We start from the raw sequence: 57671 nt of genomic DNA on the forward strand, positions 1-57671 counted from the left end.
CGGAACTGGAGCGGCTACCACCGACGAAGCAGGGTGGAGACCAAAATGAACTGCGTGAAGCTGCTCGGACAGAGGCTGATGTCCCGCGACTTCAACCGCCAGGTTGCCGAGGTCCAGATCCGTGCGGCGGCCATGAATCGCTTTGCGACCCTAGGCATCCCGGTCACCGTGGTCCTGGGACAAGTGTATCCGGGGAAAGGGGAACTGCGATCATCAGCTGATTTGTCCAACAGCGCCATCCCGCTGACACTCCCATTGAAAGGGAGCGATCAGAGGCGAATATCGTTTTGTATTTCGTACTATATTTCCCCGAATCCAGTTCGAAAACCAGAGACTCATCGGCGAGCCGGCCCTCTTTTATTTAACACTGCTCGTTATTTCGAACGGCTTGCAGCGACAATTCTGTCGCATCCCCAACACCGCCCCAAATCTGGCAGGGTCAGGGTGTTCATACTTGGCAGAACGATGCGGCACTCCCGCAATCCGGGCTACGGTCCAAGGTGAAACCATTTCAGCGGATAAAATTTTCAGCAACGCCAGCAGGATGTCGGATTTTCTCGAACCGACCTCCTGTTGATATTGAGTTCCCAGCCACGAAATTGGTTTTCGAGATCGGCATAAAGCCGCCGAGAACCACGGCGCGCCGACATACGGGATTTCAAATTTTTAATCCTCATTTAATAACCCTGCTTCAGAAGTTTTCCCGGCCCGGAAAGAAATCCGGATCAACCGGAAGGAAACGGGAACGCTTCTGACTGGTGATTGCGCAGGCCGGCGCAAAAAACATAGTAAAATGTGGTGCTTAGAAAAAAGCGCTGCATCTGGTGCGGACAAAAAGGGAACTATCTATGACTGTCTGGTATTCTTCGGAGCTGGGCTGGAAATCCGGCGAAGACGTATCGAGCAAAATGGCAAACATGTTGTCGAGTACATTCAAATCGGGAGATACCTTAGTTCTCGAAGACATGTACAAGATCTCCGGATCCAATTTGCAACTGCCTTCTAACTTTACGTTAACTGCCGAGAAAGGTGCCGGATTCGATGTCAAAACAACGGCATCGGACTCATCTCCACTTTTTCTTGCGGCAGACGGGGTTACGGTTTCCAATGTGACTTTCCAGGCGTCATCGGCACCTGATACCGGCTATCTCGGGACGAAGCCCCAGCCAGGGGAACATTTCGATCCCAAGATCTTCTTCATGCTCAAGGGGGACGACAATGTCACCTTCAGCAACACGTCCTTCACCGGCAATGTCGAGATGTTCATCGACGCCCATGACAGCGACGATCTGACAATCGAAGACAGCTATTTCGAAGGCGGCAAGTACCAGGTCCGGCTTCTCGGCAGCACGGATGACGCGGTCGTCACCGGCAGCCTGTTCCGCCATTCGCTCGCCGACGGCATCAAGACCGAGGCAAACGACGGCGTCGGCCCGCATCGCATCTCGATCACCGGCAGCTTCTTCGACGACGCCAATCGCGACGGCGTCGATACGGCGGGCGGGTTCAAGGACGGCTATATCGCGGATTCCGTGTTCTACGCCAACGGGATCGACCTGAAGATCGTCATGGAGAAGGCGGCCGACGTGACGACGGAGCGCGCCGTCAGCGGCGTCCGCATCGACAATATCCACGTGATCGACGAGGCCAATGCCGTCGTCGTCACGATGCTCGACCGGGTCGGCGTGCTGACAGCCTCGAATGCCGATACCTACATGCCGCACGACATCGTCGTGACGAACTCCACCATCGAAAGCACCACTGGCGACGAGGTCCGCGCCTTCCTGATCAAGGACGGCTACGACATCACCTGGGAGGACATGACCTATCTGGGCAATGTCTCCGACCGGCGGCTCCTGAATGCCGAAGCGCCCTCGGGCTGGTCCTCCTACAATGTCGGCGGCACCGGCACCACCACCGGTAGCTCGACGACCTCCGATCCCGAAGCGCTCTGGGGCGGCTCGGCCGGTCCGGTGGAACTCGGTTCGGACGACCAGACCACCACGACGCCGGACAACAATGGCAGCGTCGTGGAGGAGCCGGATACCGGAACGGATGCGGGAACCGACACGGGCACGGACACCGGCACCGGGACGGATACGGGCACGGACACCGGGACGGATACCGGCAGCGGCACGGATACCGGCTCCGACACTGGCGCCGTCCGCGAGCCCGACGCCGTTTCCGGCGATGCCCTGTTCTCGCTTTCGGGCGACATGGAATTCTCCGGCTCGGATGCGGACGTGCTGGAATACACCCCGGACGCGGCGCTGAAGGTCTCCGCAGCGGCAATCTCCTTCAGCTTCAATGCCGATACGGTGCAGGATAGACAAGGGCTCGTCTCCAAGGACGCCAAGGGCACGGACACCAATGACGGCCATTTCACGAGCTACATCAAGGACGGTACGCTCCATGTCCGCTTCCAGCTCGACGACCAGGCCCGGAACTTCGGGGTGGATGGCATAAAGGCCGGTACAGACTACGACGTGACGGCGAGCTTCGGCGATGGCGAGGTAGCTTTCTGGCTCGATGGCGAGTTGGTTGGGCAGTCGGCATTCGACTATGACTGGACGGTGAACGGCGAGTATCTCCAGGTCGGTGCCAATGGCTGGGCCAGCGGCTCGGGAGAGGCGGGCTTCATTCATTCCTTCGACGGCAGCATCTCGGACGTCCTGATCACGGATCTCTCCGGCGATGCCGGCGCCGTGACCGATCCCGGGACGGGGACGGACACGGGGACGGACACGGGCAGCGAACCCGATATCGGCACGGACGTGATCCTCTTCGCGCTCGAGGACGACACCGAGTTCTCCGGCTCGGCCGGCGATGTCCTGGAATACGCCCCCGACAGCGCGCTGAATGTCGAGGCGGCCACGATCGCCTTCAGCTTCAACGCCGACACGGTCCAGGACACCCAGGGGCTGGTCTCCAAGGACGCCAAGGGCACGGTCGTCAATGACAGCCATTTCACGAGCTACATCAAGAACGGCACGCTCTATGTCCGCTTCCAGGAGGACGACCAGAACCGGACCTTCACGGTGGACGGCATCAAGGCGGATACCGACTACGACGTCGTCGCGAGCTTCGGCGATGGCGAGGTGTCGCTCTGGCTCGACGGCGAGCTGGTCGGGCAGTCGGCCTTCGACTACGACTGGACGGACAATGGCGAGTATCTCCAGGTGGGCGCCAATGGCTGGGCCAGCGTCTCCGGCCAGGCGGGCTTCACCCACGAGTTCGACGGCACCATTTCGAACGTGGTGATCTCCGACGCCGCCCCCGAAGATGCCTGGGCCTTCCTGGCCTGATCCGCGGGCCGACGGACTCTAGACTTTCGCGGACCGGGCCCATCGGGCCCGGTTCTTTTTCATGCCGAACATTCATTGGGCGATGCTCTCTGGCCAGCCAAAGAACGCAGGACCAACCGGTATCGGGCCGGGAGAGATGGCGCTGGATTTCCGATCTGCATGCCGCCAAGCCAAGCGGCAGGACCGGCGGCATTTCCGGCGGCGATTTTCAGGTCCGGCATGCCGCCACCATGGACCGGCCCGGCGCCGCCAGCCAATGGACGGTCTGCGGGCGCTTCTCGCTGCAGTCGCCGATCCATGCGCCGGGCCCGTTGCGGGCCGTCGGCTCCGAAAGCGTTCAGGAGGACGCACTCGCTTGTCAGCAAGCCACTGCACCCCAGGGCTTTGCCGGAAAGCCCCGAGACCGGCCATCGCCTCTCGTTCATCCGGCTATCGATCCAGCATCCGTGCCCGTCCATGGAGATCTTCACTTTCGCGCCGTGGAGCACGCCGGTGACGTCCGTGATGGTAATTGAGCCCCTTGATCGGCTGCTCGCAGGGCATTTCCGCAGAAAGCATCCCGAAGCCGCGCCGACGATCTCCGGCGCGCCCTCGACCGCGAGCGCTTGCTTCAGGGTCCCGGCGCAGACCGCCGCGTCCGTCGAGTTCGGCATCTGCCAGCTTGGCAGCTTCCCGCAGAGCCAGTCCATGATGGCCGCGGACTATAGAAAACCGCGACGCATGGGGTGCCGGTGATATCGGCGGACAAGCCCAGTTTCGCTGGGCTACGGGCCCGTCCTTCAGAAGGCGAGCTGCCTGCTCCGCGGGTTCGCGCATGATGGCGCGCGATGCAGCTCGTGCCCCGGACACGTCCTGCTCGTCCCGGGCGCCGGGCAGATGTCCCCAGAGTCATTGGCCCCATCAGCCGGCGCAGGCGGTGATGCCCGCATTCGCGCCCTTCGCGCGGCATGTGCCGGGCCATGCCGGGACCCGGACCAGAGCCTGTCCGGAAACCGGTGGCCGATTGTCTTAATGAAGGCGAGGTTGTCGGCGCTTTCGCCGCGCCGGTCGCATAGGCTCGCGCGGGCGAGCGACAGCAGGCTGCGCTGCCGCCCGGACGCCGGGAGGGGGATGTTCTTTCCTCACCGCGTTCTGACTCCAGCGCCGGGGATGAGACTGGACGCCTCTGACATCGGAGCAGTGACCGTGGCCCTGCGCGGCCGCGCAAGCGCTGCGGAGCCTCCCGCTCGATCACCAGCTGGCCATTTCTGGCGTGCATTCGCCCGTTGCGCTCGAACCCGTGGCTCCGGCGGGCGCGCTTTCGATCGCGGCGGCCGATATGGGGGGCTCGGATGCCGCTCGGGCGCCAAAGGCCCGTGCGATGTTCCCGGTCGCGCGGCCCATCCAGCCACGGATCATGGCGGAGTGGATATCGCACTTCTTCAACAGCTTGGCCGTCGCCAGTTCCTTGCTGACGGTTTCGAGCGCCACGGTCGCTCCGCACTCTGCCGGATCGTGTTCCTCCTGTCGCCATCCCAGGTCAGTCCCCGTCCGGCGCTGCAGCCCGGCACCCGTTCCGGTACCCTGCGGCGGCCTCGCAGCACGTTGAAAGGCCAGGACGGAAATGGCCTCGCGCCTTGCTTTCATTCTCGCTGTCCACTGCGCCAAGAGGCGTCGGCGGGCTATTTCTCGGACCCGCCTGCTCCCCCTGCCGCATGTCCTCCGCCGTGTCCTTCGAGCGGCGAGTCTCCCGGCGCAGCTCCGCCAGTTCCGCGGCCCCGCCTGATGCCTCCGGATCATCGCCGCCGGACCCGCAGCAGCTCCAGCCATCGGCCCATCAGCCGTGACGGCGAAACGCCGGGCCTCGCGCCGTGCTGGCCTTCATGGCGCCCGGCGCCGAAGGGCGGGCAGCGGCCTGATCCTTGAGCCCCGCAGCGAAACGGCAGCCGGGCTGCCTGCTCGTGCGGGGTCCCTTTCCCGGGGAGAGAGACGCCGCCCCGGCCCGGGCGGCCGTGGCAGGCGCGCAGGGCCGGACCAGCCCATGACAGCCCCGCCGGCGGGCCCTGCGGGACGCTTGCCGGGCCCGATGCGCACCCCGCGCCGCCGAGTGGTTCTGCCATGCGGAGCCGGCTGGACGGCGGCTGGAAATACCCTAGAATTTAACATGTAACCTGCGTTTGGCAGCGCCCGGCGCCAGCTTCCGGGCCCCCAGAAAGGGATAGTCATGATTGCTCCTGTTTCGCGGACCTTGCCGAAAGCGGCCGTCCTCGCCCTCGCGGGCCTCGCGGCCCTTCCGGCAGGCACCGCCCGCGCCGATGGCGAATTCTTCCAGCTCGATTTCGCCGACGAGGCCCGCGACTCGGTGGTCTCGGTGACCCGCGGCAGGCTCAGCGCCGGAGCGACCTATTCGGAATACGAGGGCGGCAGCGCCGCAAGCGGGGCCGTCACCTGGTCCTTCCCGCTGGCCGGCATCGCCACCGCCAAGATCGGCCCGAGCTTCGGCAAGACCTTCGGCGATTCCGGCGACGATGACCTGAAGCTCGGCGGCAAGATCATCCTCGAGCGCTGGTCCCCCGCCCCCTTCGGCCATGTCTTCCTGCTTGGCGAGTACAGCACGATCGACAACAACTACTTCACGCTTCTGCAGACCGGCTTCGGCCAGACCGGGCTGGCCGCCGAGATCACCGCCGGGGGCAGCGACAAGTACGACTCCGTCACCGCCGGCCTGACCAAGCGGCTCGGCGACAGCCCGGTCTATCTGCGCGCGGGCTACAAGTTCACCGACGAGACGGCCTATATCGGCTTTGCGATCAATACCTTCTGAAAGGGTCGGTTCCATGTCTGACAGCACCTCCAGGACGGGGCGCGTGACGCTTGCAGGGGCGACCTACGGCTTTGTCCTCGCCTCGGTCCTCGTCATGGCCGCGGCCGCCACGGCGGTCTTCTGGTCGCGCTCCGACGCGGCGATCGACGAGGCGCTCGATGCCGCGGTCCGGACCCGGACCAGCGCGGCGGGCGAGATTTTCGCCCGCGAGCTGCATGGCGACTGGGTCGATCTGGGCTACCTGGCCCAGGCCGCCGGGCAGGCCGATCTTGACGGGATCGGCGCGCTGATGGACGGCATGCGCGGCGACGGCACGCGGATCTCCTGGATCGGCTTCGCCGGGGTGGACGGCAAGGTGATCGCGGCCTCGGACGGGCTGCTGGCCGGCGCCGATGTCAGCCAGCGGCCCTGGTTCCGCAACGGTCTGCGCTCGGGCTTCGCGGGCGACCTGCACGAGGCGGTGCTGCTGGCGCAGAAGCTTCGGCCCGAAGGCGGCGATCCGCTGCGCTTCATCGACCTCGCCCTGCCAGTGCGCACCCCGGCCGGGGACGTGATCGGCGTGGTCGCCATGCATATCGACGCGGCCTGGGCCGAACAGATGCTGGCGGAGACCGGCGGGATGCTGGGGATCGATCTCTACCTGATCAGCAATGACGGCACGGTGGTGATGTCCTCGGGCGGCGGCGCGCCGGGGACGGGCGAACTGCGGCTGCTATCCGCAGCGCGCGCGGGCACCGAGACGGCCGGGCGCGAGACCTGGCCCGACGGCCGGCAGTACTTCACCACGCTGGTGCCGAATGTCGCCTATGCCGATCTGCCGAGCTTCGGCTGGCGGCTTGCCGGGCGGATCGACGCGACGACCTTCCGCCCGGGGCTGCACACGCTCCTCGGCTCGGCCGCGCTGGCCGTCGCGGTGGCGCTGGCCGCGCTGGCGGTGCTGTCGGTGCTCTTCGTGCGGATCTTCATCTACCCGGTCTCGGTGCTCTCGGCGAATGCCGACACGCTGGCCTCGGGCGCGGATATCTACCCGCCGGAGAACGGCTCCAGCCGCGAGGTGGCGCAGCTCTCCGGCGCGCTGGCCCGGCTGCAGGCGCGCCGGACTGCCAGGGCCTCTAGGACCGCGACGTGACCGAGAAGCGCTCGACCAGATCGTGCAGCAGCGCCGGGCCGCGGACATTCGCGACGCCCGGCGCGCTGCCTTCGGCGTAGAAGCGCACGAAGAAGGCCTCGCGCTGCGCGTCATCCGGCAAGAGCTGCAGGCGCGCCCCGTCCGAGGTGGTGGCGATGACATAGGCCTCCACCTCGCCTGGCACCCCCTCGATCTCCAGCGTGCCGCGGGTCTCGCTGGGGAAGGTGACGCCGCGCAGCCGCACCGTGTCCATCGTCAGCGACGTGATCCACAGGTACCATTCCATGCCGTCGACATGGAAGGTCACGCGCTCGGGCTTGTCGGCGACATGGATCTCGGAGCGCGGCAGCTCGATGCAGGCCAGCGCCGTGACCGCCAGGACGATCAGGTTGTAGACCGACCAGAACAGGATCACCCATTTGCCGTCGCCCGCGTCGTTATAGGCGAAGAGATCCGAGAAGATGCCGAGGCAGACGCCGACGAAGGTCACCGCGAAGGCGATCAGGAAGGGCATCATCAGCCGCCACTGCACCACCACCTTCGACCGGTCGCCGCCCTTGGCGGTCACCGAGAACGGGTGGCCATGCGGCTTGAACAGCCCGGTGAAGGCGGCGCGGCTGATCGGCACCGCGCCGATGAGCTGGCTGACATCGTTGAGGATCGGCACCACCATGCCGCTGCTCAGCAGGTTGAGGATCACCAGGATCCACAGGAAATAGCAGCCGAAATAGCTGACCACGTCCGGCAGCCGCGCATCCACCACGGTGATGTTGAAGTACCAGTAGAGCAGCGGAAACAAGATCGAGGCGATGCGGAACGGAAAGGTCGTCGTCCAGTAGAAGACCGAGTCGACCATGCTCCAGCGGTCGCGGAAGCGCAGGTTGCTCTTCGCGAAGGGCCCGATCGAGGAGCGCGCGATCTGCATCAGCCCCAGGCACCAGCGCGCCCGCTGGGTGACGTATTCCTTCAGCCCCTCCGGCGCCAGCCCCTCGGTCAGCGGCTCCGCCAGGTAGGCGGTCTCCCAGCCGTGGTTCTGCAGGACCAGCGTCAGCATGAAATCCTCGGTCACGCTCTCGGTCGGCAGCCCGCCGATATCCTCCAGCGCCGCCATCCGGCACATCGAGGAGGTGCCGCAGCAGAAGGCGATCCCCCAGCCGTCGCGCGAGGGCTGCATGTGGTCGAAGAAGAAGCGCTGCTCGTCCGGATAGGAGCGGCTGAGACCGAAATTGTGCTGGATCGGGTCGGGGTTGAAGAAGTGCTGCGGCGTCTGCACCAGCCCGACCTTGGGGTCGTGGAACAGCGCCAGCGTGCGCGAGATGAAGCCCCGGTGCGGCACGAAATCCGCATCCAGCACGGCGACGAAGGCCGGGGGCTCGGGATCCTCGGCGAGCCGCGCCAGCGCGTGGTTGATATTGCCGGCCTTGGCGCCCTTGTTGTCGGGGCGGCGCATGTAGCGCACCTCCTGCTGGGCGCAGAAATCCCGCAGCCAGTCGCGCCGGCTGTCGTCGAGGATCACGACTTCCTTGTTCTGGTGGCGCAGCGCCTTGGAGCCGACGATGGTGCGCTCGAGGACGTCCTTGTCCTCGTTATAGGTGGCGATCAGGATCGCCACCCGCGGCTCGGGCCCGTCCCACCAGCCGGCATTCTCGTCGGCCTCCTGGCTGCGCAGCTTGATCCGCGACATGATCACGAAGGCGCTGAGCGAGCCCGCCAGCGCCAGCATCTCCAGCGCGTAGAGCAGGACGGAGGCGGCGAAATCGACGGTCAGCCCCGCGGGCGCCAGCGTCTGCGTGCCCCGCCACCACGCGTAGCGCAGGGCGAGGAGGAAGGCGATCGAGAAGAGCGCCGTGCGGTGGCGGTTGTTGGTCGGGTCGACGATGGACGGGAGCAGCAGCGCCACCCCGCCCACCAGCACGAGATGCAGCGTGCTGGAGCCCAGATCGCCGAGATGCGGAAAGGGCAGCATCTCAGCCGCGCAGCCAGTCGAGCGGGCGCCGGTCGAAGAAGGCGCGGCCGGTCTGGCCGATCAGGCAGCCGACCTCCGGATCGGCGGCCAGGCCCGGCACCAGCAGCGCGACGTCGTAGCGCTCCAGATGGCGCTGGCTCGGGGCCACGGCGAGATGCTCGTAGACCGTCGCCGCGCCGCTGCCGGCCAGCCGCGCGATGGTGCCGTCGAAGACCTCGGACTGGCCCTCGAGGCGGAAGGTGGCCTTCTCGCCGATGCGCAGCCCGTTATAGATGCGCTCCGTCACCGAGAGCGTGACCATGGTGCGGTCGCAATCCACCAGCCGCAGGATCGGGTCGCCGCGCTGCACGGTGACGCCATCGGCCTGCAGGGTCTCCCAGTAGAGCCCGTTCACCGGCGCGGCGATGTCGCCGCCGGTCAGCGTGTTGGTGCGGACGCGCTCGCGGTCGATGCGCCGCGCGATGGCCGCCTCGCGCGCCTTGTTCTCCGCAAGCGCGGTCTCGAATCCCGAGATCACCGATGCCAGCTCGGTCGCGCGCTGCTCGGCATTGGGGGAGTCGTTGTAGCCGTCGCCCAGGAACACGCCCGCCTCGGCGGCGCGCAGCGCGATCTGCAGCACGTCGACCCGCTCGCGGGCATGGTCGAGCACCAGCGCATCGACCAGGGGCTCGCCCGGCAGGCGGTTCTGCAGGTCGTCGAGCCCGTCGATCAGCCGCTGGTCCAGGTCGTCGGGAAAGTCGCCGCCCTCGAGGATCGCCAGGCGCACGCGGGCATGGTCGAGCCGGGTGCGGATCTCGTCCAGCCGCTCGCGGTGGAAGGTCTCCGAGCGGTCGAGCAGCGCCTCGCGCAGCGCCTTGGTCGCCTCCAGGTCGGCCTCGGTGCGGGCGGTCGCGGCCGCGGCGTATTCCTGCTCCATCAGCAGATCGTTCAGGCGGATGGTGTCCACCAGCTCGTCCGTGACCGAGGCGACGATCTCGCCCCGGGCGACCCGGGCGCCGAAATCGCGCTCCGGCTGCTCCAGCGTGCCCGCCACGTCGGCGCGGACCGTGACGACAGGCGCGTTGACCACGGCGTCGGCGCTGGCGCCGGACATCTGCTCTCCGACAATGATCCAGAGCGCCACGAGAACAATGATCAATCCGATCAGGGGACGGGCGTATTTCATTCAATTTCCTCGGTACTTTGGCACGCCGGCAGAGGCGCGGAACAATCGTGCTGGCCCTGCCTCCCGGCAGGTGATTCCAATTGTCTCCATACGGCAAAGCAGGGTGTCACGCGCGACCTTCCCGCGCAGCGACATAGGCGAGCATCTGCAGTGTTGCAGGATAGTACGGTTGCGTTGCGATACTGTCCGCCGAGAGCTGCGGCACCACCCCGGCGGCCAGCGCGGCAATGGCGTGGAAGCCCGCCTCGTTGCTCTGGCCCAGCACCTGGCCCTCGGCATCCGTCGAGACGGCGAAATGGCCGGGCAGCGTCGCGGTCATCAGCATGCGCAGGATCGTCCCCACCGCCGGATGGTCGCCGCGCCCCGACCAGACGAGATAGAGCGGGATGCGCAGCGCGTCGTAGGAGGAGCGGAAATCGTGGTCCTCGGGCTTGTCGAACCCCTCCGCAGTCACCGCCACCCAGTCGGGCACGAAGCCCGTCCCGGCCAGCTCGGAGAGCAGCGCCTCGCCATGGTCGGCGGCATGGCCGAGCTCCGGCGCCTCGTAGGCGGCCCCGAGCTGCCGCATCGCCCTGAGCAGGTAGTAGGAGGGATTGACCAGCACCCGCCCCGGCTGGTGCACCGCCTCCGCCCCCGGCATCAGAAGCGGCTGCCCGGGCACGCGCGGATCGGGCGCCAGGCAGAGCCGGACGATATCGCGGGCGATCTCCGCCGCCACCGACGGATCGGTGGACCAGCCGGAGTCGAGCGAGGCGCGCAGATGCGCCCAGGCGCGGAACAGGTCGCCATCGGTGGCGTTGTGCCAGTCGGGGATGTTCTCCGCCTGGGCGGGATCCCATTTCCAGGACATCAGCGCGTCCTGGCGGTTGGCGATATGGGCGCGGGTCCAGCTCTCGATCCGGTCGAAGGTCTCGCGGTCGCCGAAGGCCTGCGCGAGGATCAGCCCGTAGCCCTGCCCTTCGGAATGGCTGATCCCGTGCTGTCCGGTATCGACGACCCGGCCATCGGGGGCGACGAACCTCTCGCGCCAGATCGGCCAGGCGTCGCGTTCGGCATCAGCGCGCCCGAGCCGCGGCATCGCCGCGGCCATTGCCAGTCCGGAGAGGAGGAATCTGCGGTTCATGAAAGTTAAGATGCGTCATACCCGGATAATGGCAAGAGGGTCCGTTGCCCTCCCTCCGGGACGCGGCCGCGCAGGGCCCGGCGGCATCGCGCCGGGCCATTTCCGCGGCGGTCAGAGGGTCACGGTGCGCCCGGTTTCGGCGCTTTCGCGCGCAGCATCGAGCACGGCAAGGACCGCGATTCCCTCCTCGGCCGTGACCGGCGGCGGCGTGCCGCTGCGGATCGCCTCGGCGAAGGCCTCGTAGTAGCGGAAATAGGCGCCCTGCTCGGAGGGCACCTGGCGCGTGCCGGCGGCATTGCGCAGCGTGCCCCAGTGCTCTTCGGCGTCATAGCCCCAGCCCTCCAGGTCGTCGGCCGGGCGCTTGCCCGCGAAGATCGCCTGCGCCTGGACATCGGTGCCGTTCGCAACGTAGCTGCCGCCCGAGCCGTAGATCCGCAGCTCGCGCTGGTTGAGGAAGTTCAGCTTGCTGGCCGAGAGATGCGAATGCGCGCCGCTCTCGTGGCGCAGCGTCAGGCAGAAGCCGACATCGGTGCGCCCGGCAGGCAGGTCGTGGCAGTCGAGCTGGGCATCGACCGACAGCACCGGCCCGAGCACATAGAGCGCCTGGTCGACGACATGGCTGCCCAGATCGCGCAGGAGCCCGCCGGTCGGCCCCGGCTCCAGCGTCGCGGGATCGTCGAAATCCATCCGCGAATGCAGCCGCCAGGGCGTGCCGATCCCGCCGTCCTCGACCACCTTCTTCAGCGTCCGGATGTCGGCGTCCCAGCGGCGGTTGTGGTAGACGCCGAGCGTCACCCCCTTGTCGCGGGCCGCCTGCGCCAGATCGCGCGCCGCCGCCGCGCTGGGGGCGAAGGGCTTGTCGGCGATGACATTCACCCCGGCCGCTATCGCCTCCAGCACCAGGTCGCGGCGGGTCTCGGGCGGGGTGGTGATCGTCACCACGTCGACGCCCGCGGCCAGCATCTCGCCCAGGCTGGCAAAGACGGGCGTGCCCGGCAGGTCCGCCCGGACTTTGGCGACGGTCGCCGGGGCGCGGGCGACCACGCCCCCCAGCTCGCAGCCGCGTGCCGCGGCGATGAAGGGCGCATGGAAATGCTGCCCGCCGGTGCCGTATCCTACAACGCCGAATTTCATGGATAATCCTCCCAGTCACTGCTCTGCCGCGGCCTGCCCGCGCAGCGCGCCGCCCGGGCGGAGCCGGGCGGAACGCAAATGCCTTTTCTGCCTGCCCCGGCTAGCGGACGCCAGCCTCGACACCCTCGAGCGTGACATCGACATTCGCCTTGTCGATCACCGCCGGGCCGGTGAGGATCTCCTTCGTCGGGACCTCCATGCCGAAATTGACCTTGGCGTTCAGGATCGAGACCGAGAGATAGCCCATCAGATAGCCCTGCTGGTCGATCGCGCAGAGCTGGTTGCCGGACTTGATGTTCTCCAGGATGCTCGGGTCGATATTCATGCCGCAGACCTGGACGCGGCCGGTCTTGCCCGCCTGCATGATGCCGCTGCTCGCGGAGGTCGTGTCGACATTGCCGACGGTGAAGACCGCGTTGACCGTCGGGTTCTTCAGCAGGTAGCCCTTGAGCGCCTGCGCCACCGCGGTCGAGGAGCCGAAGGAGGTCGCCGGCAGCGGCAGCACGTCGCCCTTGCCGCCATTCTCCTCGATGCCCTCGGTCATGCCCTTGCAGAAGGCCTCGACATTGGCGACGCCCGGCAGTGTGTTGAGGCAGACGCCGTCCTTCAGGTCGTTATCGGCGAAGTACTTGCCCGCGGCGAAGCCCGAGTCATAGGGATCGCTGCCGATATAGTTCATCGCGCCCAGCCGCTCGGCGGTTTCGAGATCGCCGGCATTGTAGATGATCAGCGGGATGCCCGCCGCGGTCACCGCCTCGAAGGCCGGCTCCATCGCCTCGGGCACCCAGTCGGGCCCGACCACTGCATCCGCGCCCTGGCTGATCGCCTGGCGGATCAGCTCGGCGGCGTCATTGCCGAGATTGTCGTAGTTCTGCGGCCCGAGCCAGGTGACGGAGCCGCCCTGGGCTTCCACGACCTTGCCGGCGTCTTCCGCCCCGCGCTTCACCACCGCCCAGAACGGATCGTCGGGCTTGCCGCCGACGACAAAAATGTTCGCTGCCGTGGCGGTCGTTGCCACAAAGCTCAGCGCAGCCGCCAGCTGCAGGCCACGCATGGCCCGGTCCTTCAAACTCATTGGTATTCCTCCCGAAATCCGGCCGGACCCACTCCTCCAAGCGATCCGGCACCTGCCGCGGACCCTAGCGAAAGCCCCTGCGGCCGGAAACTGGGCTCATGACATTTTTGAAATAAAGTATTAAATTTATCATTTCACTCTGACACATCGCGGCGGACGGCCGCCGATCAGGTAGCGCAGGGGACCCAGCCGGTCCGCCAGCCGCCAGAGCCCCCAGCTCGCGCCGTAGACGAAGGCCAGCAGCAGCAGGAATTCCAGGGGCCAGGGCGCGGCGACCTGCGCGGCCAGCGCCAGGCCGATCAGGGTCAGCGGGAAATGCAGGACATAGACCGGAAAGACCGCGCGGCTCAGCTCCGGCAGCGCCCGGCCGGGCCATGCGAGGTAGCGGGCGGCGAGGCCGAGCGCGGCCAGGCACCAGGCCCAGGCGGTCAGCGCCTCGATGGCGCTGAAGGCCGTCGCATGGGCGGGTGCGCGCCCCGCCGGGACCCAGCCCCCGGCCGCCAGCGCCTGCCCGGTTTCCGGATCCGCGGCCAGCGCCAGGACCAGCAGCACGACCTTCGCCGCAAAGAGCAGCACAGCCGCCGCCAGCAGCGCCCAGGCCCGCCGCCCGGCCCAGCCCAGCACCGCCGCGTGCCGCGCGCCGATCAGCAGGCCGCCGAGGAAGAAGACGAGGTAGTAGCCGAACTGGTAGCCGTCCCCGGCGATCGCCGCCCAATGGGGCTTCGCCAGCGCCACCGCCAGCACCGCGAGCCCGGCCAGCCCCGCGGCCAGCACGGGCGGCGGCAGTGCCAGCCGGGCGAGCCGGTTGCGGATCGCGAGGAGCGGCCAGCAGGCCAGCGTGTAGATGGCAAGGTTCGCCAGGAACCACAGATGCTGCAAATGCCGCGGCTCGGGCCGGGCCAGCCAGCCGCGCCAGAAGGCGGGGAAGCTGCCCGGATCGCCGGTCATCCGCGCGATCGCGTAGCCGCCGAGCGCATTGACGGCGAGCGCCCCGAAGGCGGCCGGGACCAGGAGGCGCAGGAGCCGGCGCCCCATGAAGCCCGCACCGCTGCCCCGCGCCGTGAGGAACCAGGTGCCGACCCCCGAGATCAGGAAGAGCGAGGGTAGCCGCCAGCTATGGCTCCAGTAGATGAACAGCGTCATCCCGTCCCCGGCCAGGCGGTCATTGGCGAACTGGTAGATATCGGCGCCCCAGTCGACGAAGCCGACGGCGACATGATGCGGGACGAGCAGCGCGAACAAGAGCACCCGCAGCCAGTCGAGTTCGTAGCGGCGGGTCACCGGCCCCGCCCCTGTCGGCTGCCCGGCGGGTCCCGCAGGCAGGGTCCGGCCGCCCCGCCCTGCCTCCCCGGCAGGCGGTCGGCTGTTCCGGGCGGCACGCGCTGTGGCCGTCGCCTTGCCATGGCCGTCTCCTCTGGCGCGGGCGGACCCGCGGGGTTCTCAGATGCGGCAGGTGAAGAGGTTGACCAGCGCGGGCACGCGGATCTCCCCTGCCTCTGCGAAGGGGGCGAAGGCGTAGCGGACCGCCGTCTCGATCGTCGCGGCATCCGCCGCACTGCCCTGCCGGGCCTTCATGATGCGGGCGGCCGGTCCGACGCGGCTGGCGGCCCGCGCCGCGCCCACCGCACCGCCGGGCGGGGTCAGGACGATGGCGACCGGCTCCGCGCAGATTTCGCGCAGCCCGGCCGCGGCCATCAGCCCGGCCACGCGGCCGGCATCGGCGAAGGCGGTCGGACCCGGCGCGTCCGGATCGCCTACCGCCACCGGCCCGAGCCGCGCCCGCGCCGCCTCGCCGGGAATGCGGAACCACGGGTTTTCGGCCACCGCCGCCCAGCAGGAGAAGGCCATCCGCCCGCCCGGCCGCAGCCCGAGCGCGAGGTTGCGGAACGCCGCGACCGGGTCGGCGAAGAAGCTCGTCCCCAGCCGCGAGACCAGCCGGTCGGCCCCGCCCTGCGCGAAAGCATGGCTCTGCGCATCGGCCAGAAGGAAGGCGGCGTTCCCGATCCCGGCGGCGCGGCAGCGGCGCTCCGCCCGGTCGAGGAGCGGGGCCGAGATGTCGATGCCGAGGACCGAGCCGCGGGGCACCCGCGCAGCCGCGGCGATGGTGCTGGCGCCGGTGCCGCATCCGATATCGAGCACGCGGTCGCCGGGGGCGATTTCCGCGGCGTCGAGCACCGTCTCCAGCATGCCCGCCATGGCGGTGTCGAGCGCATGCTCGTGCTCGATCCATGCCAGCCCGGCGGGAGACCTCCAGTATTCCGCCTGTGCCCGGTTCGCCTCCATCGTGCCGCCTCCGCCAGCCCAATCCGTTCGCAACCCAAGGTAGCACGGATCGGCAGAAACCGCCGCCATTGCCGGATCTGCGCGCTTGCGCGGCGTCCCCGGCGCGGGGGGCGGCATCGGCGGGACCAGGAGGCGGCGGCGCCGGACGGAAGAAAGGGGCAGCGGCGATTTCCGCCACTGCCCCTCTCTCGGATTTCGGTCCGGCCCCGGCCCGGGCCGCCTGCTGCCAGGGGCCCGGAACCGCGGGTCAGGTGCTTAGAAGTGGACCGAGCGTGCGGTGCCCGGCACGGCAACCGGCGGCGCGAACTTGGTCAGGTCGATGCCTTCGACCGCGGACTTGTACTCCTCCGCGGAGGGCGTGCGGCCGAGGATGGCCGAGAGCACGACGACCGGGGTCGAGGCGAGCAGCGACTCGCCCTTCTTCTCGGCGCTGTCTTCCACGACGCGGCCCTGGAAGAGGCGCGTGGAGGTGGCCAGGACGGTGTCGCCCTTCGCGGCCTTCTCCTGGTTGCCCATGCACAGGTTGCAGCCCGGACGCTCGAGATAGAGGATGTTCTCGTACTCGGTGCGGTTCTGCTGCTTGGGGAAGAGGTCGTCGAACTCGAAGCCCGAGTACTTCTGGAGGATTTCCCAGTCGCCCTCTTCCTTCAGCTCGTCGATGATGTTGTAGGTCGGAGCGGCCACCACCAGCGGCGCCTTGAACTCGACCTTGCCGTTCGCCTTCTCCAGGTTCTTCAGCATCTGGGCGACGATCTTCATGTCGCCCTTGTGCACCATGCAGGAGCCGACGAAGCCCAGATCCACCTTCTTCTCCGAGCCGTAGTAGGAGATCGGACGGATGGTGTCGTGGGTGTAGCGGCGCGACGGATCGGCGTTGTTGACGTCCGGGTCGGCGATCATCGGCTCGTCGATCAGGTCGAGATCCACCACGACTTCTGCGAAGTACTTGGCGTTGTCGTCGGGACGCAGCGCGGGCTTCTCGCCCGACGTGATCTCGGCGATGCGCTTGTCGGCCTTGGCGATCAGGCCCGCGAGCGTGCCGGCCTCGTTCTCCATGCCCTTGTCGATCATCACCTGGATGCGGTGCTTCGCCAGTTCCAGCGAGCCGATCAGCGTCTCGTCATTGGAGATGCAGATCGAGGCCTTGGCCTTCATCTCCGCGGTCCAGTCGGTGAAGGTGAAGGCCTGGTCGGCGAGCAGCGTGCCGATATGGACTTCGATGATGCGGCCCTGGAAGACGTTGTCGCCATGCTGCTGGAGCATCTGCGCCTGGGTGGCGTGCACCACGTCGCGGAAGTCCATGTGCGGCGCCATCTCGCCCTTGAAGGTGACCTTCACGGATTCGGGGATCGGCATGGTCGCCTCGCCGGTCGCCAGCGCCAGCGCCACGGTGCCGGAGTCGGCGCCGAAGGCGACGCCCTTCGACATGCGGGTGTGGCTGTCGCCGCCGATGATGACGTCCCAGTCATCCACGGTGATGTCGTTGAGCACCTTGTGGATGACGTCGGTCATCGCGTGGTAGGAGCCCTTCGGGTCGCGCGCGGTGATCAGGCCGAAGTTGTTCATGAAGGACATGAGCTTCGGGATGTTCGCCTGGGCCTTCTTGTCCCAGACCGACGCGGTGTGGCAGCCCGACTGGTAGGCGCCGTCGACGGTCGGCGAGATGACGGTGGCCGCCATCGCCTCGAGCTCCTGCGCGGTCATCAGGCCGGTGGTGTCCTGCGAGCCGACGATGTTCACCTTGACGCGGACATCCGAGCCCGCATGCAGGACCTTGCCCTTCGGCACGCCGAGCGCGTTGCGGTTGAAGATCTTCTCGACGGCGGTCAGGCCCTGGTCCTCGGCCGAGACTTCCTTGTTCGGGGCGAAGACCGGGGTCGGCTCGACGCCGAGGGTTTCCGCGGCGAATGTCTGCAGCTTCTTGCCGAAGACGATGGCATAGGAGCTGCCCGCCTTCATGAACTCGACCTTCTGGGGCGTGAAGGCGGAGGCGACATCGGCCAGCTCTTCGCTGCCATCCTCGGATTTCAGCTTCTTGCCCTTGGTGTCGATCGACAGCACGGTGCCGGTGGCGACCGAGTACTTCTGCTCGAGGATCGGGTTGCCCTCGTTGTTCAGCAGCGGCTTGCCGTTCTCGTCGAGCTTCTTGACCCAGTTCTTCAGGTCGAGCCCGATGCCCCCGGTGACGCCCACGGTCGTCAGGAAGATCGGCGAGATGCCGTTGGTGCCCGCCACGACGGGGGCGTAGTTGACGAAGGGAACGTAGGGGCTGGTGGGCTTGCCGGTCCACAGTGCCACGTTGTTCACGCCCGACATGCGCGAGGAGCCGACGCCCATCGTGCCCTTCTCGGCGATCAGCATGACGCGCTTGTCCGGGTGCTGCGCCTGCAGATCCTGGATTTCCTTCTGCGCCTCGGGGGAGATCATGCACTTGCCGTGCAGCTCGCGGTCCGAGCGCGAATGCGCCTGGTTGCCCGGCGACAGCAGGTCGGTGGAGATGTCGCCTTCGGCGGCGATGTAGGTGACGACCTTGATCTCGTCGTCGACATCGGGAAGCTTGGTGAAGAACTCGGCCTTGGCGTAGCTTTCCAGGATGTCCTTCACGACCGGGTTGCCGGCCTCGTGGGCCGCGGCCAGGCGCGCCATGTCGGCGTCATAGAGGAAGACCTGGGTCTTCAGCACCTCTGCCGCCTGCGCGGCGATCCCGGCGTCATCGCCGAGCGCCAAGTCGAGCAGGACCTCGACCGACGGACCGCCCTTCATGTGCGACAGCAGCTCGAAGGCGAAGGCGGGAGTGATCTCTTCGACGACGGACTCGCCGAGGATGATCTTCTTCAGGAAGGCCGCCTTGACGCCTGCAGCGCTCGTGGTGCCGGGCAGGGTATTGTAGATGAAGAACTGCAGGGAGTCGGCGCGGTGCTCGTTCCCGGCCTCTTCGATCTGCGCGATAAGCTCCTTCACCAGCTCGCCATCGTCGATGGGCTTGGGATGCAGGCCTTCGCCTTTGCGCGTTTCGATCTCGTTTAGGTAGTCTGTGTACAAGCTCATGACGATCCCTAGATTCCGTGTTGGATTAAGCTAGAACACTGGGCCGCAAGCAAATCTCGCGAGCGATGGCAAGCTTATTGTGTACATCTGTATACCACGTGATTTTCGGTAGCAAGAGGCACGATCCCGTCATAATGCCCCACTGGCGGGGAAGTCGACCAGCGCCGAAAGCCCGCAATGCCGCATAGCTTGGCAGATCCGGGATTTCAGCCCGCATTCGCGCGTTTTGCGGGCGAATTGCAGTCAATTCGCAACAATCTGGGAAGATGTCGCAGCCACCGCGGCCGCGGCAGGCGCCGTTTCCGGGACCGGGACGGCCTTTCCGGGGCTGCCGGGCCCGACAGGAGCGGCGGAGGATCCCGCGGGCGGCGCCTGCTCCGCCCCGGACCTCCCCCGGGACCGGATCCGGCCGGAGCGGCCGCATATGGTGGAATACCTTGCCTCGAAGGGCCCGGACAGCCAGCCAAGGTGACTTTACGTCTGTGCTCCGCTACTCTCCCTGCCGTTAACGCTGGTTACCGTTGATTCGGTTTCTGAGCCTGCATCACACCGGATTTGGGATATTGCCATGCTCAAGCGCAAGAATTTGATCTCCCTCGCAACCGCGGCGAGCCTGGCCGCAGTCCCGTCCTACGGCGTGGCGGGGAACGATCTCGCAAAGGCGCTGGCAGGCGCCGCCGTGGCCGGGGCGATCTTCTGCGGCGCCACGGGCAAATGCACGCGGAACAAGCCCGCGCCCACCACCACAAGTCGCGCGGCGCCGAAGCCGTCGGGCATCTCCTCGGCGCAGCGCACCGAGAACAAGTCGGTCCAGCAGGCGCTGAACGGCTTCGGCTTCAATGTCGGCACGCCCGATGGCGCGCTGGGGCCGAAATCCCGCGCCGGGATCTCCAGCTACCAGGCCTATATGGGCTACAACCCCACGGGCTATCTCGACGACTACCAGCGCGGCGTCCTGATCGAGAGCTACAACCGGATGAATGCCGGCGGCGGCGCGGCCTATCCGCAGGTCGTCGCCTCGGAAGGGACCAAAGGGCTGCTGAAGGCGTTCAACGATCCGAACTACCCGCCGCGGACCACCGCCGTGACTGCGCCGGTGCCGCCCGCCGTCGCCCCGCCGGTCGCACCGCCGCCCGTCGCCCAGGCCCAGGCGCCGCAGGTGCAGCCGACCCTGCCCTCGGTCACGCAGGCCGCCGCCAAGACCCTGCCGGCGCTGCCCGCCCTGACCCCGGCCTCCGCCTCGATGTCCGAGCGCTGCGAGGTCGTCCAGCTGATGACCCAGACGAACCAGGGCCCGATCCTGGCCGCCAGCATGACCGACCGCAACCAGGCGCTGAGCGAGCAGTTCTGCGGCGCGCGCAGCGTCTCGATCACCGCGGGCCAGTCCACCGCCGACACCTACCAGCTGGCGCCCGAGGCGATCGCCCAGTCCTGCACCCTGGTCGAGGAGACCATGGCGCCGGTGATGGCCAAGCTGCAGACCGGCGCGCCGGCCGACCTGGCCGCGGAAGCCAAGGCGCTGAGCGCCAAGCTCGCCCCCGATGCCGAGACCGCCGCCGCCTTCGGCAAGGTCTGCATCGGCGCGGGCTACCGCGAGGACGCGCCGGAAACCGCGCTGAGCGGAGCGCTGATGATGGTCGGCGCGGGCCTCGGCCCCTATGGCGAACTCGTCGGCCACCATCTGCGCGAGGGCTTCGGCACGGCGCAGAACGAGAAGCAGGCAGAGCTGTGGTATGTCGAGGCGATGACCGCGCTCGAGCAGAACCAGCAGCCGGCCTTCCTGCCCAGCAGCTCGGGCGAGCGCATGGCGGTGATCCGCAGCGCGCTGATGCTCGACAGCGAGGAAGCCAGCAACGCCGGAAACGGGACCCTGCTGCCGATCCTCGTCAAGCAGTGACCCCGGCCCCATGAACAGCTGAGGCGCCCGGCCGGGCGCCTTTTGCGTGCTGTCCGCACGTCCGCCCGGCAGATCGCCGCCGGACAGATTACGCCTGCGGCAGCAATGGCTTGCTTTATGTTTTTGCCATCCCTAACGTGATCGCGAGATCTCATTCGTTTTGGTTAAATATGCACGTTTCCAGGTCTTCGCTCCGCCCTTGCCCCCGCGACCGGTCCCGTGCCGCGACCGCCTCCTGCCGGGACTAGACCATGGCCGACCACTTCCTGACGAAATCCCGGCTCGACCGCGGCCAGTGCCTGAGGGTCGGCGACACGATCGCGCTGGAGCTCTATCCGGCGCTGCACGCGGCGCTGCTGCGCCATGCAGGCGAGGCCGCTGCCGCGCTCTTCGCCGAGCCGCTGGTCAGCCGCGGCAATGACGAGGCCGAGGGCTCCGTCACCTGGTACACCGAATTCCCCGGCGCGGGCACGCCGCTCTCGCAGCTTGACGAGGGCGCCCGCGCGCAGGTCTCCGACCGGCTCCGCGCCGCGCTGGCGCCGCTGCCGGCCCTGTCCGCCGATCCCGAGATCGGCCCGCTGATCGCCGCCGCGCTGACGGTCACCGGCGAGGACGATTTCTGGGCCGTGCAGGGCGCGCCGGTGATCGTCAACTGGGGGATGGAACCCGCGGGCGGGATCCGCGACGCGGCCGCCCATCGCGCCCGCACCTTCGGCCCCTTCCTGCCCGCCGCGGCGTCCTCGCCGCTGCCCGGGGCCGCGGCTGCGGCCGTCGGCGCGGGCGCAGGGATTGCCGCGGCGGCAGCCGCAGCTCCGGCCAGCGCGGCGCAGCCCCCCGAAGAAGACCCCGCGGAGGGAGAGACGGGCCCGCCCGCCGCCGAGCCCGCTGCCACGCGCCGGCTGCCGGTCATCGCCTGGCTGCCGCTGGTCCTGCTGCTGCTCCTCTCGGGCGGGCTGCTGGCCTGGCTGCTGGTGCCCGGAAACCGGCTTTTCCCCGTCGCATCCGGCACCGATGCCTCCGCCACGGCCGAGGCGGTCGCCATGGCCGAAGCGCTGAACCGCGATCTGGAGACCCGGCTGGCCGCGCTGCAGGACAATCTCGAGGGCGCGCAATGCCTTGCCGACGGCTCGCTGGTGGTACCGGACGGCCGCACGCTCGAAGGGCTGCTGCCGCCCGATCCCGCCGATCCGGCGGACCGCGCCGGCGCGGTGGCCCCGGGCATCCCCTCCCCGGTCCTGCCGCCCGCACCCGAGCGCACCCGCGTCCAGCCGGCCGGTGCGGAGGCGCCGCTGCCGCTGCTCGAGCTCCTGGAGGCGCGCACCGCGCTGGTCGTGGCCACCGCCGGACCGGACATGTCGACCGGGTCGGGCTTCTTCATCGGCCCCGACCTGCTGCTGACCAACCACCATGTCATCGCCGGCGCCGCGCCCGACGGCATCTTCGTCACCAGCGCCGCGCTCGGACGCGCCCATGCGGCGACGCTGGTGAAATCCTCCGGGCCGATGGAGACGACCGGGACCGATTTCGCGCTGCTGCGCGTCGAGGGCGTGTCGCAGCCGGAATTCGAGATCTACGCGCCCCAGGGCAGCCTGAAGCTCCGCTCCGTGGTCGCGGCGGGCTATCCCGGCGACGTGATCCAGAGCGACGCGCAGTTCCAGGCGCTGCTGGGCGGCGACATGACCTCGGCGCCCGACCTGATCGTCACCGACGGCATCGTCAATTCCGAGCAGGACTACCGCGGCGGCGCCCGCGTGGTGGTGCATTCGGCCGATGTCTCGCAGGGCAATTCCGGCGGGCCGCTGGTCGATAGCTGCGGCCGCATCGTCGGCGTCAACACCTTCGTCAACCGCGGCGAGCTGAGAAGCTGGAACTTCGCGCTCTCCTCCGAGAGCCTGCTGGCCTTCCTGCAGAGCGCCGGGGCCGAGGGCACCGTGACCCGCGCCCCCTGCGTCCCGGTGGTGGAGCGCCCCGCCGCGGCGCGGCCCAGCGGCGCCCCGCTGGTGCAGGACGGCATGCTGACCCTGCCGCCGCGCGGCAGCGAATAGGGCGGCGGCGCGATGTCCACGGCACTGCTGATTGATAGCACGACCGAAGGGCTCCGGCCGCTCGGGACCGCCCCGCAGCGCTCCTACGAGCTGGTCACCGGCGCGATCCTCGCCGCGCCCTCGCTGGGCGAGGCGCATGCCGCGCTCTTCGCCGAGCCGGTGGAAAGCGCCTATGGCGACCGCATCGACTGGTACAGCCCGCTGGACGGCCGGGCGCAGACCCTCGCCACCCTTCCCGCGGAGGAGGCCGAAGCCGCCCGCGCAGAGCTGGCCCGGCTGAGCGACGACATCCTCGCCGAGGCGGAGCGGCTGGAAGAGGGCGGCAGCCGCGAGGAGAAGCGGCTTTCCGAGGCGCTGCGCAACGCGGTCTGCCATCCCGGCGAGGGCTCGGTCTTCGTGCTGCCGGGCGCGGGCGGCCGCCCGCAGCCGGTGCTGGCGCATTGGGGCTGGGTGCGCGACGAGGCGCCCGAAGTGCGCGGCGCGCTCAGCGCCGTCGACCGCAGCCAGCCCATGGCGCCCGCCGCGCCGCCCGCCGGCGCCGGAGCCGGGGCGGACGCGATGGCGTCGACCGCCCCGGCAGCCGTCCTCGCGGAGGATCCCGCCCGCCGCGGCGTTCCGGCGGCCCTGCTCTGGCTCGGCTGGCTCCTGCTGCTGCTGATCCTCCTGGCGATCTTCTACCTGCTGGTGGCGCCCTGCGCGCTGCGCCCGGCCTTCCTGCCCGGCGCCTGCCCCGGCGCGGAGACCGCCCGCGCCGCGGTCTTCGCCGAGACGGAGGTGCTGGAAACCCGCATCGCCATGGCCGAGCGCGAGCTCTCGGCGCTCGACCGCGCCTGCCAGCCGGTCATCGACCCGGCGATCCCGCTGCCGGTCGCCGAGCTGCCGCCGGGCAGCCGGGACGATGCTGATGCCGCGCGGCTCGCCGAGCAGGGCGCGACCATCGGCGAGCTGACCTTCTCGCTTCTCTGGGGCAGCCGCGCGGATCTGGATCTGCATGTCACCTGCCCCGAGGGCGGCACCGTTTCCTACGGCAACCGCGAGGCCTGCGGCGGCACGCTCGATGTCGATAGCAATGCCAGCAGCTCGCGCCTGCGCAGCGATCCGGTGGAGAACGTGTTCTATGCCGCGCCCGGGCCCGGCAGTTACCGCATCCGGGTCAATCTCTACCAGCCGCGCGGCGAGACGGGCGCGCAGCCCTTCCGCCTGCGCATCCAGGACGGCGACCGGGTCGAGCTTGTCGAGGGCTCGGTGACGCCCGGACAGCCCGACTGGGTCACGGAATTCAGCTATGGGGGCCGGTGATGGCCGAACGCAAGGACCAGACCGAAGCCAGCCTGAGGGCGCTGACGGAATTTCCCGAGGACGTGACGCTCGTCCCCTATTCCGGCGTCCAGTTCCTGGATTTCGGCTTCGCGCTGCATGACCTGACGGTCCGGTCGTGGAAATTCGTCGAGCGCCCGGGCGACATGGTCGACGGGCTGCGCCAGCGCGAGCTGATCCCGCTGACCGGCAACGAGGATGCCGACGCAGCCGTGCATGACGCCGCCACGGCGGAGGATGACGAATACTCGGTCCGCCCGGTCAGCGCGCTGGAGCCCTATCTGGGCAAATGGGTGCCGGTGCCGGTCCTGCGCATCAAGGGCCAGCGCGGCCCGCGCGGCGAGGAACGCTACGATCCCGGCCCCTCGGCCTGGGCGCGGATCCGCACGGTCGAACTGGCGCAGCCCGATCCGGCCACCGGCCATACCCACCGGGTGCAGATCGCGCTGGATACCAGCCTGATCGCGCAGAACCAGCCCGAGCGCTATCTCGCCCCCGAGCGCGGCGATGCCGAGAAGCCGCGGCATTTCCGGCTGGTCTCGGATCCGGCGGCGATGAACTGGTTCCTGCGCCGGGTGGAGACCGCCTCGGACGGCAGCACGGTCGACCTGCAGAAATGGGTCTCGGACTGGCTCGACGACCTGTTCATGGCCTACAAGCGCGCCGAGCGCCCGGGCCGCACCATCGCCCATGAGGACCTGCCCCACCAGTTCGAGCACTGGGCGCGCTACCTGGCCTATCTGCGCCTGATCGACATCGCCGTGCGGCCGCCGAAGATGCGCTTCGTCAACACGCTCTCGGCCGAGGACGCGATCGCGCCGGTCAATGTCGACCTGGTGCTCGACATCGGCAACAGCCGCACCTGCGGCATCCTGATCGAGAGCTTCCCGGGCGACACCCGCGTCGACCTGGCCCGCTCCTTCCCGCTGGAGCTGCGCGACCTCAGCCGCCCGGAATTCCAGTATTCCGGCCTGTTCCAGAGCCGCGCCGAATTCGCCGAGCTGAATTTCGGCAACGAGCAGCTCGCCAGCCGCTCGGGGCGGCGCAACGCCTTCGTCTGGCCGAGCTTCGTGCGGATCGGCCCCGAGGCGGTGCGGATGGTCCAGGGGGAGGAAGGCACCGAGACCGTGTCGGGCCTGTCCTCGCCCAAGCGCTACATCTGGGACAGCGAGCCGATGCCGCAGGACTGGCGGTTCCACAACCACCTCAATCCCGAAAGCCTGCCCAGGGCGGTGCGCGCGGCGATGCGGCACATGAACGAGGCCGGCGACGTGCTGGCACAGCTGTCCGAGGACCGCCGCGCGGGACGTTCGGGACAGCGCCCGCCGGATCTGTCCCCGGCGGTGCGGCCGCGCTTCTCGCGCTCCTCGCTCTTCACCTTCCTGATGGCGGAGCTGCTGGCGCAGGTGCTGCTGCAGATCAACGACCCCGCCTCGCGGCTGCGCCGTCCGCAGAGCGAGCTGCCCAGGCGGCTGAACCGGATCATCCTGAGCCTGCCCACCGCCACCTCGGTGCAGGAGCAGGCCGTCATCAGCGCCCGCACCAAGGCCGCGCTGAAGCTCGTCTGGGCGCTGCGCGGGCTCGACAGCGGCGCCAGCACGATCTCGGCCCCGCCCGAGCTGAAGGTCCAGTGGGACGAGGCGAGCTGCACCCAGCTGGTCTATCTCTACAGCGAGCTGACGCAGAAATTCGAGGGCCGCATCGGCACCTTCCTGGAGCTGAAGGGCCGCCCCCGCATGGTCGCGCGCACCGGCCGCGAAGAGCCGACGCTGCGCCTGGCCTGCATCGATATCGGCGGCGGCACGACCGACCTGATGGTGACGACCTACGCGCATGAGGACGACCGCGTGCTGCATCCGGTCCAGACCTTCCGCGAGGGGTTCCGCATCGCCGGCGACGACCTGGTCGCGCGGCTCATCAGCACGCTGGTGCTGCCGGGGCTGCAGCAGTCGATCGAGGCGGCGGGCGGGCGCTTTGTCGCCGAAAGGCTGCGCGAGCTCTTCGGCGGCGATCGCGGCGGGCAGGACCAGCAGTCGGTGCAGCGGCGCCGGCAGTACGCGCTGCGCATCCTGACGCCCCTGGCCGAGGCGGTGCTGGAGAAATGCGAGACGCTGGAGGAGTTCGAGCGCATCGACATCCATGCCGGCGAGGTGCTGGGCCAGGTCCCCGACGAGGAGGGCGCCCAGGCAGCGGAACCCCTGCCGGCCGAGCTGCTGTCCTATGTCGAGGAGGCCGCGGCCGATCTCGGCGCTACCGGCTGGCGGCTCGCCGAAATGCGGCTTTCGACCACGCGGGAGGATGTCGACGCGATCTCGCGCGAGGTCTTCCAGAACGTGCTGGGCAACATGTGCGAGGTGCTCGACCATGTCGGCGCGGATGTCGTGCTGCTGACCGGGCGGCCCTCGCGGCTGCCCGCCGTGCGCTCGGTCGTCGAAGAGCTCCTGGTCGTGCCGCCGCACCGCCTGGTCTCGATGCACCGCTACCGCGCCGGGCGCTGGTACCCGTTCCGCGACCCGGTCACGCAGCGCATCGGCGACCCCAAGAGCACGGTGGCCGTCGGCGGCATGCTGATCGCCCTGGCGGAAAGCCGCATCGCCAATTTCCGGGTGATGACCGAGGCCTTCCAGATGCGCTCCACCGCGCGCTATATCGGCGAGATGAACCGCAACGGCCAGATCCCCGACGACCGGATCCTGTTCTCGAATATCGACCTCGACGAGAGCGCGACCCGCTCCGGCGACATCGCCAAGATCCGCATGTTCTCGCCGGTTCATATCGGCGCGCGGCAGCTGCCGCTGGAGCGCTGGACGACCACCCCGCTCTACCGGCTGGATTTCGTCAACGCCCAGATCGCCGCCGAGGAGACGCCGCTGACGGTCGAGCTGGAGAAGGTCGATGCCGAGGACGAGGTCGACCCGGACGACAAGCCCAGCGACATCGTCAGGAAGACGCTGCTGCGCGAGACCCAGCTGGAGCAGTTCAAGCCGGTCTTCGTCGAGGGCCGCAGCGGCACGACCTACAAGCCCGCCGCCGCCGTGGTGCTGAAGCTGCAGACGCTGGGCTTCGAGGACGACTACTGGCTTGAAACCGGAACCTTCCGGATCTGACGCGGACGACCATTGGAGAGGATGGCATGAGCATAGACCAGAGCGCATTGGCAGAGGCCTGTTCCTCGGTCGCGTCGCTGTCGCGCGAGGCCATGGACTGGCTGCGCGACCCGCAGAATGCCGAGACCGTCGGCCCCGAGCGCGACCCCGCCCTGCACCGGATGCGCCGCGGCGCCCGCCGCGCCGAACGGCTGGCCCGCGCCGCGCGCTCGAAGCTGTCGGTCAGCGTCTTCGGCCCCTCGCAGGCGGGCAAGTCCTTCCTGGTCTCGGTGCTGGCCCGCCCCGCCGAGGGCCGGCTGACCGCGGATTTCTCGGGCCCCGACGGGCAGCTCGACTACATCCGCGAGGTCAATCCCGAGGGCGAGGGCGAGTCGACCGGGCTCGTCACCCGCTTCACCATGACCAGGGCGGCGGCGCCCGAGGGCTTCCCGATCCCGCTTGTCCTGCTCAGCGAGGCGGATGTCGCGCGCATCTTCATCAACAGCTTCTTCATGGATGGCGACCGCTCCGAGCCGGTGCCCACCGCCGATGATCTCAAGGCGCATGCCGCCCGCTTTCAGCCGCGCATGGGCCCCGCCGAGGTGCCCGGGCTCGAGGCCGAGGACGTCCTGGAGATCGGCGAGTACATCGAGAACACCAAGGCCTTCGCCCGCACCGCCTATGCGACCGGCGTCGTGCCCTTCAAGACCGAGGCCGCGCTGATGGCGCCGCGCATGGCGATCCGCGACCGGGCCGAGTTCCTGTCGGTCTACTGGGGCGGGCACCGGGCCTTCACCGATCTCTACGTCACGCTCTGCGAGGCGCTGGCGCAGCTCGGCCATGACACCCAGGTCCATGCCCGCCGCGACGCGCTAGTCCCGCGCGAGCATTCGATCATCGACGTCAAGACGCTGCACGGCATGTTCGGCGGCGGCGAGGACAGCACGCTGGAGCTGCGCACCAGCACCGGCAATGTCGTGGCGCTGCCGCGCGCCGTGGTCTGCGCGCTTGCCGCCGAGCTCGTCTTCCCGATGCTCGAGCAGCCCTCGCCGCTTTTCGCCTCGACCGACCTCCTCGACTTTCCCGGGGCGCGCAACCGCTTCGAGAAGCCGCTGAGCGTCTCGCTCGCCGAGCCCGAGAAGACCGTCACCCAGCTGCTGCTGCGCGGCAAGGTCGCCTATCTCTTCGACCGCTATGTCGAGAACCAGGACATCACCTCGATGCTGCTCTGCGTGCCGGACAGCAACATGGACACGGTCGACCTGCCCGGGCTCGTCGACAACTGGATCGCGCTGACCCATGGCGCCACCCCGGCGCAGCGCGCGGCGACCGAGTGCATCCTGTTCTTCGTGATGACGAAATTCGACAAGCACCTGGGCGAGAGCGCGGCCGGGGGCGGCGACACCACCCGGTTCGAGCGGCGGATGCATGCCTCGCTGCTGGAGAATTTCGGCCAGTCGAACGACAACTGGGTGAAGACCTGGGCGCCGGGGCAGCCCTTCCGCAACTGCTACTGGCTGCGCAACCCGAACTACTTCGTCGAAGGGCTGATCGAATACGACGGCGACCAGCGCGAGGCGGCGATCCGCGACAGCAAGCTCGGCCGGCTCGAGGAGCTGCGCAGCGGCTGCCTGGCGGCGGAGAGCGTGCAGACCCATTTCGCCGATCCCGCCGCCGCCTGGGACGCGGCGCTGGCGCTCAATGACGGCGGGGTCGGCTATCTCACGGCGCGTCTCGCCTCGGTCTGCACCCCCGAGGGCAAGACCCGGCAGATCGCCTCGCAGCTGGCCAAGGTGCTGGGCGACCTGCAGTCGGCGGTGGGCGGCTACTACGTCTCCGACGACATCGCCAAGCGGATCGAGGAGAAGCGCGCCGAGGCCTCGGCGATCATCGACGCGCTGGAGCTGACGCTGCAGGGCCACCGCTTCGGCGCCTTCCTCAACCGGCTGACCGTCGACCAGGAAAAGGTCGAGGATCTGCTGGCCCGGGTGCCGAGCTCGATCCGGATCAGCTCGGCGGTCTCCTCGGCCGGACAGCCCGCCTCGGCCGCGCCGCCGCGCCCCGCGGCGCCCGGTCCCGCCCGGCCCGGCCGTCCGGCGCGCCCCGCCGCCGTCGCCCCGGCCCCGGCCGCCGCCGCGGCGCCCGCCCCCGCGGAAGAGCCCGCCAATGGCGGCGTGCGCACCATGTCGCCCGAGCAGTTCCAGGTCGAGACCGCCTTCTCCGCCTGGATGGACGCGCTGGCCGAGTTCCGCGAGGACGAATCCGGGCTCGGCATCTACGGGCTCTCGCCCAATGCCGCGGCCAGCCTGACCGGCGAGATGGTCCACGGCTTCCGCCGGCTCGGGCTCCTGGGCACCATGACCGAGGAGCTGCGGGCGATCGGCTACGGGCTGACCCTAGACCGCCAGGCGCCCGCCGCCGCGATCCTCTGCGCCGAGCGGATCAACGGCTTCGTCTCGACGCTGGGGACCGAGCGGCTGCCCGAGCCCGAGCGCCCGCAGGTCGAACTGGCCGATGGCAGCCTGCGCACCGTCTTCGCGCCGCGCCCTGCCGCCGACAGCGCCGACACGCTGCCCCTGCGCCAGCGCGCCACCTCCGAGGAGACCTGGACCGACTGGGTCTTCGCGCTTGACACGCTCTATGTCGGCAATGCCAAGGATAGCGAGTCCGGTGCCGTCAATATCGAGCAGAACATGCGGCTCGGCAGCATTCTGACCGGCTTCGAAACCGCCCGGGAGACGACCCGTGATTGATGTCCGCCCCGACCCGCAGCACCCCGATGGCGGGTACGCGCTCTTCACCGCGCCGGCCGGGCAGCTGCCGGGCGGCACGGTGGAGATCGAGGTGCTCGACAAGTACCGCGGGCACTACCTGGCCGCCTCGGGCTTCCAGCCGCACCGCCACGGCTTCGGCCCCTACCAGGTGGAGCGGCAGGGCGATCTGGACGTGGTCCGCGTCGGCCCCGAGATCGTCAACCAGATCGAGGAATTCGCCAGCCTGCAGATCGCCATGGGCGGGCTGACCGCCGATGTGAGCTGGCCCGACGAGGTCTTCCCGCTGCCCGGCGCCCCGGCGATCGGCGGCATCCGCGCAGTCGGTGCCGAAGAGCCCGGCAGCGGCCTGTCCGGCCCCGTGCCAGTCCCGCCCGCGCCCGAGCCCGCTCCGCCACCGCCCGCACCGCCGGTCCCGGAGCCCGAACCGGAACCGGAACCCGAGGCGCCGGAGGAAGACGAGGAGACTGCGGAGGAGGACGGGGACGAGGACACCCGCGGCGGCCGCGGGCTCTGGATCGCGGCGTTGCTGATCGTGCTGGCCATCGGCGCCGGGGCGGGCTGGTGGTTCTGGCAGGAGAGTCGGCCGGACGCGCCCCCGGTGCGGTCGGACACCTCGCCCGTGCCGCCGCCGCCTGAAGCCGATGCCTGCGCCCCCGCGAGCCTGCTTGCCCTCGGCGAAAGCGACAGTGCCGCCATGCTGGCGCAGCTTCTCGATTGCGGCGATGCGGTGACGGCCGATGACGCGCTCGGCGCCGTCGAGGCGGCACAGCGCGCGGGCGATGCCGAGGCGATGCGGCTGATGGGCCAGTTCTATGACGGCGAGACCGCCGACGGGATCGAGACGGCGACCGGGCTGAGCTTCGGCGATGACCCGGCCCGCGCGGCGGAATACTACCGCCGCGCGAAGGACGCCGGCAGCGAGGCGGCCGCGGATCTTCTGGCGCAGAGCTGCGAGCGGCTCGCGGGCATGTCCGACACGCTGGCGCGGAACGCCGCCGAGGAGTATTGCGAGTGATGACCCGCTCCGCCCTTGCCGCCGCCCTCGTCGCCTTCGCGCTTTCCGCCCTGCCCGGCACCGCCCCGGCCCAGGAGGCGCGACCGCTCCTGGCCGAGGGGATGCACACCGTCTACCAGCGGGTGCTGACCCGGCCCGGCGCCGCGCTCATGGACGCGCCCGACGGCGCGGTGATCTCGCGCTATCCGCCCTTCCAGCCGCTCTATGTCTTCGCGCGCGACGGCGACTGGACGCAGGTCGGCCCGTCCTCTTCCGCCCCGCCCGCGGGCTGGATCGGCCCCGGCACCGCCGTGCCCTGGAAGCAGAACATCGTCGGCGCCTTCACCAACAGCGCCGGGCGCCAGCGCCAGCTGATCTTCGACACCGAGGACAGCCTGCGCTGGCTGCTGAACCACGAGGCGCTGTCCGCCATGCAGGAGCGCCTGCTGGCCGAGGCCGATAGCGGCATCATCGAGGGCGCCCATGGCGTCGTCTCGGTCGAGCCGGAGGAATTCGTCAATATCCGCGACGAGCTCTACCTGATGCCGATCCTCGATTTCGTCGAAGACCTGCACCCGGCGAATTACGAAGAGCTCTTGCTGATGCAGGTCGCCTCGATCCCCAAGGAGGCGCCGCGCGCCCCCAAGGGGGACGGCGACGGCGACATGAGCCGCTTCGATGTCGGCATGGTCTTCGTCTTCGACACCACCCAGTCGATGGATCCCTATATCGCCCAGGTCCAGCGCGTGCTGCAATCGACCGTCGCGGAACTGGTCGAGACCGATATCGGCGATGCGGTGAATTTCGGCGTGATCGGCTTCCGCGACAATCCCGAGGCCGTCCCGGCGCTGGAATACCGCACGCGGGTGCTGGTGCCGCTGGAGCGGCGCGCCGACCAGAGCGCGGTGATCGCCGGGATCGGCGCGGCGACCCAGGTGGCGACCGCCAGCTCGACCGGCTTCAACGAGGACAGCGCCGCGGGCGTCGAGGACGCGCTGACCGAGATCGACTGGGACCAGGCGCAGGGCGACGGCGATCCCTTCGACGCGCGCTACGTCATCCTCGTCACCGATGCCGGGCCGAAGGATGCGCGCGACCCGAATGCCCGCAGCGAGATCGGCATGCAGGAGCTGCAGGCCGATGCCGAGGGGCGCAACATCGCGCTGATGACGCTGCACCTGCTGACCCCGGCCGGGAAGGCGACGCATGACTATGCCGCCGCGCGCTACCGCGAGATGTCGCGCTTTGCCGGGCGCAGCTTCTACTACCCGATCGAGAATGGCGAGGAGGCGACCTTCGCCGCCACCACCGAGCGGCTGGTCCGCGCCCTGACCGACCATGTCCGCGAGGCGCGCGGCCAGGCGACGCTCCAGTCCGAGGACGAGCGCGACGACGATCTCGAGGATCTGGGCCTGGCGATGCGGCTGGCCTATCTGGGCGCGCAGCAGGGCACGCAGGTGCCCGACGTGCTGACCGGCTGGATCACCGACAAGGCGATCGAGGCGCCCTCGCGCATGGCGGTGGAGCCGCGGCTCCTGCTGACCAAGAACGAGATGGCGACCATGGCGGAGCTGCTCGACAACCTGGTGCGGCTGGGCGAGCAGACCGACAACCAGCAGGACGCCTATGCCTTCTTCGGCCAGATCCGCGGCGTGATCGCCGACATGGCGACGAACCCCGACATGCTGATCAATGCCGAGGCCGACACGATCGGCGGCGCGCTGGAATACCTGGAGAACCTGCCCTATCGCAGCCAGCTGCTGCAGATGACCGAGGACCGCTGGGGCCAGAGCGCGATGCTGCGCCGGACCATCCTCGACGGCATGCGCCAGAAGCTCGCCCAGTACCGCAAGTGGCTCTATGACGCCAGCGTCTGGACCCCGCTCTACGAGGGCGCGCCCGATGGCGAGCATGTTTTCGCCATGCCCTTCGACGTGCTGCCCTGAGCCATGGACGGGCGGCTCGACCTGCGGAACGTGACGGTCTCGGTCTCGGATGCCGAGCGGCGCTTCGCGCTCGAGGTGGCCGGACTTCAGCTGGCCGCCGGGGACGCGGTCGGGCTCTCGGGGCCGAGCGGCACCGGCAAGACCATGCTGCTGGAGCTCCTCGGCCTGCTGCGCCGTCCCGATCCGGGCGGCAGCTTCCGCATCCGCGCCGGCGGCACGGAGCTTGACGCCGCCCGGCTCTGGACCGGCAAGCATGCCGGACGCGACGCGCCGGGGCATCGCGGGCGGCTCTTCGGCTTCGTCCCGCAGAGCGGCGGGCTGCTGCATTTCCTGACGGTGCGCGAGAATATCGCCCTCGGCCAGCGGCTGACCGGCCGCGCCGATCCCGGCTGGATCGCCGCGCTGGAGGACCGGCTCGGCCTCGCCCCCCTCGCCCGGCAGCTGCCCCGCGCGCTGTCCATCGGCCAGCGCCAGCGGGTCGCCATCGCCCGCGCCCTGGCCCATCGCCCGGCCTTTGTCATCGCCGACGAGCCGACCGCCGCGCTCGACCCCGAGAACGCCCGCACGGCCATGGGCCTGCTGATCGCCGCCGCGACAGAGGGAGGCGCGGCGGTGGTGATCTCCTCGCATGACAGCGCGCTCCTCGACAGTTTCGCGCTCAGGCGGCTCGATCTCGCCCCGGCCGGCGGCGCGGGCGCCGTGTCGAGCCGGCTCTGCGAACGCGGGGCCGCCTGATGCGCAATGTCGTCTTCCTCGCCCTGCGCGCGCTGCGCCACGACCGCATCCACGTGATCTGCAACATCGCCATCCTCGCCGGGGTGCTGGTGCCGCTCTTGGTGCTCTTCGGGGTCAAGAACGGCGTCTACGACACGCTGATCGGGCGGCTGCTGTCCAATCCGGCGACGCTGCAGATCGACACCAGCGGCAATGCCGCCTTCACCGAGGCCGATGCCGCCGAGATCCGCGGCTGGCCCGAAACCGGCTTCGTCACGCTGAAGACCCGCAGCATCTTCGATTTCGTCAATGTCCGCGCCGTCGGCGGGACGCAAAGGCGCGACGCCCTGCTGGTGCCGAGCGGGCCGGGCGATCCGAACCTGCCCGCCGGGCTCGACCTGGCGCCGGGCAGGGCCGCGATCTCGGCCGGGCTCGCCACGCAGCTGGGCCTGGCACAGGGCGACCGGATCGAAATCTTCACCCAGGCCGAGGACCGGCCGCGGCAGCTCAGGCTGGAGCTCGCCGTGGCGGCGGTGCTGCCCGCCGACCGGATGAGCGGGCGCTCGGTTCTGGCGACGCTCGAGGCGCTGGATCTGGTCGAGGCCTTCTATGACGGCTACGCGCTGCCGGATCACGGCATCGAGGCGGGCCGCGCGCTGGCGAGCCGCCAGCCGGTCTTCGAGGGGATGCGGGCCTATGCCGCCCGGCTCGAGGATCTGGCGGGGCTGCAGGCGCGGATCGAGACCCGTTTCGGCATCGGCACCGAGGCGCGGACCCGCGAGGTGGAGTCGGTGCTGGGGCTCGGGCGCAATCTCGACATCGCGCTCGGGCTGACCGTGGCCGTGGCCTGCATCGGTCTCTCGGCGGCGCTGGTCTTCGGCTTCTGGGGCGAGGTGGCGCGCAAGCGGCGGCTGCTCGCCGTGCTGGCGCTGATGGGGCTGGGCGGCCGGTCGCTCTGGCTCTTCCCGGTGGTCCAGGCGCTGGTCTCGGCGGCGCTGGGGCTCGCGGTCTCCTTCGGGCTCTACCTGCTCGCCGCGCTGGCCGCGCAGCAGCTCTTCGCCCCCGGCGCCGAAACCGGCCGGCTGGCGCAGATCGCGCCCTGGCAGGCGGCGGCGATCTGCCTTGCGGTACTGGCCTTCGTCGCCGCCGCCTCGCTTTTCGCCGCGCGCGCCGCGGCGCGGGTCGATCCGGCCGAGGTGCTGCGGGAGGGCGGCGAATGAAGCGGACCCTCGCGCTCCTTCTCTGCGCTGCGGGCGCGGCCCCCGCCCAGGAGGCGGCGCCGCCGCCCTGGGATGCCGAGCTGACCGATCCCGCGGGCGGGGCCGACCTGATGCTGCCGATGCCCTGCGGCGGCGCCATGGCCTTCCAGAAGGTGCTGGTCCCCGTGGAGGCGGGCGATCCGCTTGACGACCGCGCCTTCCGCATGGGGCAGTCCGAGCCCGCGACCGGCTATTCCGACTACCTGCGCGGCGCCCATCTGCGCGGCGCCTTCGCCGATCCGGGCTCCGGCGGCTCGGCCTACTACATCGCCCGCTACGAGATGAACGAGGCGCAGTACCGGGCGCTGGCGGGCGATTGCGGCGCGCCCTTCGGCCGCCGCGACCGGCTGGCCCATGGCGGGCTGAGCTGGTTCGAGGCGGTCGACCTGTCCCGGCGCTATTCGGAGTGGCTGAACGCGAATGCCCGCGACCAGTTGCCCGGCGGGGCGGAGCGCGGCGCCTTCCTGCGGCTGCCGACCGAGGAGGAATGGGAATACGCGGTGCGCGGCGGCGCGCGGATCGATTCCGCGCAATTCCCCGCCCGCCGCTTCTTCGCCGAGGGCGAGCTTGGCGACTACGCGCATTACCAGGCGGCGGGCCAGGGGCGCGGCAACCTGCGCCCGGTCGGGCTGCGCGCGCCCAATCCGCTGGGGCTCTTCGATGTCTACGGCAATGCCGAGGAGCTGGTGGAGGACCCGTTCCGGCTGAACGCCGTCGGCCGCCCGCATGGCCAGGCCGGGGGCATCGTCACCCGCGGCGGCTCGATCGATGCCGAGGCCGACCAGATCTACTCGGCGCAGCGGCGGGAATATCCGCGTTTCGATCCCCGCTCGGGCCAGGCGCTGGCGGGGCAGTATTTCGGCCTGCGCCTGGCGATCTCGGCGCCGGTCATCACCGATGCGGGCTTCGACGCGATCCGCGACGGCTGGATCGCCGATGCCGAAGGCGCGGCGCCCGAGACCAGCGATCCGCTGGCCACCCTGTCGAGCCTGATGGAGAACGAGATCGACCCCAGGCGGCGCGACGCGCTGGCCGGGCTGCAGCATGAATTCCGCCTGGCCCAGGACGCGGCCGAGCAGTCGCTGCTGCAATCGGCGAAATCGACCATGCTCAGCGGCGCGGCCTTCGTCGCGGGGCTGAAGGAGGGCGAGGCCGAGATGCAGCGGCTGCGCGGCGCGATCAACGACCTGCGCGACCGGTTCGAGATCACCTCGAACAGCGACCAGCGCGCCGTGCTGCTGGCGGGCATGCGCACCAATGTCGAGCGGCTGACGACGCTGCAGGAGGCGCAGGAGACCTCGCTCCTCTTCTACCGCCGCACGCTCGAGGCGCTGTCGGAGAACCTCGCCCCCGAGATGCGCCAGGCGGCCTATCTGGATCTCGGCCGCGAGCTCGGCACGGCAGAGCTCTTGGAGCTGCTGTCGGACGTGAACAGCTTCTGGGGCGACGTGAACGCCTATGCGGCGCGGCCCGACATGGATCTGGCGGGGCTCCTGGCGATGGCGCTGGACTGAGGCGGCGCTACTGGAAGCTGCGGGCGCGGTTCTCGGCGCGGCCGGGGCCGACGCGGGTCGGCATGCTGTCCTGCACGACCTCGGTGCTGTCGATCGAATAGCGCGCCGCGCCCGGATCGAGCGTTGCCGAGATATAGGGCCGCTGCCGCCCGCCGCCGGGCTTGTCGGCGGCCGCGACCAGCGCGTGGAATTCGACCGGCCGGCCCTCGAAATCAGTGAAGCTGCCGACCGAAGTCTCGCCCTGGCTGGGGATCGAGGCCCAGTGGCGGAAGAGGTCGACCGGGCGGATCGGCTCCACCTCGGAGAGGAGCCCGTCGCCGAAGAACTCGCCATCGGTCGAGGGGTTGGTGCGCCCGGTGAAGCCCGCCCCCGGCACCAGCGCGCCAGCCACCTGGTTGGCATCGGCCTGGAAGTTGTTGTGGTCCGCGCCGATGATGATGCCGCCCCCAGCCTGGGCGATCTCGGAGATCTCGTTGACGGTCAGCGCCGCGCTGGAGCCGTCGACCCCGGGGAAATTCGACTCGCTGCTGTAATCGGTGTTGCGGATCAGCAGCGTGCCGTCGAGCAGCAGGTTGCGCTTGCCCGAGGCGTAGAAGGCCCGGAACGCGTCCAGGTCGCTGCTGCTGAACATCCCGCGGCGGTTGCCCGCATCCACCACGATCACGTCATAGGCCGAGGCGCCGAGCACCGCCGCCGTTTGCCCGCCCGAGCTGTGGCGCAGATAGGTCACGTCGAAGGCCTCGCCGCCGCGGTAGCTGTTGAGATAGGCGACGATCGCCTTCCGGTGGCCTTCGGTCAGCTTCGGCTCGTAGACCGAGCTATGGACCCAGAGGACCGCCACCGGCTCGGCGCGCAGGGCCGCGGGCAGGAGGGCGAAGAAGACGCAGAGGAGAAGGAAGAACCGTCGCATGAAATAACCGGTGGCCTGACGCTCCGCGACTATGCGCGGGGCGGGGGCGTTTTTCAATTCCGGTTGTTGCCGGAGGCCGCGGAATCGGGTTTCATCGCCCCGGTAGCATTCATTAACGGCGGGCCTGAACCTTGCGCTCCATCGCGATTTCCCTCCTTTGCCTGGGCTGCCTGGCGCTTCTGGGCGGGGCCGCGCATCTGACGCTCCGGGCCTGCGCGCTCGACCTGCCCCGCTGGATGTCCGTGCCCGGCGCCTGCCCTGCCCCGGCGGAGACCCGGCAGGCGGTCGCGCTTGCCCGGCTCGATGCGCAGCGCTCGGACCTGCTGCAGCGGATCGCGCTGGCCGAAAGCCAGCTCTCGCGGCTGCAATGCGACGCGGCGGGGCCCGATCCGCATCGCGCCCTCGACCCGGCCGACTGGCGGCGCGGCGATCTGGAGGCGCTCTATGGCTGCTGGGATCTCAGCACCGGCTACCAGACCCGCAACACCGAGACCGGCGACGAGGTCGGCTATCCCGCCTGGCAGATCTGCTTCGACGCCAAGGGCAACGGGCTGCAGAAGATGCGCGACATGGACGGGGTCGCCTGCGAGGGCCCGGTCAAGGGCGGCTTCACCGAGGCCGGCGCGCTGCAGATCGAGGAGGCGGAGAACCTGCCCTGCGGCGATGGCGGCTATATCCACCGCCGGGAATTCACCTGCACCGCGACAGCGGGCGCGGCGAGCTGCGACACGCTGCAGCCCGAGACCGGCGGGCGGATGGCGGTGGAGTTCCGCCGCTCCGCGCGGGAGCTCTGAGATGCCCGGGCGCGGGATGCTCGCCGCCCTGATGCTGGCCGCCAGTGCCGGAACGGCGGCCGCGCAGGCCTCCACCCCCGAGGATCTGGTGCGCTGGATCTACGAAAGCACCCTCGCCCGGCAGGGCGGCGCAGAGGCCGGGTTGCGCTACCTGACCGCGCCCGGCCAGCGGCAGAGCTTCCTCACCGCGCGGCTCTCGGCCTTCTACGACGCCAATGACAGCTATGGCGACGACCTTCTGATGGCCTGCATCGACTACGATCCCTCGATCCCCGGCCAGGACTTTTCCGAGGCCGAGATCGCGGGCTCGCTCGATATCGCCTCCGACGGCTCGGAGGAGGAATGGCGTGTGACGGCCAGCTTCACGACGTTCGGCACCCCCGCCCGCGTCGCCTATGTCTTCCGCCCCGAGGCCGGGAGCTGGAAGCTCGACGATATCGAGACGAATGGCGCGGCGCTCTCGGCGATCCCCTGCAGCCCGAAGGCCGGGGACGCGCCCTTCCTGCGCGGGACGGGCTACTGCTACGACACCGGGTCCTCGCAGCTCGTCCTCGATATCGGCGGGCGCGGCAGCGGGCTGGCCAGCCTGGAATCCTGGCAGTCGACCGGCCATTTCTGCGGGCTGCGCGACGAGGTGCTGGCGCCGACCGGCACGGGCTGGGTGATGAACAGCAGCGAATTCGGCCGCGTCTGCACCGTCGCCTTCGACATCCAGCCCGATAACGGCATCCGTCTGAGCACCTCGGGCTCCTGCACGCCCTATTGCGGCGCGGCGGCGGAAATGGACGGGCTGGTCTTCCCCGGCTCGTCGCAGCGGCCCTGCGTGGGCATGCCGCGGAACTGAGATCAGGCCCGGCGCGACCCGCGCCAGAGCGCCAGCCAGGGCCCGGCCGCGACCCGTGCCGTCGCCGCGAGGACCAGGAGGCAGAGCACGGCTTTCGACACCGTGCCCATGGTCCCCTCGATCAGCAGCGCATGCGCCACGCTGCCCGCGACCGTCACCGCCGCCAGCCCGGTATGGGCCAGCCGCCAGGTCCGCGCGCGCAGGCGGAGCCGCTGCCGCAAAGCCGCGAGCGCCGCCGCCGCGAAGACCGCCCACATGGCGATCACCCCCCAGACCGAGAAGGGCGTCGGCGAGGCGAAAAGCAGCGCATCGACGACATCCGGCGGGCTGGTGATCCAGAGCCCGGCGACATGCGCCGCCACGGCAGCGGCCAGCGCGGCGCCGACGGCGCGGTGGAGCCTGCGGGCGCGCCGCCCTTCGAGCCCGGGCAGCACGCCCGCGGCCAGGAGCGGCTGCAGGAGGAGCAGCGCCATGGCGAGGATGCCGGCGAAGCCCGCGAGGATGTAGACCGGCTGGCGCCAGGCCAGCAGCGGGCTTGTCGCAGCGATGGCAAGCGGCACGGCCATGGCGGCGAGCGTCGCGGCCCAGATCGCCGCCGGACGGGCGCGCCCGAGCGCGCGGCGGGCCGGGCTCACAGCGGCTGGAGGACGAAATGCGCGCTGAGCGTGCGGTCGCTGCGGCTCGGCATCACCGGGCGCAGGAAGACGGTCTCGAAGGCGCCGCTGTCATAGGCCAGATGGCCATGCGGCTGGCCGAAGGCGGGGACGATCTGCGGCATCTCCAGCCGGAAGGTCCCGTCGGCCGCGGTCAGGGTCGCGCCATGGCTCGCCGGGTCCCGCTCGTGCCCTTCGGTGGTATGCGCCCAGATCTGGATGCGCTGGCCGCCGAGCGGCGCGCCGTCGCCCGCCCGCCGCACCGTGCCGGTCATCCAGAAGCCGCCGCCGCCGATCCGCTCCACCACCGGGGCGCCGGGGCGGTAGTTGTTCGACCCGCCCCGCATCGAGCGGGTGGGCGCCAGCCCCGCCGCGCGGGCGGGCACGATCAGGCCGGACGCGCCGGTCGCCACCAGGGCGCCGGCAGCGGCTGCGAAGGAACGGCGGGTGAAGTCTGCGGCGGACATCGGGACTCTCCTCTCGGCAGGGCGGTCCGGGGGCGGGCCCGGAGGGCCGCAGCGAGGGAACCGCGCAACTGGGGACGCGCGGAGAAGAGGGTAGACGAGTTCGCCCGCGCGATAAACGCCCCCAACATCATTGTGATGGCCGTGGCTCGGAAGTGGCTGGAATTGCCTGGTGGCGCAATCTCCGGGTGAATGGACCCCCACCCGACCAGCGGCGAGATCACGCCAAGACCGGGATTGGCGATGCTGGGGGAAGTGTCGCGGCACGACCATCGTGATGGCCCCGCGGACGGAGCGCGGGGCCTCGCGCCCGGACGGGCCGGGAGACTCTGGCAGGCTGCCGAAACAGCCTGCCCGGCGTCAGGGCACGGCGCAAAATCGGGAAAATGGCCCCGAAGGCAGCTGTTCCCGATCAGCTCTTGGAGCGGCCTCGCCCGGATATGGAAAAGTCTCCTCCCCGGGGATGCCCCGGACCCATGTGTCCGCCCCTGCTAGAACGGGCTGTCGGGATAGTAGAACTGGTCCGCATTCTCCGGCGTCACCAGCACCGAGCCGATGGTGAAGCGCCCCGAGACCGGCGCGCCGGAGACCAGCCCCACCGCGGTCATCTCGATGGCGGTCGCGATCATGCCCGGCGGATAGGTGACATCGGCGGGGATCATCGGGTCGCCGTCGCCGACGCGCTTGATCATCTCCTTCATGCCCGCGCCGCCCAGGACGAACTGGATGTCGCTGCGGCCCGACTGCTCGATCGCGGCAAGCACGCCGACCGCCATGTCGTCATCCGAGGCCCAGACCGCGTCGATCTGCGGATGGCGCGACAGGAAGTCCTGCATCACCGCGAAGGCGTCATCGCGGTTCCAGTTGCCGTGCTCCATGCCGATGATCTCGATCCCCGTCCCCTCGATCGCGGCCTGGAAATTCTCCACCCGCTCGTTGTCGATGGTGGTCGGGATGCCGCGCAGCACCACCACCTTGCCGCCATCGGGCAGGCGGTCGGCGAAGTAGCTGCCCGAGACCCGGCCGAAGCCGGCATTGTCGCCCGCGACGTAGAGATCCTCGATCCCCTCCTGCGAAAGGCCGCGATCGACCACCGTCACCCAGGTGCCGCGCTCCGCCACGGCGGCGACCGGACCGGTCAGCGGCTCGGATTCGAAGGGCAGCACCACCAGCGCGTCGATATTGCGGGTCGCCACCATGTCCTCGATGTCATTTACCTGCTGCGCCGGTCCCGAGGCGGTGGCCAGAACGAAATCGAGCCCGGGATAGACCGCCTCCAGCCGCTCGACGGTCTGCTGCGCGTGGAAGTTCAGCCCCCCTGCCCAGCCATGGGTCGCGGCCGGGATCGAGACGCCGATCACTTTCGCGTCGTCGTCCTGCGCCAGGACGGGGCCCGCCGCCAAGGCCGCGGCGAGGCCCAGATAAGCCAGTGTCTTCATGTTCCTTCCTCCCTTTTGTCGTCTCACTCGCGCGCGGCGGACCCGCGCTGCATCAGCACCGCCAGGATGATGATCGCCCCCTGGATGGCGCCGTTCAGATAGGGGCTGACCATGTCGGTCAGGTTCAGGATGTTGCCGATCAGGCTGAGGATCAGCACGCCGACCACCGTGCCCCAGATCCGCCCCGATCCGCCCTTGAGCACCGTGCCGCCGATGATCACCGCGGCGATCGCCTCGAGCTCCCACAGGAGCCCGGTCGCCGAGGAGGCGGAGCCCAGCCGCGGCACGTACATGATGGTGGCGACCCCGACCAATAGGCCCAGCACCGCATAGGTCGCGAGCCGCACCCGGTCGACCTCGACCGCGGAATAGCGCGCGACCTTCTCGCTGGCGCCGATGGCGGCGCAATGGCGGCCGAAGGGCATGCGCCGCATGGCGATCTCGCCCAGCACCGCGACCGCGGCGAAGACCAGGATCGGCCAGGAGATCCCCGCCACAGTGCCGTAATAGACCGGCCCGTAGAAGCCGCGCAGGTCGAAGCTCAGCGACAGCGTCCCGCCATCGGCCATCCATGTGACGAGGCTGCGGTAGATGCCCATCGTGCCCAGCGTGACGATGAAGGGCTCGATCCCCGCGCGGGTGACGAGGAGCCCGTTGAGGAGCCCCGCGCCGAGCCCCGCCGCCAGCGCCGTCGCCATGCCGATCAGCACCGGCAGCACGCCGACCCCGGTCGCGGGCAGCACGGCGTTCATCACCAGGATCATCAGCCCGGCGATGAAGGCCGCCATCGAGCCCACCGACAGGTCGAGCCCTCCGGCTGTGATCACGAAGGTCATGCCGACTGCGATGATGCCGATGAAGGCGGAACGCGACAGCACATTGGTTATATTGCCGTAGCTGAGGAAATTGCCGTTGATCAGCGTGCCGAGGACCACCAGCGCGATCAGCGCCAGGACCGGGCCGAGCACGTGGAAATCGATCCTGCGGCCGCGCGGCGGGCGGGCGGCCTCCTCCGGTGCGGGGCTCATGCGGCACGTCCTCCCTCGTCCAGTCCCATGGCGAGGCGCAGGATCGCCTCCTCGCCGATCGCCGCGCCCTCGAGCGCGCCGGCGATGGCGCCCTGGCGCATCACCAGGACGCGATGCGCCAGGCCGATCACCTCGGGCAGTTCCGAGGAGACGACGATGACCGAGCGGCCCTCCGCGGCCAGCCCGGCGATCAGCGCGTAGATCTGCTGGCGCGTGCCGATGTCGATGCCGCGGGTCGGCTCGTCGATGACGACGATCTGCGGATCGGCCAGCATCACCTTGGCCAGCAGCAGCTTCTGCTGGTTTCCGCCCGAGAGCTGGCCCGCGGTCATCCGCCGGTCGCGCAGCCGGATGTCATAGCGCCGGATCGCCTGGCCGAGCGCCTCTTCCTCGGCCTCCTTGTCGAGGAAGACCCGGCCGAAGCGCTCGAGCGCCAGCAGCGTCAGGTTCTCCGCCAAGGGCTTGCCGAGAAGGAGGCCGCGCTCTTTCCGGTCCTCGGTCAGGTAGACCAGCCCGGCCGCCCGCGCCGCGGCGAGCGACAGCCGCGGCAGGGCGCGGCCCGCGATCCGCACCGTGCCCGACGCGGGCCGCAGCCCGGCGAGCCCCTCCATCAGCTCGGTGCGCCCCGAGCCGATCAGCCCCGCAAAGCCCAGCACCTCGCCGCGGCGGAGCGCGAAGCTGGCCGGTCCGGCGAGGCCCTCGACCTCCAGCCCCTCGACCTCCAGCACGGTCTCGGGCGCGGGCAGCGGCGGCTTCGGCGCGAAGAGGTCGCCGGGTTCGCGGCCGACCAAGGCGCGGGCCATCGCGTCCTCGGTCATCTCCGCGGCGGGCCCGGTCGCGACCATCGCCCCGTCGCGCAGCACCGTCACCCGGTCGGCCACCGCCGCCACCTCGTCGAGCTTGTGCGAGGTGAAGAGGATCGCGGTGCCCGCATCGCGCAGCTGCGCGACCAGATCGAGCAGCACGGCGGTCTCGCGCCGGGTCAGCACCGCCGTCGGCTCGTCCATGACCAGCACCCGCGCCTCGCGCTCCAGCGCCTTGGCGATCTCGACCATCTGCCGGTCGGAAACCGACAGTTCGGCCACCCGGCGCGCGGGATCGAGACGGCAGCCGAGCCGCGCGAGCAGCTCCGCCGCCCGCGCCCGCATCGCCCGGCGGTCGAGGAAGGGGCCGCGGCGGCGTTCGCGGCCGAGGAAGATGTTCTCCTCCACGGTCAGCGGCCCGGCGAGGTTGAACTCCTGGTGGATCATGACGACCCCGCCCGCCTCGGCCTCGCGGTGCCCGGCGAAGGCGGCCGGCGCGCCGTCGAGCAGCACCCGCCCGGCGCTGGGGTCGAGATAGCCGGCCAGGATCTTCATCGTCGTCGACTTGCCCGCGCCATTCTCGCCGATCAGGGCATGGACCTCGCCCGGGCGCAGGTCGAGGTCCAGCCCGTGCAGCACTTCGATCCCGCCGAAGCTGCGGCTCGCGCCCCTCAGCGACAGGACCGGCGCGCTCATTCCAGCGCCGTCCAGGCCGCGTCGGCCTGCGAGGAGCGGATGCAGGCGGCGACGAAGCGCACCCCGAAGAGCCCGTCGGCAATGCCCGGATAGCTGACCCCGGGATCCGGCCGGGCGCCGGTGCGATGGGCGCGGATCGCCGCCGCCGCCTCGGCATAGATATTGGCGAAGCCCTCCAGATAGCCCTCGGGATGGCCCGCGGGCGTGCGCGAGAGCCGCTGCGAGACGGGCGCCGCCCCCGCGCCGTTGCGGGTCAGGAGCCGCGTCGGCTCGCCGAAGGGGGTGAACCACAGCTTGTTCGGCTCCTCCTGCGCCCAGTCGAGCCCGCCCTTCTCGCCATAGACGCGCAGCCTGACGGCGTTCTCGTTGCCGACCGCGACCTGGCTGCACCAGAGCATGCCCTTGGCCCCGCCCTCGTAGCGCAGGAGCACATGGCCGTTGTCGTCCACCCGCCGGCCCGGCACGAAGGCGTCGAGATCGGCGGCCAGCCGCTCGAGCTTCAGCCCGGTGACGAAGCCCGCCAGATGGACCGCATGGGTGCCGATATCGCCGGTCGCCCCGCCCGCGCCCGAGCGCGCCGGATCGGTGCGCCAGTCGGCCTGCTTGTTCTCCGGCCCGGCCTCCTCGGCCAGCCAGTCCTGCGGATACTCGACCTGCACCACGCGGATCGCGCCGAGTTCGCCCGCCGCGACCATCGCCTGCGCCTGCCGCACCATCGGATAGCCGGTATAGTTGTGGGTCAGCACGAAGAGCATGTCCGACTGCGCCGCAGCCGCCGCCAGGTCCTCGGCATCCTCCAGCGTCGCGGTCAGCGGCTTGTCGCAGATCACGTGGATGCCCGCCGCCAGGAAGGCCTTGGCGGCCGGGGCGTGCATGTGGTTCGGGGTGACGATGGCGACCGCCTCGATCCCGTCGGCACGCGCCGCCTCGGCCGCAGCCATGGCGGCGAAGTCGTCATAGACCCGCTCGGGGTCGAGCCCCAGCGCGCGGCCCGAGGCCCGCGCCTTCTCCGGCGTCGAGGAGAGCGCGCCGGCCACCAGCTGGTACTCGCCGTCGATCCGCGCGGCGATGCGGTGCACCGCGCCGATGAAGGCCCCCTGCCCGCCGCCGACCATGCCCAGCCGGATCGGCCCCGTGCGTTCTTGAAATCGCGTCATCTGTCCAGTCCCAGGATGCGGCGGTTGGCGGCCTCGTCGCTGCCCCCGTCCGCGAAATCGTCGAAAGCGCGCTCGGTCACGCGGATGATGTGGTCCTTCACGAAGGCCGCGCCCTCGCGCGCGCCGTCCTCGGGATGCTTCAGCGCGCATTCCCATTCGACCACCGCCCAGCCGTCGAACCCCGCGGCCGAGAGCTTGGAGAACACCGCGCCGAAATCGACCTGGCCGTCGCCGGGGCTGCGGAAGCGGCCCGCGCGGTCCTTCCAGGACTGGAAGCCGCCATAGACGCCCTTGCGCCCCGTGGGGTTCAGCTCGGCATCCTTCACGTGGAAGGCGCCGATCCGCTCCATGTAGATGTCGAGATTGTCGAGATAGTCGAGCGCCTGCAGCACGTAGTGGCTGGGATCGTAGAGCATCATCGCGCGGGCATGGCCGCCGACCCGCTCGAGGAACATCTCGTAGCTGTCGCCGTCATGCAGATCCTCGCCGGGATGGATCTCGTAGCAGACATCGACCCCCATCTCCTCGGCATGGTCGAGGATCGGGCGCCAGCGCGCGGCGAGCTCGCCGAAGGCCTGCTCGATCAGCCCCGGCGGGCGCTGCGGCCAGGGATAGACATAGGGCCAGGCCAGCGCGCCCGAGAAGCTCGGCATCGCCGTCAGCCCCATGTTGCGCGAGGCGGTCAGGCAGAGCCTGACCTGCTCCACCGCCCATTGCTGCCGCGCCGCCGGGTTGCCGCGCATCTCGGGCACGGTGAAGCCGTCGAACATCTCGTCATAGGCGGGATGCACGGCGACCAGCTGGCCCTGCAGATGGGTCGACAGCTCGGTCACCTCGACGCCGCTTTCGGCCGCGACGCCCTTGAATTCATCGCAGTAGTCCTTCGACTCCGCGGCCTTCGCCAAATCGATCAGCCGGGTGTCCCAGCTTGGCACCTGCACGCCGAGATAGCCGCAATCGGCGGCCCAGCGGGTGATCGTGTCCCAGGAATTGAACGGCGCCTCGTCGCCGGCGAATTGCGCCAGATAGAGCGCCGGGCCCTTCAGGGTCTTCATCTCGTCCTCCCTTCCCTGTGGCGGCCGCGCCGGGCGGCCGCCTGCGGGGTCTTCAGCTCATGTAGCGGTTGACCAGGTTCTCCAGCCGCTCCTGGCGGCCGGAGCGGGGCGCGGGGCGCAGATCGGCCCCGAGCGCGCGGTCGCCGATCTCGGCCAGCCCGCCGGAGAGCAGCTCTGCGGTCTCCGGCGCGTCCCAGCCGGCATAGCGCTCCGCCCGGAGCGCCTCGAGCCGGCCGTCCTCCAGCATGGCGGCGGCGATCTTCAGCCCGCGGGCGCAGACATCGATCGCCCCGGCATGGCCCAGCACCAGATCGGCGGCATCGATCGACTGGCGGCGGACCCGCGCGTCGAAATTGGTGCCGCCGGTGGTGAAGCCCCCCGCTTTCAGCACTTCGTAATAGGCCAGCGCCACCTCGGGGATGTTGTTGGGGAACTGGTCAGTGTCCCAGCCCGACTGGTAGTCGTTGCGGTTCATGTCGATCGAGCCCAGCATCCCCAGCGATGCCGCCAGCGCCAGCTCGTGCTCGAAGCTGTGGCCCGCCAGGATCGCGTGCCCCTGCTCGATATTCAGCTGCACCTCCTTCTCGAAGCCGTAGCGGCTGAGGAAGCCGTGCACCGTCGCCACGTCGTAGTCGTACTGGTGCTTGGTCGGCTCCTGCGGCTTCGGCTCGATCAGCAGCGTGCCCTTGAAGCCGATCTTGTGCTTGTAGTCGATCACCATGCCGAGCATCCGCGCCGCCTGGTCGGCCTCGCGCCCCAGATCGGTGTTCAAGAGCGTCTCGTAACCCTCGCGCCCGCCCCACATCACGTAGTTCTCGCCGCCGAGGCGGTGGGTGACATCCATGCAGGAGCGGATCGTGGCCGCCGACCAGGCGAAGACCTCCGGGTCCGGGTTGGTCGCGGCCCCCGCCATGAAGCGCGGATCGGTGAAGAGGTTCGCCGTGCCCCAGAGGAGCTTCACCCCGGTCTCTTCCATCTTCTCGGCGAAGACGTCGCCGATCTCGTCGAGCCCGGCGATGTTCTCGCGCAGGCTGCCGGTCTCGGGGCGGACATCGGCATCGTGGAAGCAGAAATAGGGCGTGCCGAGGATGCGGAACAGCTCGAAGGCGCTGTCGGCCTTCAGCCGCGCATCCTCCATCGTGCCTCCGGCCCAGGGCCGGTCGAGCGTCGGGCCGCCGAACGGGTCGGTGCCGGTCCAGGCGAGGCTGTGCCAGTAGGCGACGGCCAGGCGCAGATGGTCCTCCAGCCGCTTGCCCAGCACGATCTCGTCGGGATTGTAGTGGCGGTAGGCGTATTCGCCGGTCGCGTCCGGACCCTCGTAGGCGATCTGCGGAATGCCGTCGAAAAAGCGGGTGACTCTGGTGCCGTCCATCTGGGGGCCTCCCTCATGCTGCGTCGCGCGCGGCCCAGAGCAGGCCGCGGCGGAGGATTTCCTTCATTTGCGGATGGCCGAACTCGGCGGCCTTGTGGCCGAGCGCCGAGTAGAAGACCCGGCCCTGGCCATGGCGGTGCTTCCAGGCGACCGGCATGCGGGTGCCCGCGACCCAGGGCGCGTGCGCGCCCGTGAAGGTCGTCTCCGCCAGCACCTCGATGCGCGGATCGACATGCATGTAGTACTGCTCCGAGCGGTAGTCGAAATCGCCGATCCCGGCGAGCAGCGGGTCGCCGGACCCGATCTCAACCCGGTAGTCGATGACATTGCCGGGATGGGCGACGAACTGGCCGCCGACCATGAACTGGTAGTCGGTGTTCTTGCGGAACGTGTCGCCCATGCCGCCATGGAAGCCGCCGAGCCCGGTCCCCGCCTCGACCGCCGCGGTCAGCGCGGCGACCTCCTCCTTCTCGGGCTCGGCCATGGTCATCACCGGGACGATCAGGTCGAAGCCCGGCAGGTCGGCCTCGGCGAGGATGGCGGTGCCCTCCTCGCGGGTGACCTCGAAGCCCTCGGCGGCGAGCATCTCCACCGCGATTTCCGAGCTGGGCCCGGGTTCGTGCCCGTCCCAGCCGCCATAGAATACCAGCGCCTTGCGGCTCATTGCACCATCTCCGGTTCTTCGATGCGGCCGGTCCCGGTGCCCGCGGGCAAGGGCGCGGGACGGTCGCAGGTTGTGGACAGCGTCTCGGCCCGCCCCGAGGCGGCCGAGCGCAGGAGCGACTCCATGACATCGAGCACATGCAGCGCGAGCTGCCCCGAGGCCCGGTGGTCGCGGCCCAGGGCGATCGCGGCGGCCATGTCGGCCAGCCCGATCCCGCGGTAGTTGCCGTCGCCATGGGCATGGCGCATCGGCTGCGCCTGCCAGTCCTCGCCATGCAGCATCACCTCGCCGTCGAAGCGGTTCGGGTCCGGGATCAGCATCGCGCCCTCGGTCCCGTAGAGCTCCAGCGGGGTGTGGCGGTGCGCCTTGACGTCGAAGCTGGTGACGATCTGGACGAGCGCGCCGGAGGCGAATTCCATGACGCCGGTGACATGTGTCGGCGTCTCGACCGGGATCTCCCGGCCCGCGCGCGGACCGGTGGCGATGACCCGGCGCTCGCGCCCCTTGGCGGCCATGCCGGTCACGCGCGAGACCGGGCCGAGCAGGTTGACCATCGCGGTGATGTAGTAGGGGCCCATGTCCATCAGCGGCCCCGCGCCCTCGCCCGCATAGTAGAAATCCGGGTTCGGGTGCCAGCGCTCGTGGCCCGCGACCATCATCACCGCTGTGCCCGCCGTCGGCTTGCCGATCCGACCGGTATCCAGAAGCGCCCGCGCGGTCTGGTGCGATCCGCCGAGGAACGTGTCGGGCGCCGAACCGGCGCGCAGCCCGCGCGCGGCGGCGGCCTCGACCAGGCGGCGGCCATCGGCGACCGAGCCTGCCAGCGGCTTCTCGGCATAGACGTGCTTCCCGGCCTCCAGCGCCATCAGCCCGACCTCGACATGGGCCTGCGGGATGGTGAGGTTGAGGACGATATCCACGTCCTCGCGTTTCAGCAGCTCGTCGACCGTGACCGCCGGGACGCCGTATTCCGCGCCCTTGGCCGCGGCGGCCTCGGCGCGCAGGTCGGCGACGGCGGCCAGGCGTATCTGCGGGAAGACCGCGCAGTTCTTCATGTAGATGTCGCTGATCACGCCGCAGCCGATGATGCCGATGCCCAGCGGGGTCATGCCTTGGCCTCCATGCGCTGTCCCTTCTCGTCGTAGAGATGCAGGTTCGCGGGTTCGGGCGTCAGGAACAGCCGGTCCCCCGCCTTCAGCCGCATATGTCCGGGCAGCCGGACGGTGATGCTGTCGATGCCTTCGGCGCTCATGTAGGCGATGGTGTCGGCGCCCAGCGTCTCCACCACCTCGGCGCGGGCGGGCCAGGTGCCGGAACTGCCGTCGACCTGGATATGCTCGGGGCGGATGCCCGCGGTCTTGACGTCCTGACGCCCGATGCTGCGCCCCGGCAGCAGGTTCATCTTCGGCGAGCCGATGAAGGCGGCGACGAATTCGGTGGCGGGCCGGTCGTAGAGCTCCATCGGCGCGCCGACCTGCTCGATCCGCCCGGCATTCATCACCACGATCTGGTCCGCCAGGGTCATCGCCTCGACCTGGTCATGGGTGACGTAGATCATCGTCGAGCCCAGCGAGCGGTGGAGCTGCGCCAGCTCCACCCGCATCTGCCCCCTGAGCGCCGCGTCGAGATTCGAGAGCGGCTCGTCGAGCAGGAAGACCTTGGGATTGCGGACGATCGAGCGGCCGATGGCGACGCGCTGGCGCTGCCCGCCCGAGAGCTGCGAGGGCTTGCGGTCGAGATAGCTTTCCAGCGCCAGGATCTTCGCGGCATGGGCCACGCGCTCCTCGCGTTCGGCCTTCGGCATCTTCTGCAGGCGCAGGCCGAAATCGATGTTCTGCGCCACGCTCATGTGCGGGAAGAGCGCGTAGGACTGGAAGACCATCGAGATCTCGCGCCGCGAGGGCTCCTCGTCCGTGACGTTGCGCCCGCCGATCACGACGCGGCCCCTGGTCGGCGTCTCGAGCCCCGAGATGATCCGCAGAAGCGTGGACTTGCCGCAGCCCGAGGGCCCGACCAGCACGGTGAAGGAGCCGTCCGGGACGAGCAGATTCAGCTCCGGGATCACGGTCAGCGCGCCGAAGCTCTTGGTGATGTCGTCTAGTCTGACCTCTGCCATGATGGCCTCCTGTCACGCCGGGCGGGGCGCGTAGCTGAAACGGGAAAAATCGGCAGGCGTGGCGGTGCCCGCGATGTCATGGGCGGCCATGCCGACGAAGGCGCCGGTATGGCTGCCGCAGGCATTGCCCGCCGCCTCGTCGGCCAGCAGCGACGCATCGAGCGTGACGGGAAGCTCCTGCCAGTCGCCGCCGGGCAGCGCGTAGCGGAAGCGCAGGCTCTCGCGATCAACCGAGACGCCGAGCCGGATTGGTCCCTCGGCGGGCAGCGGCACCGGGTCGAGCGGGTAGTCGAGCGCGCCGGCCGGGTAGTCGCCCTTCACAGACATGACGATCAGCTCGCGCGCGCCGTCCTCGGTCGCGGTGACGGCGAGATAGTGGAAGAGATAGGCGTTGTAGTAGCACATGAGCCCCGCCATCTGCAGGTAGCCAGCCGGGGCGAAGTCGAGCTCGGTCTCGGCGTCATAGGCCCATTCGGTCTGGCGGTGCATCACCACGGCATGCTCGAAGCGGTTGCCGGGGGACTCGCGGCCATAGAGCCGCAGCCAGCCCGGGCGCGCCTCGAGCGAGAAGATGCGGTCGGCCTCCGGCGTGCGCAGCCATTGCAGCGGCGCGGGCAGCGGGCCGGGGGCAAAGTCGAACTCCTGCTGCGGCTCGTTCCAGGGCTGCGCGGGCAGATCCGGCGCCGCGACCTCGATCGCCGGGACATTGCCGCCATGGGCGAGCCGCGGGAAGGCGCCCGGTTCCCAGATGATCTTCTGGATCGCGGTTTCCCGTCCGCAGACCGAGCGGCGCAGCCCCGGCAGGGGCCGCGAGCACAGATGCACCATGTAATGCTCGCCCGTCTGGGTCTCGACGATATCGGCATGGCCCGCGCGCTGCAGCGCCGCGTCGGGCGCGTCCTTCGAGGTCAGCATGTGCTTGGCCGGGTCGGTCTCGTAGGGGCCGAGGAGGGTCCGGGACCGCGCCATGGTGACGGCGTGGTTGTACTCGGTCCCGCCCTCGGCGGTCAGCAGCCAGTACCAGCCGTCGCGGCGATAGAGATGCGGGCCCTCGGTCAGCTTCAGGTCGGTGCCGCGGTAGATATTGGTGACGGGCCCGACCAGCCGTTCCTCCGCGACCGAGTATTCCTGCAGCAGGATGCCGCCGAACTTGCCGCCCTTTTCCTGGCTGCGGTGGTTCCAGACCATGTTCAGCAGGTATTTCCGCCCGTCCTCGTCATGGAAGAGCGAGGGGTCGAAGCCCGAGGAATTGAGGTAGATGGGATCGGACCAGGGCCCTTCGATATTCTCGGCGGTGACCAGGTAGTTGCGGCTGTCCTTGAAGGCGCCGGTGCGGCGCTTCAGATCGGAGTAGATCAGCCAGAACCTGCCATCGGCATGGGTCAGGCAGGGCGCCCAGACGCCGCCCGACTCCTCGGCGCCGCGCATGTCGAGCTGGCTCGCGCGATCGAGCGGACGGCAGAGCAGCCGCCAGTTCTGCAGGTCGCGCGAATGGTGGATCTGCACGCCCGGGAACCATTCGAAGGTGGAGGTGGCGATGTAGTAGTCCTCGCCCACGCGGATGATCGAGGGGTCCGGGTTGAAGCCCTTTAGGATCGGATTGCGGATCATTGCGGTCATGGTTCAGCCCTTGACGGCGCCCCCGGTCAGACCGGCGACGATGTATTTCTGCGCGGCGACGAAGAAGACGACGGCCGGCAGGATGGTGAGGGTGACGAAGGCGAGGGTGCGGTTCCATTCGACCGCGTATTCGCCGCGGTACTGCATCATGCCCAAGGGCCAGGTGAAGGCCTCGCGCGAGTTCAGCACGACGAGCGGCAGCAGGAAGTTGTTCCAGCTCTGCACGAAGACGAAGACGCCCACCGTCGCCAGGATCGGCGTCGAGAGCGGCAGGGTGAACTGCCAGAAGAAGCGGACATAGCCGCAGCCCTCGACATAGGCGGCCTCGAAGAGCTCCTTCGGCAGCTCGCCGAAGAAAGTGCGGAAGAGCAGGATCGCCAGCGACAGGCCGAAGGCGGTCTGCGGCAGGATCACCGCCCAGTAGGTGTCCAGCAGCCCGAGGTCGCGGACCTGCACGAAGAGCGGCAGGATCGCGGTGGCGAAGGGGAACATCAGCCCCAGCGACAGGTAGGAGAAGAGCATCCGCGACCCGAAGAACCGCACCTGCGCGAAGACATAGGCGGCGGCCGCGCCGATCAGCAGGGTCAGCGCCACCGTGGCGACCGAGATCACCAGCGAATTGCCCAGGTAGCGCCAGAAGCCCGGATCGGCGAGGATGTCGGCATAGATGTCGGTGCGCCAGGTCGCGGGCAGGCTCAGCGCGCTGGTCTGGATTTCATCGTTCGACTTGAACCCGCCCAGCACGGTGGCCAGCAGCGGCCCGAGGACGAAGCTCGCCACGATGCACAGGAAGCCGATGCGGAGGATCTGGCGGATCAGGTTGGCGCGGGTCATGCGGGCTTCCTCATGAACAGGCGCTGGTAGAAGACCGCAACCAGCACGGCGGCGATGAACAGCGTCACCCCGATGGCCGAGCCGTAGCCGATCTTCAGCCGCGCCAGGCCAAAGGTGTAGAGATAGGTGACGATGGTGTGCGACGAGTTCGCCGGCCCGCCATTGGTCAGCGGGATGACCACGTCGAAGACCTGCAGCGCGCCGATCACCGAGAAGAAGACCGAGACGATGATCGCGGGCTTGATCATCGGGATCTGGACATGGCGGACGACCTCGAACCGGCTGGCCCCCTCGATCCGCGCCGCCTCGATCATGTCCTTCGGCACGCCCTGCAGCGCGGCGATGTAGATCATCATGTGGAAGCCGAAGTATTTCCAGACGATCACCACCATCACCGCAGTGAAGGCCCAGCTGCGGTCGGAGGTGATGAAATAGGGCTCCAGCCCCAGCGCGCGGGTCAGGTCGGCGACCACGCCGTAATTGCCGTCGACGATGAAGCTCCAGATCAGACCGGCGGCGATCTCGGCGAGGATGTAGGGCAGGAAGAAGATCAGCCGGAAGACCGTGTTCTCGGGCGTGCGGCGGTAGATCAGCAGGGCCAGCAGCAGCGCCAGCGGCAGCTGCACCAGAAGCGACACGGCGATGACCTTGAGCGAGTTCATCACCGATTGCTGGAAGACCGAATGCCCGGCCATGCGCTCGAAATTGGCGAAGCCGACGAAATCGGTGGGCGTGTTGTAGCCGTTCCAGTCGTAGAAGGCGTAGACCCCCGATCCCGCGAGCGGATAGATCACGAAGAGGGTGAAAAGGATCAGCGCGGGCGGCAGCAGCACCAGCGTGGCGGTCATGCGCCCGCTGGTCAGCCGGCGGCGCAGCTTCTCGGTTGCGGAGGGCTGCTCCGCAGTCATCTCGACGGCAGCCATGAAGCTCGGCCTCTTTGATGGAATTGCATCGAATGCGGCTGCGCCGCCGGGAGAACGGCGCAGCCAGGTGCCGCTTGGACGGGCCCGCGTCCTAGCGGAACTCCCAGGCTTCCTGGATGCGCGCGGCGGCATCCTCGGGCGTGACATCCCCCGAGACCAGTTCGGCCGAGATGTCGTTGACCGTGCCGCCCACCGAGGCGCCGAGATACTGGTCGAGGAAGATCTGGTGCGCGGGCGAGGCCTCGATCATCGCGTTGATCTCCTGGGTGAAGGGCACCTGGATGGCGTCCCCCGTGCCCTGGATCACCGGCACGAAGAGGCCGCGGCGCGCGCCCTCGCGCTGATGCTCGGCATTGACCAGGAATTTCAGGAAATCGAGCGCCTCGGGCGGGGCGCCGGTGGTGACCGCATAGCCGTTGATGCCGCCCAGCGTCCCCGCCGGATCGCCTGCGCCGCCCTCGATCGCCGGGAAGGGCAGGATCTTCAGGCTGCCTTCCAGCAGCTCGCCCTCGTCGACGCCGATCGTCTGGGTATAGGCCCAGTCCCCCATCAGCAGGAAGGCGCCCTTGCCCTCGCCGAACATGGTGTTGCCCTGCTCGGCCGAGGCCGAGAGCACGCCCGGCTGGAACGGCTCCAGCGCGGCGAGATCGGCCATCTTCTGCCCGGCCGCCACGAAGGGCGCGGATTCGAAGCCCTCGTCGTCGCCCTCCATCGCCGCGCGGATCGCCTCGGCCCCGCCTTCGCGCAGCACCAGGTAGCTGTAGTAGAAATGCAGCGGCCACTTGTCCTTGCCGCCCGAGACCAGCGGCGTAATGCCCGCCTCCTTCAAGGTCGCGACCGCGCCGAGGAAGTCGTCCCAGGTGCGGATGGCCGAGAGGTCGATCCCGGCCTTGTCGGTCAGCTGCTCATTGGCGAAGAACACCACCAGCCGCGCGGTCATCGGCAGGCCGTAGACCGCCTCTCCGTCGCTGAAGGCCGCGAGCGCACCCGGGGCGAAGCTGTCCAGATACTCCTGGTCGAGCGAGGCAGAGATGTCCTGCACCAGCCCCGCCTTGACCTGGTCGACCAGTGTCAGGCCGGCCCAGCTGTAGATCAGGTCCGGCCGCGCGTCCGATTGCAGCATGGTCGGCAGCTTGGTCTTGTAGGCCTCGGAGGCGAAATACTCGATCTCGACATCCACATCGGGATGCGCGGCCTCGTATTCCGCGATCACGTCCTGCCAGAACTGCTGCAGCTCGGGGCTGTTCGATTCCGGGCGCAGCACCTTGACCGAGGTCTCTGCATGCGCTCCCGCGACGGCAAAAGCGCATAGCGCCGCCGCCCCTGCGATGGTCTTCATTCTATCCTCCCAGATGATGCCGGCTCCGTCCGGCGTCTCGCGGCCGGGTTGGCCCGGCTTCATATTTGAGTAACGTACATCAGATTCGGAAATTGACAACCGTCATTCCACGACGCAGCGCAGCATCGCCCGTCTCACGGCAGGTTGTCGCGCATGTAGATGTCGATGCAGATGCTCTCCTGCGCATCGAAGGTCGGGCGGCCGTCGATCAGCGCCTTGAGGATGCGGACGGCACTGCGGATCTCGTGGCCGGCATCCTGGTTGATGACGGCGTCGAAGACCCCCGAGATCAGCGCGCTGCGCGCATAGGGGGTGAGCTCGTGCACCACGACCGGGATGCGGGGTCCGGCGGCGCGCTCCTCCAGCGCGCGGACAATGCCGCGATTGCCGGCGCCGAGATTGTAGATGCCCGCGATCCCGGGTTCGGCCTTCAGCTGCGCGGAAAGCAGCCGCCCGACGGTTTCGGCGTCGTCGCGGCCCTCGATCGGCGGCAGGCAGGAGAGATGCGGGTATTCCCTGGCGATCACCGTCTCGAATCCGAGGCGCCGCTCGACATGGTCGCGCAGGAGCGCCGAGCCCATCACGATGCAGATCCGCCCCGGCGCCGGGCAGAAGCGGCCCAGCAGACCGGCCGCCGTCCGTCCTGCTACCACGTTGTCAATGCCGACAAATCTGGCGCGCATCGAGGTCGGCGCGTCGGAGACGAGTGTCAGGACATAGACGCCGCGGGCGCTCAGCCGGGCGATGGCATCGCGCACCTCGGGCGAGTCGGTGGCGACGACAGCGACCCCGTCGATCTCCTCGGGGTCGAGCGCGTCGAGCGCCGCCGCAAGCGCCGGGCCATCGAAGGGCGGGACCAGAACGGTGCGCAGGTCGATCCGGTCCATGCTGGTGAAGGAGGCGGTGTTGCCGACCGCGTCGCGCAGCATGTGCATGAAGCTGTTGGTGCCCTCTGCCAGCAGGAACGCCATTCGGTAGTGGCGCCGCTTGGAGAGGTTGGCCGCCGCCATGTCGCGCTGGTAGCCGAGCCGCGCCATCGCGTCGGCAACCCGCTTGGCCGTCACCTTGCGCACGCCGGGACGCTCGTTGAGCACCCGGTCGACCGTGGCCAGGCTGACCCCCGCCTCGCGGGCCACATCGCGCACGGTCGGGCGCCCTGCCCCCTGCTCTGCCTTCCTGCCGCCGTCACGTCCCGTCATTGCCGCTCCTTGCCGTTTTGAGTATCGTACATCAAAATCGGGCGAGGGAACACGGATATGACATCAGCCTACCGCAGAGCTGCCGCCCTCGACGAAGCTGCCCTGGAAGAGCACGGGACCGGCCGCCGCCTCTCCGGCGTCCTTGCGGGGGATCCCGGCGACCAGACGGCGCGCCAGGGCGCGGCCGATCTCGGCATGCTCGAACCGGTAGCAGGAGAGCGGCGGCGTCAGGAAGCGGGTCTGGCGGCTTTCGAGGAAGCCGATCAGCGCCAGGTCGCGCCCCGGTTCCAGCCCCGCCTCGCGCAGCCCGTGATAGAAGCCGATGGCCCAGAGGCTGTCGGTCATCACCGCGGCGCGCGGCCGGTCCGGCATGTCCTTCCAGCGCGCCAGTGCCGTCAACGCCCCCTCGGCCTCGCGCGGCACGCGCAGGACCAGCGCCGGGTCGTAGCCGATCCCGGCCCGCTCCAGCGCGGCACGGTAGGCGTCGTGATAGACATAGGCGAGATTGGCCTCGCCCTCGGGCAGGAAGGCGGCGATCCGGCGGTGCCCCGCCGCGACGAGCCGCGCCACGCTGTCCCGCGCGGCATGCGCGAAATCCAGATCGACATGGGCGTGGCTGTCGGCCGGCCCGCTGCGCCCGAGCGTCACGAAGGGTATGCGCAGCCGCGACAGCAGCCCGACGCGCGGGTCGCCCCGGGTCGTGGCGGTGATGATCATGCCGTCGACGATCCGGCGCGCCACCATGCGCTGCAGATAGGCGGCCGGTTCCTCGTCGCGGCTGCAGGGCAGGATCACCAGATCCATGCCCTCCTCGCGCAGCACCTCCTGGATGCCCGCCGCGACCTCCATGAAGAAGCTCGACGCCCCGGTCGTGCCGCCCTGGCTGGTCATCACCATGAAGCCGACCGTGTTCGTCGCCCCCGCCTTCAGCGACCGGCCGGACTGGTTCGGGACATAGCCCAGCTCCTCCGCGGCCTGCAGCACGCGGGCGCGCGTCGCCGGATTGACGTCCGGGCGGCCGTTGAGCGCGCGCGACACCGTGCCGATCGAGATGTCGAGATGCCGTGCCAGATCCTTGATTCCGATCATCCGCCCTCTTCGCGCTCCGCAAGTTCCAAAAACGTTTACGGTTCCTTGTTGACAGGTTCGGAGCCGCAAGACTAGGGTCGTAATCGTTTACGGTC

Annotated in this window: 43 protein-coding genes and 1 pseudogene; 17 read left to right on the forward strand and 27 right to left on the reverse strand. The window is 69.4% G+C overall.

The annotated features are described in order from the left end of the window. From FGX59_RS23215 to FGX59_RS23225, 3 genes and pseudogenes are all read left to right on the forward strand, one after another. Positions 1–180: pseudogene (locus FGX59_RS23215) on the forward strand (IS5/IS1182 family transposase); the annotation flags it as partial. Positions 181–1199: 1019 nt separating this feature from the next. After that, positions 1200–3305 carry a hypothetical protein gene (locus tag FGX59_RS23220; protein ID WP_370296202.1) on the forward strand — a complete coding sequence of 702 codons (2106 nt, stop codon included), beginning with the start codon at positions 1200–1202 and terminating at the stop codon, positions 3303–3305. A gap of 456 nt (positions 3306–3761) precedes the next feature. Further along, positions 3762–4040: a hypothetical protein gene (locus FGX59_RS23225; protein ID WP_138469516.1), complete on the forward strand. Its 279-nt coding sequence runs from the start codon at positions 3762–3764 to the stop codon at positions 4038–4040. A gap of 495 nt (positions 4041–4535) precedes the next feature. Here FGX59_RS23225 and FGX59_RS23230 read toward each other — a convergent pair whose 3' ends face one another. Then, positions 4536–4775, reverse strand: coding sequence for a hypothetical protein (locus tag FGX59_RS23230; RefSeq protein WP_138469517.1), 240 nt, complete (start codon positions 4773–4775; stop codon positions 4536–4538). A gap of 733 nt (positions 4776–5508) precedes the next feature. Between FGX59_RS23230 and FGX59_RS23235 the strand changes: the two genes are divergently transcribed. Together FGX59_RS23235 and FGX59_RS23240 are read left to right on the forward strand one after the other, a co-directional pair. Further along, a complete protein-coding gene (locus FGX59_RS23235; protein WP_138469518.1) occupies positions 5509–6108 on the forward strand; it encodes a hypothetical protein in 600 nt (199 codons plus the stop codon). 43 nt (positions 6109–6151) lie between these two features. Then, the gene (locus tag FGX59_RS23240) at positions 6152–7237 is read left to right on the forward strand and encodes a cache domain-containing protein (protein ID WP_138469519.1); all 1086 of its coding nucleotides are present in this window, start codon (positions 6152–6154) and stop codon (positions 7235–7237) included. On the opposite strand, the gene FGX59_RS23245 is transcribed toward FGX59_RS23240, so the two are convergent. From FGX59_RS23245 to FGX59_RS23280, 8 genes are all read right to left on the reverse strand, one after another. Beyond that, entirely contained in the window at positions 7221–9203 is a 1983-nt protein-coding gene (locus FGX59_RS23245) for a glycosyltransferase (RefSeq protein ID WP_138469520.1), read from the reverse strand. The genes FGX59_RS23240 and FGX59_RS23245 overlap by 17 nt on opposite strands. A gap of 1 nt (position 9204) precedes the next feature. After that, entirely contained in the window at positions 9205–10368 is a 1164-nt protein-coding gene (locus tag FGX59_RS23250; protein WP_138469521.1) for an HlyD family secretion protein, read from the reverse strand. Positions 10369–10474: 106 nt separating this feature from the next. Then, positions 10475–11491 (reverse strand): glycosyl hydrolase family 8, encoded by a 1017-nt coding sequence (locus tag FGX59_RS23255; protein WP_240722666.1) that lies wholly within the window; start codon positions 11489–11491, stop codon positions 10475–10477. Between the two features lie 111 nt (positions 11492–11602). Further along, positions 11603–12625: a Gfo/Idh/MocA family protein gene (locus FGX59_RS23260; protein WP_138469522.1), complete on the reverse strand. Its 1023-nt coding sequence runs from the start codon at positions 12623–12625 to the stop codon at positions 11603–11605. Positions 12626–12725: 100 nt separating this feature from the next. Beyond that, positions 12726–13679: a sugar ABC transporter substrate-binding protein gene (locus tag FGX59_RS23265; protein WP_206078416.1), complete on the reverse strand. Its 954-nt coding sequence runs from the start codon at positions 13677–13679 to the stop codon at positions 12726–12728. A gap of 150 nt (positions 13680–13829) precedes the next feature. After that, a complete protein-coding gene (locus FGX59_RS23270) occupies positions 13830–14981 on the reverse strand; it encodes an acyltransferase family protein (RefSeq protein ID WP_171060794.1) in 1152 nt (383 codons plus the stop codon). 159 nt (positions 14982–15140) lie between these two features. Continuing rightward, the gene (locus tag FGX59_RS23275) at positions 15141–15983 is read right to left on the reverse strand and encodes a class I SAM-dependent methyltransferase (RefSeq protein ID WP_138469525.1); all 843 of its coding nucleotides are present in this window, start codon (positions 15981–15983) and stop codon (positions 15141–15143) included. Positions 15984–16238: 255 nt separating this feature from the next. Further along, positions 16239–19031: a bifunctional aconitate hydratase 2/2-methylisocitrate dehydratase gene (locus tag FGX59_RS23280; RefSeq protein WP_138469526.1), complete on the reverse strand. Its 2793-nt coding sequence runs from the start codon at positions 19029–19031 to the stop codon at positions 16239–16241. A 568-nt stretch (positions 19032–19599) separates the two neighbouring features. Here FGX59_RS23280 and FGX59_RS23285 point away from each other — a divergent pair. The 10 genes from FGX59_RS23285 to FGX59_RS23330 all read left to right on the forward strand — a co-directional run bounded on the left by FGX59_RS23285 (position 19600) and on the right by FGX59_RS23330 (position 36577). Further along, complete coding sequence (locus FGX59_RS23285) at positions 19600–20928, forward strand: peptidoglycan-binding domain-containing protein (RefSeq protein ID WP_138469527.1); 1329 nt, start codon at positions 19600–19602, stop codon at positions 20926–20928. 251 nt (positions 20929–21179) lie between these two features. Further along, positions 21180–22973, forward strand: a complete 1794-nt coding sequence (locus FGX59_RS23290) for a trypsin-like peptidase domain-containing protein (RefSeq protein ID WP_138469528.1) — start codon at positions 21180–21182, stop codon at positions 22971–22973. Positions 22974–22985: 12 nt separating this feature from the next. Beyond that, complete coding sequence (locus tag FGX59_RS23295) at positions 22986–24272, forward strand: hypothetical protein (protein WP_138469529.1); 1287 nt, start codon at positions 22986–22988, stop codon at positions 24270–24272. Then, the gene (locus tag FGX59_RS23300; RefSeq protein ID WP_138469530.1) at positions 24272–27397 is read left to right on the forward strand and encodes a virulence factor SrfB; all 3126 of its coding nucleotides are present in this window, start codon (positions 24272–24274) and stop codon (positions 27395–27397) included. The genes FGX59_RS23295 and FGX59_RS23300 overlap by 1 nt, the downstream gene beginning before the upstream one ends. A 26-nt stretch (positions 27398–27423) precedes the next feature. After that, positions 27424–30129: a virulence factor SrfC family protein gene (locus FGX59_RS23305; protein ID WP_138469531.1), complete on the forward strand. Its 2706-nt coding sequence runs from the start codon at positions 27424–27426 to the stop codon at positions 30127–30129. Beyond that, the gene (locus FGX59_RS23310; protein WP_138469532.1) at positions 30122–31165 is read left to right on the forward strand and encodes a hypothetical protein; all 1044 of its coding nucleotides are present in this window, start codon (positions 30122–30124) and stop codon (positions 31163–31165) included. Before FGX59_RS23305 ends, FGX59_RS23310 begins: the two co-directional genes overlap by 8 nt. Then, positions 31165–33090, forward strand: a complete 1926-nt coding sequence (locus tag FGX59_RS23315; protein ID WP_138469533.1) for a vWA domain-containing protein — start codon at positions 31165–31167, stop codon at positions 33088–33090. The genes FGX59_RS23310 and FGX59_RS23315 overlap by 1 nt, the downstream gene beginning before the upstream one ends. Positions 33091–33093: 3 nt before the next feature. Then, complete coding sequence (locus FGX59_RS23320) at positions 33094–33825, forward strand: ABC transporter ATP-binding protein (RefSeq protein WP_138469534.1); 732 nt, start codon at positions 33094–33096, stop codon at positions 33823–33825. Then, positions 33825–35024, forward strand: a complete 1200-nt coding sequence (locus FGX59_RS23325; protein ID WP_138469535.1) for an ABC transporter permease — start codon at positions 33825–33827, stop codon at positions 35022–35024. Before FGX59_RS23320 ends, FGX59_RS23325 begins: the two co-directional genes overlap by 1 nt. Further along, positions 35021–36577: an SUMF1/EgtB/PvdO family nonheme iron enzyme gene (locus FGX59_RS23330; protein ID WP_138469536.1), complete on the forward strand. Its 1557-nt coding sequence runs from the start codon at positions 35021–35023 to the stop codon at positions 36575–36577. The genes FGX59_RS23325 and FGX59_RS23330 overlap by 4 nt, the downstream gene beginning before the upstream one ends. Before the next feature lie 7 nt (positions 36578–36584). Here the strand turns inward: FGX59_RS23330 and FGX59_RS23335 are convergent, their stop codons facing one another. Next, positions 36585–37487 (reverse strand): hypothetical protein, encoded by a 903-nt coding sequence (locus FGX59_RS23335; RefSeq protein ID WP_138469537.1) that lies wholly within the window; start codon positions 37485–37487, stop codon positions 36585–36587. A gap of 131 nt (positions 37488–37618) precedes the next feature. Between FGX59_RS23335 and FGX59_RS23340 the strand changes: the two genes are divergently transcribed. Further along, positions 37619–38281: a hypothetical protein gene (locus tag FGX59_RS23340; RefSeq protein ID WP_138469538.1), complete on the forward strand. Its 663-nt coding sequence runs from the start codon at positions 37619–37621 to the stop codon at positions 38279–38281. Position 38282: 1 nt separating this feature from the next. Beyond that, positions 38283–39125: a hypothetical protein gene (locus tag FGX59_RS23345; RefSeq protein WP_138469539.1), complete on the forward strand. Its 843-nt coding sequence runs from the start codon at positions 38283–38285 to the stop codon at positions 39123–39125. A 2-nt stretch (positions 39126–39127) separates the two neighbouring features. Here FGX59_RS23345 and FGX59_RS23350 read toward each other — a convergent pair whose 3' ends face one another. The 17 genes from FGX59_RS23350 to FGX59_RS23430 all read right to left on the reverse strand — a co-directional run bounded on the left by FGX59_RS23350 (position 39128) and on the right by FGX59_RS23430 (position 57576). Beyond that, on the reverse strand, positions 39128–39691 hold the full coding sequence (locus FGX59_RS23350) for a ferric reductase-like transmembrane domain-containing protein (protein ID WP_138469569.1): 564 nt from the start codon (positions 39689–39691) through the stop codon (positions 39128–39130). Between the two features lie 65 nt (positions 39692–39756). After that, the gene (locus tag FGX59_RS23355; RefSeq protein ID WP_138469540.1) at positions 39757–40245 is read right to left on the reverse strand and encodes a twin-arginine translocation pathway signal; all 489 of its coding nucleotides are present in this window, start codon (positions 40243–40245) and stop codon (positions 39757–39759) included. Between the two features lie 488 nt (positions 40246–40733). Next, on the reverse strand, positions 40734–41681 hold the full coding sequence (locus FGX59_RS23360; protein WP_138469541.1) for an ABC transporter substrate-binding protein: 948 nt from the start codon (positions 41679–41681) through the stop codon (positions 40734–40736). Between the two features lie 23 nt (positions 41682–41704). Next, the gene (locus FGX59_RS23365; RefSeq protein WP_138469542.1) at positions 41705–42709 is read right to left on the reverse strand and encodes an ABC transporter permease; all 1005 of its coding nucleotides are present in this window, start codon (positions 42707–42709) and stop codon (positions 41705–41707) included. Beyond that, the gene (locus FGX59_RS23370) at positions 42706–44208 is read right to left on the reverse strand and encodes a sugar ABC transporter ATP-binding protein (RefSeq protein WP_138469543.1); all 1503 of its coding nucleotides are present in this window, start codon (positions 44206–44208) and stop codon (positions 42706–42708) included. The genes FGX59_RS23365 and FGX59_RS23370 overlap by 4 nt, the downstream gene beginning before the upstream one ends. After that, on the reverse strand, positions 44205–45365 hold the full coding sequence (locus FGX59_RS23375; RefSeq protein ID WP_138469544.1) for a Gfo/Idh/MocA family protein: 1161 nt from the start codon (positions 45363–45365) through the stop codon (positions 44205–44207). The genes FGX59_RS23370 and FGX59_RS23375 overlap by 4 nt, the downstream gene beginning before the upstream one ends. Beyond that, the gene (locus FGX59_RS23380) at positions 45362–46420 is read right to left on the reverse strand and encodes a sugar phosphate isomerase/epimerase (protein ID WP_138469545.1); all 1059 of its coding nucleotides are present in this window, start codon (positions 46418–46420) and stop codon (positions 45362–45364) included. Before FGX59_RS23380 ends, FGX59_RS23375 begins: the two co-directional genes overlap by 4 nt. A gap of 52 nt (positions 46421–46472) precedes the next feature. Beyond that, the gene (gene xylA, locus FGX59_RS23385) at positions 46473–47792 is read right to left on the reverse strand and encodes a xylose isomerase (RefSeq protein ID WP_138469546.1); all 1320 of its coding nucleotides are present in this window, start codon (positions 47790–47792) and stop codon (positions 46473–46475) included. A gap of 13 nt (positions 47793–47805) precedes the next feature. Continuing rightward, complete coding sequence (locus tag FGX59_RS23390) at positions 47806–48456, reverse strand: ThuA domain-containing protein (RefSeq protein WP_138469547.1); 651 nt, start codon at positions 48454–48456, stop codon at positions 47806–47808. Beyond that, positions 48453–49565 (reverse strand): Gfo/Idh/MocA family protein, encoded by a 1113-nt coding sequence (locus FGX59_RS23395; protein WP_138469548.1) that lies wholly within the window; start codon positions 49563–49565, stop codon positions 48453–48455. Before FGX59_RS23395 ends, FGX59_RS23390 begins: the two co-directional genes overlap by 4 nt. Continuing rightward, on the reverse strand, positions 49562–50572 hold the full coding sequence (locus tag FGX59_RS23400) for an ABC transporter ATP-binding protein (protein WP_138469549.1): 1011 nt from the start codon (positions 50570–50572) through the stop codon (positions 49562–49564). The genes FGX59_RS23395 and FGX59_RS23400 overlap by 4 nt, the downstream gene beginning before the upstream one ends. Positions 50573–50584: 12 nt before the next feature. Then, positions 50585–52192: a glycoside hydrolase family 43 protein gene (locus FGX59_RS23405; protein WP_138469550.1), complete on the reverse strand. Its 1608-nt coding sequence runs from the start codon at positions 52190–52192 to the stop codon at positions 50585–50587. A gap of 3 nt (positions 52193–52195) precedes the next feature. Beyond that, complete coding sequence (locus tag FGX59_RS23410) at positions 52196–53026, reverse strand: carbohydrate ABC transporter permease (RefSeq protein WP_138469551.1); 831 nt, start codon at positions 53024–53026, stop codon at positions 52196–52198. Further along, a complete protein-coding gene (locus FGX59_RS23415) occupies positions 53023–53949 on the reverse strand; it encodes a carbohydrate ABC transporter permease (RefSeq protein ID WP_138469552.1) in 927 nt (308 codons plus the stop codon). The genes FGX59_RS23410 and FGX59_RS23415 overlap by 4 nt, the downstream gene beginning before the upstream one ends. A gap of 91 nt (positions 53950–54040) precedes the next feature. Then, complete coding sequence (locus tag FGX59_RS23420; protein WP_171060795.1) at positions 54041–55288, reverse strand: extracellular solute-binding protein; 1248 nt, start codon at positions 55286–55288, stop codon at positions 54041–54043. 134 nt (positions 55289–55422) lie between these two features. Continuing rightward, entirely contained in the window at positions 55423–56487 is a 1065-nt protein-coding gene (locus FGX59_RS23425; protein WP_138469554.1) for a LacI family DNA-binding transcriptional regulator, read from the reverse strand. A 63-nt stretch (positions 56488–56550) separates the two neighbouring features. Next, the gene (locus tag FGX59_RS23430; RefSeq protein ID WP_138469555.1) at positions 56551–57576 is read right to left on the reverse strand and encodes a LacI family DNA-binding transcriptional regulator; all 1026 of its coding nucleotides are present in this window, start codon (positions 57574–57576) and stop codon (positions 56551–56553) included. Between the last annotated feature and the right edge of the window lie 95 nt (positions 57577–57671).

Source organism: Poseidonocella sp. HB161398 (assembly GCF_005870025.1).
Classification (GTDB): Bacteria; Pseudomonadota; Alphaproteobacteria; order Rhodobacterales; family Rhodobacteraceae; genus Mangrovicoccus.

What these genes read in the sequence shown, in the direction of transcription:
- FGX59_RS23335 (WP_138469537.1), bottom strand. Translation starts at nt 37,487, where the DNA reads ATGCGACGGTTCTTCCTTCTCCTCTGCGTCTTCTTCGCCCTCCTGCCC.
- FGX59_RS23220 (WP_370296202.1), top strand. Translation starts at nt 1,200, where the DNA reads ATGCTCAAGGGGGACGACAATGTCACCTTCAGCAACACGTCCTTCACC.
- FGX59_RS23430 (WP_138469555.1), bottom strand. Translation starts at nt 57,576, where the DNA reads ATGATCGGAATCAAGGATCTGGCACGGCATCTCGACATCTCGATCGGC.
- FGX59_RS23250 (WP_138469521.1), bottom strand. Translation starts at nt 10,368, where the DNA reads ATGAAATACGCCCGTCCCCTGATCGGATTGATCATTGTTCTCGTGGCG.
- FGX59_RS23405 (WP_138469550.1), bottom strand. Translation starts at nt 52,192, where the DNA reads ATGACCGCAATGATCCGCAATCCGATCCTAAAGGGCTTCAACCCGGAC.
- FGX59_RS23280 (WP_138469526.1), bottom strand. Translation starts at nt 19,031, where the DNA reads ATGAGCTTGTACACAGACTACCTAAACGAGATCGAAACGCGCAAAGGC.
- FGX59_RS23235 (WP_138469518.1), top strand. Translation starts at nt 5,509, where the DNA reads ATGATTGCTCCTGTTTCGCGGACCTTGCCGAAAGCGGCCGTCCTCGCC.
- FGX59_RS23415 (WP_138469552.1), bottom strand. Translation starts at nt 53,949, where the DNA reads ATGGCTGCCGTCGAGATGACTGCGGAGCAGCCCTCCGCAACCGAGAAG.
- FGX59_RS23355 (WP_138469540.1), bottom strand. Translation starts at nt 40,245, where the DNA reads ATGTCCGCCGCAGACTTCACCCGCCGTTCCTTCGCAGCCGCTGCCGGC.
- FGX59_RS23410 (WP_138469551.1), bottom strand. Translation starts at nt 53,026, where the DNA reads ATGACCCGCGCCAACCTGATCCGCCAGATCCTCCGCATCGGCTTCCTG.
- FGX59_RS23245 (WP_138469520.1), bottom strand. Translation starts at nt 9,203, where the DNA reads ATGCTGCCCTTTCCGCATCTCGGCGATCTGGGCTCCAGCACGCTGCAT.
- FGX59_RS23390 (WP_138469547.1), bottom strand. Translation starts at nt 48,456, where the DNA reads ATGAGCCGCAAGGCGCTGGTATTCTATGGCGGCTGGGACGGGCACGAA.
- FGX59_RS23325 (WP_138469535.1), top strand. Translation starts at nt 33,825, where the DNA reads ATGCGCAATGTCGTCTTCCTCGCCCTGCGCGCGCTGCGCCACGACCGC.
- FGX59_RS23345 (WP_138469539.1), top strand. Translation starts at nt 38,283, where the DNA reads ATGCCCGGGCGCGGGATGCTCGCCGCCCTGATGCTGGCCGCCAGTGCC.
- FGX59_RS23315 (WP_138469533.1), top strand. Translation starts at nt 31,165, where the DNA reads ATGACCCGCTCCGCCCTTGCCGCCGCCCTCGTCGCCTTCGCGCTTTCC.
- FGX59_RS23350 (WP_138469569.1), bottom strand. Translation starts at nt 39,691, where the DNA reads ATGGCCGTGCCGCTTGCCATCGCTGCGACAAGCCCGCTGCTGGCCTGG.
- FGX59_RS23285 (WP_138469527.1), top strand. Translation starts at nt 19,600, where the DNA reads ATGCTCAAGCGCAAGAATTTGATCTCCCTCGCAACCGCGGCGAGCCTG.
- FGX59_RS23375 (WP_138469544.1), bottom strand. Translation starts at nt 45,365, where the DNA reads ATGACGCGATTTCAAGAACGCACGGGGCCGATCCGGCTGGGCATGGTC.
- FGX59_RS23360 (WP_138469541.1), bottom strand. Translation starts at nt 41,681, where the DNA reads ATGAAGACACTGGCTTATCTGGGCCTCGCCGCGGCCTTGGCGGCGGGC.
- FGX59_RS23290 (WP_138469528.1), top strand. Translation starts at nt 21,180, where the DNA reads ATGGCCGACCACTTCCTGACGAAATCCCGGCTCGACCGCGGCCAGTGC.
- FGX59_RS23305 (WP_138469531.1), top strand. Translation starts at nt 27,424, where the DNA reads ATGAGCATAGACCAGAGCGCATTGGCAGAGGCCTGTTCCTCGGTCGCG.
- FGX59_RS23225 (WP_138469516.1), top strand. Translation starts at nt 3,762, where the DNA reads ATGGAGATCTTCACTTTCGCGCCGTGGAGCACGCCGGTGACGTCCGTG.
- FGX59_RS23365 (WP_138469542.1), bottom strand. Translation starts at nt 42,709, where the DNA reads ATGAGCCCCGCACCGGAGGAGGCCGCCCGCCCGCCGCGCGGCCGCAGG.
- FGX59_RS23400 (WP_138469549.1), bottom strand. Translation starts at nt 50,572, where the DNA reads ATGGCAGAGGTCAGACTAGACGACATCACCAAGAGCTTCGGCGCGCTG.
- FGX59_RS23330 (WP_138469536.1), top strand. Translation starts at nt 35,021, where the DNA reads ATGAAGCGGACCCTCGCGCTCCTTCTCTGCGCTGCGGGCGCGGCCCCC.
- FGX59_RS23380 (WP_138469545.1), bottom strand. Translation starts at nt 46,420, where the DNA reads ATGAAGACCCTGAAGGGCCCGGCGCTCTATCTGGCGCAATTCGCCGGC.
- FGX59_RS23370 (WP_138469543.1), bottom strand. Translation starts at nt 44,208, where the DNA reads ATGAGCGCGCCGGTCCTGTCGCTGAGGGGCGCGAGCCGCAGCTTCGGC.
- FGX59_RS23300 (WP_138469530.1), top strand. Translation starts at nt 24,272, where the DNA reads ATGGCCGAACGCAAGGACCAGACCGAAGCCAGCCTGAGGGCGCTGACG.
- FGX59_RS23420 (WP_171060795.1), bottom strand. Translation starts at nt 55,288, where the DNA reads ATGAAGACCATCGCAGGGGCGGCGGCGCTATGCGCTTTTGCCGTCGCG.
- FGX59_RS23320 (WP_138469534.1), top strand. Translation starts at nt 33,094, where the DNA reads ATGGACGGGCGGCTCGACCTGCGGAACGTGACGGTCTCGGTCTCGGAT.
- FGX59_RS23425 (WP_138469554.1), bottom strand. Translation starts at nt 56,487, where the DNA reads ATGACGGGACGTGACGGCGGCAGGAAGGCAGAGCAGGGGGCAGGGCGC.
- xylA (WP_138469546.1), bottom strand. Translation starts at nt 47,792, where the DNA reads ATGGACGGCACCAGAGTCACCCGCTTTTTCGACGGCATTCCGCAGATC.
- FGX59_RS23260 (WP_138469522.1), bottom strand. Translation starts at nt 12,625, where the DNA reads ATGAAATTCGGCGTTGTAGGATACGGCACCGGCGGGCAGCATTTCCAT.
- FGX59_RS23265 (WP_206078416.1), bottom strand. Translation starts at nt 13,679, where the DNA reads ATGCGTGGCCTGCAGCTGGCGGCTGCGCTGAGCTTTGTGGCAACGACC.
- FGX59_RS23295 (WP_138469529.1), top strand. Translation starts at nt 22,986, where the DNA reads ATGTCCACGGCACTGCTGATTGATAGCACGACCGAAGGGCTCCGGCCG.
- FGX59_RS23395 (WP_138469548.1), bottom strand. Translation starts at nt 49,565, where the DNA reads ATGACCCCGCTGGGCATCGGCATCATCGGCTGCGGCGTGATCAGCGAC.
- FGX59_RS23255 (WP_240722666.1), bottom strand. Translation starts at nt 11,491, where the DNA reads ATGAACCGCAGATTCCTCCTCTCCGGACTGGCAATGGCCGCGGCGATG.
- FGX59_RS23275 (WP_138469525.1), bottom strand. Translation starts at nt 15,983, where the DNA reads ATGGAGGCGAACCGGGCACAGGCGGAATACTGGAGGTCTCCCGCCGGG.